48 protein-coding genes and 1 pseudogene (1 of these 49 cut by a window edge) are annotated in these 57,671 nt (G+C 46.8%); 31 read left to right on the top strand and 18 right to left on the bottom strand.

From position 1 onward, the window contains the following. The 3 genes in view from HMPREF9469_RS06125 to HMPREF9469_RS06115 are tightly spaced (each overlapping or abutting the next) and all read left to right on the top strand, a layout consistent with a single transcriptional unit that may run on beyond the window. On the top strand, nt 1-511 hold the end of the coding sequence (locus HMPREF9469_RS06125; RefSeq protein WP_007860174.1) for a recombinase family protein. It extends 1,154 nt beyond the left edge of the window; 511 of the gene's 1,665 nt are visible here — the last part of the coding sequence; its start codon lies off the left edge, out of view; the stop codon is at nt 509-511. Further along, nucleotides 495-2,195: a recombinase family protein gene (locus HMPREF9469_RS06120; RefSeq protein ID WP_007860172.1), complete on the top strand. Its 1,701-nt coding sequence runs from the start codon at nt 495-497 to the stop codon at nt 2,193-2,195. Before HMPREF9469_RS06125 ends, HMPREF9469_RS06120 begins: the two co-directional genes overlap by 17 nt. After that, nucleotides 2,188-3,120, top strand: coding sequence for a recombinase family protein (locus HMPREF9469_RS06115; protein WP_007860170.1), 933 nt, complete (start codon nt 2,188-2,190; stop codon nt 3,118-3,120). Before HMPREF9469_RS06120 ends, HMPREF9469_RS06115 begins: the two co-directional genes overlap by 8 nt. Here HMPREF9469_RS06115 and HMPREF9469_RS06110 read toward each other — a convergent pair. The 3 genes from HMPREF9469_RS06110 to HMPREF9469_RS06095 form a co-directional block, all read right to left on the bottom strand. Continuing rightward, nucleotides 3,078-3,884, bottom strand: a complete 807-nt coding sequence (locus HMPREF9469_RS06110; protein WP_007860169.1) for an ABC transporter permease — start codon at nt 3,882-3,884, stop codon at nt 3,078-3,080. The two genes, HMPREF9469_RS06115 and HMPREF9469_RS06110, sit on opposite strands and share 43 nt — an antisense overlap. Beyond that, complete coding sequence (locus tag HMPREF9469_RS06105; protein ID WP_007860168.1) at nt 3,874-4,644, bottom strand: ABC transporter ATP-binding protein; 771 nt, start codon at nt 4,642-4,644, stop codon at nt 3,874-3,876. Before HMPREF9469_RS06105 ends, HMPREF9469_RS06110 begins: the two co-directional genes overlap by 11 nt. 193 nt (nt 4,645-4,837) lie before the next feature. After that, nucleotides 4,838-6,328, bottom strand: coding sequence for a polysaccharide deacetylase family protein (locus tag HMPREF9469_RS06095; RefSeq protein ID WP_007860166.1), 1,491 nt, complete (start codon nt 6,326-6,328; stop codon nt 4,838-4,840). 153 nt (nt 6,329-6,481) lie between these two features. Here HMPREF9469_RS06095 and HMPREF9469_RS06090 point away from each other — a divergent pair, with 153 nt between their 5' ends. Further along, entirely contained in the window at nt 6,482-6,922 is a 441-nt protein-coding gene (locus HMPREF9469_RS06090; protein WP_007860165.1) for an HIT family protein, read from the top strand. 151 nt (nt 6,923-7,073) lie between these two features. Here the strand turns inward: HMPREF9469_RS06090 and HMPREF9469_RS06085 are convergent, their stop codons facing one another. Both HMPREF9469_RS06085 and HMPREF9469_RS06080 read right to left on the bottom strand, forming a co-directional pair. Further along, nucleotides 7,074-8,471: an alanine/glycine:cation symporter family protein gene (locus HMPREF9469_RS06085; RefSeq protein ID WP_007860164.1), complete on the bottom strand. Its 1,398-nt coding sequence runs from the start codon at nt 8,469-8,471 to the stop codon at nt 7,074-7,076. 56 nt (nt 8,472-8,527) lie between these two features. After that, nucleotides 8,528-9,703: a YgeY family selenium metabolism-linked hydrolase gene (locus HMPREF9469_RS06080; protein WP_007860163.1), complete on the bottom strand. Its 1,176-nt coding sequence runs from the start codon at nt 9,701-9,703 to the stop codon at nt 8,528-8,530. 326 nt (nt 9,704-10,029) lie between these two features. On the opposite strand from HMPREF9469_RS06080, the gene HMPREF9469_RS06075 reads away from it, so the two are divergent. Next, entirely contained in the window at nt 10,030-10,710 is a 681-nt protein-coding gene (locus HMPREF9469_RS06075) for a GntR family transcriptional regulator (RefSeq protein WP_007860162.1), read from the top strand. Nucleotides 10,711-10,956: 246 nt separating this feature from the next. After that, nucleotides 10,957-12,297, top strand: coding sequence for a D-alanyl-D-alanine carboxypeptidase family protein (locus HMPREF9469_RS06070; RefSeq protein WP_007860161.1), 1,341 nt, complete (start codon nt 10,957-10,959; stop codon nt 12,295-12,297). A 183-nt stretch (nt 12,298-12,480) separates the two neighbouring features. Here HMPREF9469_RS06070 and HMPREF9469_RS06065 read toward each other — a convergent pair whose 3' ends face one another. After that, nucleotides 12,481-13,518 (bottom strand): NADH:flavin oxidoreductase, encoded by a 1,038-nt coding sequence (locus tag HMPREF9469_RS06065; protein ID WP_330363645.1) that lies wholly within the window; start codon nt 13,516-13,518, stop codon nt 12,481-12,483. 163 nt (nt 13,519-13,681) lie between these two features. On the opposite strand from HMPREF9469_RS06065, the gene HMPREF9469_RS06060 reads away from it, so the two are divergent. Beyond that, on the top strand, nt 13,682-14,671 hold the full coding sequence (locus HMPREF9469_RS06060; protein ID WP_007860158.1) for a Gfo/Idh/MocA family protein: 990 nt from the start codon (nt 13,682-13,684) through the stop codon (nt 14,669-14,671). Between the two features lie 120 nt (nt 14,672-14,791). Next, the gene (locus HMPREF9469_RS06055; RefSeq protein ID WP_007860156.1) at nt 14,792-15,802 is read left to right on the top strand and encodes a DUF4349 domain-containing protein; all 1,011 of its coding nucleotides are present in this window, start codon (nt 14,792-14,794) and stop codon (nt 15,800-15,802) included. Between the two features lie 172 nt (nt 15,803-15,974). On the opposite strand, the gene HMPREF9469_RS06050 is transcribed toward HMPREF9469_RS06055, so the two are convergent. Together HMPREF9469_RS06050 and HMPREF9469_RS06045 are read right to left on the bottom strand one after the other, a co-directional pair. Next, nucleotides 15,975-17,324, bottom strand: a complete 1,350-nt coding sequence (locus HMPREF9469_RS06050) for a sodium-dependent transporter (RefSeq protein ID WP_007860154.1) — start codon at nt 17,322-17,324, stop codon at nt 15,975-15,977. A 151-nt stretch (nt 17,325-17,475) separates the two neighbouring features. Then, entirely contained in the window at nt 17,476-18,867 is a 1,392-nt protein-coding gene (locus tag HMPREF9469_RS06045) for a tryptophanase (protein WP_007860152.1), read from the bottom strand. Nucleotides 18,868-19,263: 396 nt separating this feature from the next. Between HMPREF9469_RS06045 and HMPREF9469_RS06040 the strand changes: the two genes are divergently transcribed. After that, nucleotides 19,264-20,010, top strand: coding sequence for a helix-turn-helix transcriptional regulator (locus HMPREF9469_RS06040; RefSeq protein ID WP_007860150.1), 747 nt, complete (start codon nt 19,264-19,266; stop codon nt 20,008-20,010). 74 nt (nt 20,011-20,084) lie between these two features. Here HMPREF9469_RS06040 and HMPREF9469_RS06035 read toward each other — a convergent pair whose 3' ends face one another. Next, the gene (locus HMPREF9469_RS06035) at nt 20,085-21,218 is read right to left on the bottom strand and encodes an immunoglobulin-like domain-containing protein (RefSeq protein WP_007860148.1); all 1,134 of its coding nucleotides are present in this window, start codon (nt 21,216-21,218) and stop codon (nt 20,085-20,087) included. Between the two features lie 13 nt (nt 21,219-21,231). Next, a complete protein-coding gene (locus tag HMPREF9469_RS06030) occupies nt 21,232-22,185 on the bottom strand; it encodes a LysR family transcriptional regulator (RefSeq protein WP_007860147.1) in 954 nt (317 codons plus the stop codon). A 106-nt stretch (nt 22,186-22,291) separates the two neighbouring features. Here HMPREF9469_RS06030 and HMPREF9469_RS06025 point away from each other — a divergent pair, with 106 nt between their 5' ends. Then, nucleotides 22,292-23,425 carry an alkaline phosphatase family protein gene (locus tag HMPREF9469_RS06025; protein WP_007860146.1) on the top strand — a complete coding sequence of 378 codons (1,134 nt, stop codon included), beginning with the start codon at nt 22,292-22,294 and terminating at the stop codon, nt 23,423-23,425. Further along, nucleotides 23,422-24,282, top strand: coding sequence for a phosphate ABC transporter substrate-binding protein (locus HMPREF9469_RS06020; RefSeq protein WP_007860144.1), 861 nt, complete (start codon nt 23,422-23,424; stop codon nt 24,280-24,282). The genes HMPREF9469_RS06025 and HMPREF9469_RS06020 overlap by 4 nt, the downstream gene beginning before the upstream one ends. 69 nt (nt 24,283-24,351) lie before the next feature. Here the strand turns inward: HMPREF9469_RS06020 and HMPREF9469_RS06015 are convergent, their stop codons facing one another. The 3 genes from HMPREF9469_RS06015 to HMPREF9469_RS06005 all read right to left on the bottom strand — a co-directional run bounded on the left by HMPREF9469_RS06015 (nt 24,352) and on the right by HMPREF9469_RS06005 (nt 28,339). Beyond that, nucleotides 24,352-25,356 (bottom strand): ABC transporter substrate-binding protein, encoded by a 1,005-nt coding sequence (locus tag HMPREF9469_RS06015; RefSeq protein WP_007860142.1) that lies wholly within the window; start codon nt 25,354-25,356, stop codon nt 24,352-24,354. A 167-nt stretch (nt 25,357-25,523) separates the two neighbouring features. Next, entirely contained in the window at nt 25,524-27,254 is a 1,731-nt protein-coding gene (locus tag HMPREF9469_RS06010) for a KAP family P-loop NTPase fold protein (RefSeq protein ID WP_007860140.1), read from the bottom strand. Next, the gene (locus tag HMPREF9469_RS06005) at nt 27,254-28,339 is read right to left on the bottom strand and encodes an N-6 DNA methylase (protein ID WP_166461753.1); all 1,086 of its coding nucleotides are present in this window, start codon (nt 28,337-28,339) and stop codon (nt 27,254-27,256) included. The genes HMPREF9469_RS06010 and HMPREF9469_RS06005 overlap by 1 nt, the downstream gene beginning before the upstream one ends. A gap of 331 nt (nt 28,340-28,670) precedes the next feature. On the opposite strand from HMPREF9469_RS06005, the gene HMPREF9469_RS06000 reads away from it, so the two are divergent. The 3 genes from HMPREF9469_RS06000 to HMPREF9469_RS05990 all read left to right on the top strand — a co-directional run bounded on the left by HMPREF9469_RS06000 (nt 28,671) and on the right by HMPREF9469_RS05990 (nt 30,962). Next, nucleotides 28,671-29,258 carry a class I SAM-dependent methyltransferase gene (locus tag HMPREF9469_RS06000; RefSeq protein WP_007860136.1) on the top strand — a complete coding sequence of 196 codons (588 nt, stop codon included), beginning with the start codon at nt 28,671-28,673 and terminating at the stop codon, nt 29,256-29,258. 120 nt (nt 29,259-29,378) lie between these two features. Then, nucleotides 29,379-30,089, top strand: coding sequence for a hypothetical protein (locus HMPREF9469_RS05995; protein WP_007860134.1), 711 nt, complete (start codon nt 29,379-29,381; stop codon nt 30,087-30,089). 57 nt (nt 30,090-30,146) lie between these two features. Further along, nucleotides 30,147-30,962: a Cof-type HAD-IIB family hydrolase gene (locus HMPREF9469_RS05990; protein WP_007860132.1), complete on the top strand. Its 816-nt coding sequence runs from the start codon at nt 30,147-30,149 to the stop codon at nt 30,960-30,962. A gap of 80 nt (nt 30,963-31,042) precedes the next feature. On the opposite strand, the gene HMPREF9469_RS05985 is transcribed toward HMPREF9469_RS05990, so the two are convergent. Then, nucleotides 31,043-31,471, bottom strand: coding sequence for a hypothetical protein (locus HMPREF9469_RS05985; RefSeq protein ID WP_007860130.1), 429 nt, complete (start codon nt 31,469-31,471; stop codon nt 31,043-31,045). A 74-nt stretch (nt 31,472-31,545) separates the two neighbouring features. Next, nucleotides 31,546-33,477, bottom strand: a complete 1,932-nt coding sequence (locus HMPREF9469_RS05980) for an NAD(P)/FAD-dependent oxidoreductase (protein WP_007860129.1) — start codon at nt 33,475-33,477, stop codon at nt 31,546-31,548. 302 nt (nt 33,478-33,779) lie between these two features. Here HMPREF9469_RS05980 and HMPREF9469_RS05975 point away from each other — a divergent pair, with 302 nt between their 5' ends. The 3 genes from HMPREF9469_RS05975 (at nt 33,780) to HMPREF9469_RS05965 (ending at nt 35,315) form a co-directional block, all read left to right on the top strand. Beyond that, entirely contained in the window at nt 33,780-34,616 is an 837-nt protein-coding gene (locus HMPREF9469_RS05975) for a MerR family transcriptional regulator (RefSeq protein ID WP_007860128.1), read from the top strand. Between the two features lie 167 nt (nt 34,617-34,783). Continuing rightward, nucleotides 34,784-35,011, top strand: a complete 228-nt coding sequence (locus HMPREF9469_RS34040) for a DUF6783 domain-containing protein (RefSeq protein WP_040415059.1) — start codon at nt 34,784-34,786, stop codon at nt 35,009-35,011. Further along, the gene (locus HMPREF9469_RS05965) at nt 34,995-35,315 is read left to right on the top strand and encodes a YerC/YecD family TrpR-related protein (protein ID WP_007860127.1); all 321 of its coding nucleotides are present in this window, start codon (nt 34,995-34,997) and stop codon (nt 35,313-35,315) included. The genes HMPREF9469_RS34040 and HMPREF9469_RS05965 overlap by 17 nt, the downstream gene beginning before the upstream one ends. Before the next feature lie 134 nt (nt 35,316-35,449). On the opposite strand, the gene HMPREF9469_RS05960 is transcribed toward HMPREF9469_RS05965, so the two are convergent. After that, entirely contained in the window at nt 35,450-36,067 is a 618-nt protein-coding gene (locus HMPREF9469_RS05960) for a DUF1836 domain-containing protein (protein ID WP_007860124.1), read from the bottom strand. A gap of 337 nt (nt 36,068-36,404) precedes the next feature. Here HMPREF9469_RS05960 and HMPREF9469_RS05955 point away from each other — a divergent pair, with 337 nt between their 5' ends. The 14 genes from HMPREF9469_RS05955 to HMPREF9469_RS05890 all read left to right on the top strand — a co-directional run bounded on the left by HMPREF9469_RS05955 (nt 36,405) and on the right by HMPREF9469_RS05890 (nt 56,271). Further along, on the top strand, nt 36,405-37,271 hold the full coding sequence (locus HMPREF9469_RS05955; protein ID WP_007860122.1) for a ketose-bisphosphate aldolase: 867 nt from the start codon (nt 36,405-36,407) through the stop codon (nt 37,269-37,271). 14 nt (nt 37,272-37,285) lie between these two features. Further along, the gene (locus HMPREF9469_RS05950) at nt 37,286-38,527 is read left to right on the top strand and encodes an ADP-dependent glucokinase/phosphofructokinase (RefSeq protein WP_040415614.1); all 1,242 of its coding nucleotides are present in this window, start codon (nt 37,286-37,288) and stop codon (nt 38,525-38,527) included. A gap of 62 nt (nt 38,528-38,589) precedes the next feature. Continuing rightward, entirely contained in the window at nt 38,590-39,444 is an 855-nt protein-coding gene (locus tag HMPREF9469_RS05945; RefSeq protein WP_007860119.1) for a class II fructose-bisphosphate aldolase, read from the top strand. Nucleotides 39,445-39,703: 259 nt separating this feature from the next. Further along, nucleotides 39,704-40,540 (top strand): MurR/RpiR family transcriptional regulator, encoded by an 837-nt coding sequence (locus HMPREF9469_RS05940; protein WP_007860117.1) that lies wholly within the window; start codon nt 39,704-39,706, stop codon nt 40,538-40,540. Nucleotides 40,541-40,629: 89 nt separating this feature from the next. Next, entirely contained in the window at nt 40,630-41,865 is a 1,236-nt protein-coding gene (locus tag HMPREF9469_RS05935; RefSeq protein ID WP_007860115.1) for an ABC transporter substrate-binding protein, read from the top strand. Nucleotides 41,866-41,965: 100 nt separating this feature from the next. Beyond that, complete coding sequence (locus HMPREF9469_RS05930) at nt 41,966-43,747, top strand: ABC transporter permease (RefSeq protein ID WP_007860113.1); 1,782 nt, start codon at nt 41,966-41,968, stop codon at nt 43,745-43,747. Nucleotides 43,748-43,751: 4 nt separating this feature from the next. Beyond that, nucleotides 43,752-44,873 (top strand): ABC transporter ATP-binding protein, encoded by a 1,122-nt coding sequence (locus HMPREF9469_RS05925; RefSeq protein WP_007860112.1) that lies wholly within the window; start codon nt 43,752-43,754, stop codon nt 44,871-44,873. 255 nt (nt 44,874-45,128) lie between these two features. Beyond that, entirely contained in the window at nt 45,129-46,124 is a 996-nt protein-coding gene (locus HMPREF9469_RS05920) for a diguanylate cyclase domain-containing protein (RefSeq protein WP_007860111.1), read from the top strand. A 124-nt stretch (nt 46,125-46,248) separates the two neighbouring features. Beyond that, nucleotides 46,249-48,642: a DNA helicase PcrA gene (gene pcrA, locus HMPREF9469_RS05915; protein WP_007860110.1), complete on the top strand. Its 2,394-nt coding sequence runs from the start codon at nt 46,249-46,251 to the stop codon at nt 48,640-48,642. A 143-nt stretch (nt 48,643-48,785) separates the two neighbouring features. Then, nucleotides 48,786-49,094 (top strand): hypothetical protein, encoded by a 309-nt coding sequence (locus tag HMPREF9469_RS05910; RefSeq protein WP_007860109.1) that lies wholly within the window; start codon nt 48,786-48,788, stop codon nt 49,092-49,094. 92 nt (nt 49,095-49,186) lie between these two features. Further along, nucleotides 49,187-50,122, top strand: a complete 936-nt coding sequence (locus HMPREF9469_RS05905) for a prenyltransferase/squalene oxidase repeat-containing protein (RefSeq protein ID WP_007860108.1) — start codon at nt 49,187-49,189, stop codon at nt 50,120-50,122. Between the two features lie 110 nt (nt 50,123-50,232). Then, the gene (rlmD, locus tag HMPREF9469_RS05900; protein WP_007860107.1) at nt 50,233-51,633 is read left to right on the top strand and encodes a 23S rRNA (uracil(1939)-C(5))-methyltransferase RlmD; all 1,401 of its coding nucleotides are present in this window, start codon (nt 50,233-50,235) and stop codon (nt 51,631-51,633) included. 516 nt (nt 51,634-52,149) lie between these two features. Continuing rightward, the gene (locus HMPREF9469_RS05895) at nt 52,150-55,074 is read left to right on the top strand and encodes a hypothetical protein (RefSeq protein WP_007860106.1); all 2,925 of its coding nucleotides are present in this window, start codon (nt 52,150-52,152) and stop codon (nt 55,072-55,074) included. 174 nt (nt 55,075-55,248) lie between these two features. Further along, complete coding sequence (locus tag HMPREF9469_RS05890) at nt 55,249-56,271, top strand: virulence RhuM family protein (protein ID WP_007860105.1); 1,023 nt, start codon at nt 55,249-55,251, stop codon at nt 56,269-56,271. Between the two features lie 590 nt (nt 56,272-56,861). Here HMPREF9469_RS05890 and HMPREF9469_RS30570 read toward each other — a convergent pair. Further along, nucleotides 56,862-57,434: a transposase gene (locus tag HMPREF9469_RS30570; protein ID WP_082197719.1), complete on the bottom strand. Its 573-nt coding sequence runs from the start codon at nt 57,432-57,434 to the stop codon at nt 56,862-56,864. Beyond that, a pseudogene (locus HMPREF9469_RS30565) lies at nt 57,391-57,671 on the bottom strand (hypothetical protein); the annotation flags it as partial. The gene HMPREF9469_RS30570 and the pseudogene HMPREF9469_RS30565, both read right to left, overlap by 44 nt.

Here is a 57,671-nt window from a genome sequence, read left to right as displayed (position 1 = left end):
GGTTTTAGCCACATTGCAGATGTATATGAACGTGATCCTGGATTTGGAACAGGCTTTATCAAAATTAAATTGCGATCAAATCAGCAAATATAAAATGGAACAAATACAGCAGGAATCAGAACTTGTACATGAGTCGGAAAAGAGGGTAAAACAATCCGCACGCGGTCTCTATGAAGACTTTAAAGGCGGAATTTTAAATGAGGAAGAATACAGGGAATTTCAAACGCTATATCGCACGGAAGAGAGGAATTTAAAAACAAAAGCCAAGAGCCTGCAAAAAAAGCTGGACAGTTTTGCTATAAACGCAAAAACGCAGATCAGCCGGATCAACTGGTTTAAACAGCATGGAGGAATAGCAGAATTGGACCGTGCGATCCTTGCACTGCTGATCCGAGATATAAAAATATCGGATGGCCATTCTCTTACAATAACATTCAACTGCCGGGATGAGTTTGAGGATTCAATAAAGCGGATAAAAGGGGAGGTGGGAGAGCATGGCAAGAAAGAGTAAAAAAAATAAAATGCCCCAAGATGAGGAAATGCCGAAGCGATGGCGAACAGGCTCCTACTGCCGGCTGTCAGATGATGACCGGTCAGGCAACATAAGTAACTCCATTGAAAACCAAAGCATTCTTAACCGGGAGTATATCAGCAAGTGTCCGGATATGATATATGTTGCGGAGTTTATTGATGACGGCAAAAGCGGAACGGATTTTTCACGGGAAGGTTTTGAAAACATGATGAAAGAGATCATGGAAGGCCATATAGACTGCATTGTTGTGAAAGACCTTTCCCGCCTGGGCAGAAACTATATTGACACAGAAGATTACATTACCAAGATATTCCCGTTTCTGAATACCCGGTTGATCGCCATCAATGATGATATAGATACCGCTGCACCTGAATTTGAGGAGAAAATGCTTCAGATGCGTCTTAAAAACCTGATAAATGACTTGTATGCGAAACAGGTTTCTCAAAATGTAGGTCAGGCATTTGACAAGTTGGGTGAAAAAGGGATGTTTCACGGGCCTGTGCCTCCCTATGGTTATCTGATCAACAATGACGATCCAAAGAAGCGCTTCCTGGTTATTGATAAGGCGGCAGCAGATGTGGTAAGAGAAATATTCACACGTTACTTAAAAGGTGACAGTCTTTACGCTATTACGAAATACTTAAATGAAGATCATATCCTGCCTCCCATGCGGCATTTCAGTGATTTGGGGTTATTCAGGTCAAACCGGCATGTAAAAGAGTCTAAATGGTATAAATCCACTGTAAGGTTGATTTTGGAGAATCCGGCATATTGCGGATGTTTGGTCAAACGAAAACATAATGGTTCACTGTACAAAGGAATTCCCCATCATAAAATTCCAAAGGAGGAATGGGGCTTAATTTATGACAGGCATGAGGCAGTCATTTCCGTGGCCGAATATAATGCGGCCCGGAAATTGTTAGAAACCAGGAAAATAGAAAGTGAAAAAAGGGAAGCAGCATCGGCATCTGCTAGAAAAAAAAATATATATGCGGGGAAGATGAGGTGCGGCTGCTGTGGAAAGCCCCTGATGAGAAGTTATTATTTAAACCGAAAGGGGGAAAGGAATTATTACCAGTGCTGTGAAGGGTACAAGTATAAGAGTACTGCTGGAATATGCAAACAGTGTTATATGAATGAAGATCCATTGGGGAAGATGATATCACGATTATTAACTGATTATACGGAGCTTTTTACGGAAAAGGCACGTATAAAAAATGCCTTGGCCCTGGACATAGGGCTGAAGAAAGATACAGACAGGATCGGCCAAAGGATTTTAAACTTAGAAAACATCAAAAGTCAGATGATGGAAAAGCGAAGGAAACTATATTCTGATTTAAAACAAGGTGTTATTGATAAAGAGGAGTATCTTTATGCAAAGAAGGAGTATGAAAATGAGGAAAGGCGGGCAGATGAACAGATAGACAGCATGAGGCAAGAAATGAAAAACATAGAAAAAAAGAAGACGTTGATCAACCGGTGGCAGACATATTTTGAAAAAGCTGTTTGTGAAAATGTGTTATCAAAAGAGCTTATAGATGGTTTTATATCAAACATAACTGTTATTAACTCCTCGCACATAGAAATCAGATTTGCATTCCAGGACATTTTTTGCAGGTCGTTTTCCCAGTCTGAGCGGGGCAGGGAGGCGGTCCATGGATAAACGGTATCTGATCAATTATCTGCGCTTGTCAAAAGGAGATGTGGAAAGGCGGGATGAGAGCAATAGCATAACCAATCAAAGAAGGATTCAGGATGAGTACATAAAGAACCATATACAGCTTCAGACATATGCCAGACTGGAATTTGTTGACGATGGATACAGCGGAACCAACTTTGAACGGCCTGGAATCTGCAAGGTCCTGGAGTTAGTGAGAGGCGGTAAAGCGGCCTGTATCATAGTGAAGGACCTTTCCAGATTTGGAAGGGAATATATTGAGGTCGGGTATTACTTGGAACATATTTTTCCCGCCCTGGGGGTACGGTTTATTGCCATCAATGATCAGTTTGACTCTGATGATTTCCAAAATGAGGTTCCGGGAATTGAAATTGCGGTTAAAAACATCATGAATAGCTATATGAGCCAGGAGCAGTCTTATAAGATAAAAAAATCCATCTATCAGCAGAGAAAAACAGGTGAACATGTCGGAGCGGGCACCCCATATGGATATAAAAAAATCCGCGGATGTGGAAATCAATTATTGGTCGACCACGAAGCTGCGTTTATTGTTCAAAGGATATTCCGTATGGCGCTGGAGGGGGATGGAAGGTCTGAGATTGCCAGAATCTTGAACGCAGAGGGTGTTCCCACACCGGGAGACTACAAACAATGTAAAAAATATCATAGGGATCCCCCTGTAAAGGAAAGGGACTGGAGCAATGCCGCAGTTTCCCATATCCTAAAAAACGAAGCTTATATTGGGACGGCGGTTTCCGGGCAGCATTACAGGCCGGAGATGGGAAAAAGATATGTAAAGGCAGCGCCGAGACAGCAATGGGAAATCATAGAAAACGCGCATCCGGCGATCATTGGCAGGGGTGATTTTCAAAAGGTACAGGAGGGGTTTAAAAAAACAGACCATACTTGATGCAGCTTATTGATATTGAGGCCAGGATCCGTTTGGTGGGCCAAAAGGATTTTCGCACCTATCCTGACACCATCACCAATGATCACCCCCACCAGACACAGGCCGATATTTACCTTCATATTGCTGATAACAAGGGGCAGGGAACCGGGCAGCAGCACTTTTAAAAGCACATCCTTGCGTTTGCCGCCCAGGGAATAGATCAGTGTGATCTTTTCCGTATCCATCTGGGAGAATCCCGTATAAAGTGTGAGGATCGAACCGAACACAGCCACGGAAACCGCTGCCACCACAATGGTCCTCATATTATTTCCCAGCCACACAATGAGAAGGGGGGCCAGGGCGGATTTCGGAAGGCTGTTTAGCAGTACCAGGAACGGTTCCAGAATCTGGGCCACGCTTTTGCTGGACCACAGAAGCAGGGCGCAGGCCAGGCCAAAAAAAGTGCAGACCGCAAAACTGATCAGTGTCTCAAGCAAAGTCACCCCTGTGTGAAGAAAAAGGCTTCCGTCCTTTGTCATGTTGAACAGGCATTTGGCGATCATGGTGGGGGAACTGAAGATAAAACTATCGATCCAGTGCATGTCAGCTGCCAGCTCCCAAAGCGCCAGAAGCAGGACTAAAAGCATGAGCCGGCAGATGGTGACCTGGCGGTGGCGGCGTATTTCACGGTCCACAAAAGCCTGCTGGGCCACGGACATTTCACAGGCTCCGCAGTCGCGGCAGCCGTGTTCCTGGATGGTGTAAGAGGGGCTATTATGATTCATATGTTTTCAGCTCCTTCCATACGGTATTAAAATAATTGGAAAACTCAGGGCAGTTGCGCCTGTCAAGGGAACGGATGCATCCATCGGGAAATTCAATGGACAATACGATCTTGACCCGGCCCGGCCGGGGGGATAATACAATAATACGGTCGGCCACGCTGATGGCCTCAGACAGATCGTGGGTCACCAGAATGGCCGTTTTATGAGTCTTACGTATGATTGAACTGATATCGTCACACACAGACAGCCTGGTCTGATAGTCCAGTGCTGAAAACGGTTCATCCAGCAGCAGGATATCAGGCTTCAGTGCCAGGGTCCGGATTAATGCAGCCCGCTGGCGCATTCCTCCGGACAATTCCGAGGGCTTTGCATATTCAAAACCCGCCAGCCCGTAGGCAGCCATCATTTCCAGCAGTTCAAGCCTGGCAGGTTCGTCCAACCGTTTTTGTATTTCAAGGCCCAGGGAAATGTTGGAGAAAATGTTGCGCCATTCAAACAAATGATCTTTCTGCAGCATATAGCCAATGGCAGAATGGGATTCGGACAGGGGGACGCCGTCCATTTTGATGGTTCCTTTTTCAGGCTGGGTCAGGCCGCTTAACATGGACAAAAGCGTGGATTTGCCACAGCCGGAGGGACCTACAATCGCAATAAATTCCCCGACAGATACGTCAAATGATATATTGGAAAGGGCCAGCGTCTCACCATCTAATGAGTGGTAGGAGTAGCTGACCCCGCTTACTTCCAGTTTGGGAATCATGAAGAAGCTCCTTTCAAATAGAAATCAATTCCTTGATTTATTATATGTAGACAAAGGGAAACCGTTCATGGGGGGAGGGGATATTGGGCATCTAAAAATAGAAGATGAGGCGTCCTGGACAATTACAATAGAAGAAAGAAAAAGCCCTTATTTCCAATCACCTGGGAATAAAGGCAAAAACACACTTCTATGATCATTGATAACTCCAGCTCACAGGAGTGGGTCTGGCGGGGTCGAATATCTCTGCAGCGTCAAACAGGTCCGTAAGCCGCTTTTTAGCCGGGTCGGTCTGTACCAGATCCTCGTAGAGACGGTAACCGTCCAGGTTTCTTCTGGCCATACGGAAATAACTGGTGCCCATCTGCATCCAGTAAGGGGTGCTGGCATCCACATTGCAGAAATAGCGGAAGCCCTTGGACTCCAGGTATTTAAAACGTGGATTGTCATCCTTGTAGGGACGCCAGTCCGCAATATCATTTCCATAAGGATAAAGAAGGATATCGGTGGGACCGATCAGGGATTCCACTTCTGCTTCCCACTTGTCCGTGTCTGTTTTAAACCTCTCTTCTGAAATGGCAAATCCATCTTCCGGATTCTTAGCAACACCCAGCTGCAGATGCCCCCAGCTGTGGGATGCCAGCTCCCAGCCATTGTCCCTCAGGCACTGGGCGACCTTGGCAGCCTGTTCCCTGTCCGCCTCATAGGTGGGACTGTCCGCGTAGGAGGAAGCAGTCCTGTAACCAAGTATCCCTTCATAGCCGGTAAATGCAATAATGGCCCGTGCGCCTTTGTAGGAGAAGTCAGGATGTTCCTGAACAAAATCCTCCAAAAGCGGCACCAGATCAAAGGAACCTGTCTGTACCGTGCCGTCATCCATGGTCATCTGGCAGGTTGGCTTGCCATCCTCTCCAATGACGATCTTGTTTGCAAAGCCATCCCCATCCATATATGGATAATAACACACGTCATCCTGGGACATGACAAATGGCTTTTTGCCCTCGGGAAGCATGATGTTTCCCTTTACAAAACGCATGTTGCCGTTCTCGTCCGCTTCCTGGTATGCGATGTCGTGGATCCGCACCAGCACATAGCCGCGGGCGTACATGGACTCCAGGATCTTTATAAATTCGTCCTTGGTGGTCATGACAGAGTTATAGCCGGCACTGTCCTTGTCCCCGTCAAATGCCTTAGCAGTATCCATGATCAGGGTATGGAAAAATACATGTGTGATGCTGTTCATATCAGCCGGCACAAGAGCTGCCTTATCCTGTTCATACCGTGCAAGAGCCTCCTGGATCCTGACCTCATTCAGATCCAGGCCGCTGTCATTGATCAGCTGAATGGCTTTGTCATAATCATATCCCATGGCGATCCTGTCAGCCTGGGCGATCATTCTGGAAATATCATCCTGGATCACTTCAGTGGGCTCTTCGGCGGAGGATGGAGGGGTGTCCTGGTTGTCCTGGGAGGAGCCGGTGTGGCCGGCAGATGCCGCTGCCTGGACAGAACTGTCCGGGCCCGAGGGCTGCTTACCTATAACAAACCGATAGAGGGCGAAAACCCCGCCCCCTACCAGCAGTGTAATTGCTAATAATACGATCAATGTGGGAAAATGCCGTGACACTCTGACCATCTGGTGCCTGCGTCTTCGTGCCTGACGGCGTCTGAAATCTGCTTTACTCATAAAACATCTCCTATAAAAAATACTTGTCTATCATTATAGCATATAAATCACAAAGTTGGTACATAGAAAGAAAAAACAAATATTGGAATTGAAATTATGGGACATAAGTGGTATGTTAAAAACAGCAAGATCAAAGGAAAAGGAGAGATGAATATGGAAGAAATGGTAAAGGATCCCAATTGCGCATATTGTATGCAGGGAGAACTGGTTGCTAAATTTGGTTATCCCGTATGTGAGATGAACACAGGAATTTTGTATGTCTTTAAGGAGCAGAGCAAGAAAGGGAGGGTGATACTGGCTCACAAGAAGCATGTAAGCGAGTTCATTGACCTGACTGACCAGGAGCGGAATGACTACTTTGCGGAGATTGCCCAGGTGTCAAGGGCTGTCCATAAGGTGTTTAACCCGGACAAGGTGAATTACGGCGCTTACGGCGATACGGGCCATCACCTGCATTTCCACATCGTGCCCAAATACCAGGGCGGAGAAGAGTGGGGCGGCACCTTTGAGATGAACAGCCAAAGGACCATGCTTTCGGACGGGGAGTATGAGGAGATGGCAGAGGCTTTAAGAAAGGCACTGAAGGAAGTTTAAAACGCCCTGCAAAAAGTACCTTTATGACACATGGTATAACATGGTTTTATGAAAATGCGGCAGCACCGGCTGATACACCATATCTCCGGAAGCTGCCGCATTTTATATGAAAAGAATATATTAACTGAGGGTCCCCTTCCCACTGGGGATATCAATCCAATTTGTCTGTCAAGGGCCTTGTTTTTAAAATATATTTTTCATTGTAGTCATTGTATATCTTCATAAAGGTTCCGGACAGGAATAAGAGCGCGATGGCATTGGGGATACACCAGAAGCCGGACACGATATCCACCACGGTCCACACCAGTTCCGGTGTCTTGCCAAGGGAGATGAACCCGGGAACCAGCCATATCAGACGGATCAGCAGTTTGGCGGCATTGGAACCGGATGCCTTTGGGAAAATGTAGAAAAAGGCGGATTCATAGTTGATCTCCCACCCGACCATGGTGGAAAATGCGAACAGGCAAAGGCACACGGACACAATGACCGGTCCGATGGATCCGTAGGTGGTGGAGAATGCGGACTGGGTCAGGGCCACGTCCTTTAAACCGCTTTGCCAGATCTCGGGACCGCTGCATATGATGGCCAGGGCTGTCATGGTACAGACCACCAGGGTGTCAATGAAAACTTCAAAGGAGCCGTACATGCCTTCCTTAAACGGATGGGGTGAGATGGCGGTCGCATGGGTGATGGGGGAGGTACCGCAGCCGGCTTCATTGGAAAAGGTGCCCCGCGCAGCCCCCTGCTTGATGGTCATGGCAACCGTGCTGCCTGCAAGTCCTCCGGTGGCGGAGAGAGGGGTGAAGGCATGGGTGAAAATGGTGGCAAGGGCCTGGGGGATCTGGGGAAGATGGGTGAGGATAATGCCCACAACCGAAATAATATAGATCAGGCACATAACAGGTGTTATCTTCTCGCAAAATTTCCCGATTCCGGAAACACCGCCTATGAGTACCATGCCGCAGATCAAAGCCGCTGCCACAATAACGACCCAGGTAGGTATCCGGAAGGCGTTATTCATTGCATTGGACATTGCAAAAGGCTGTACAAATGCAGCGGTTCCCAGGCCGCCCACGATAATGGTGATGGCAAAAAAGACAGCAAGAGGTTTCCATTTGCGTCCCATTCCGCGTTCAATGTAATACATGGGGCCTCCATAGTATACACCGTCCTCCCCTTTGATACGGTAATACTGCGCCAGAGTAACTTCCACGCATTTTGTCAGCATACCGAACAGGGAAATGATCCACATCCAGAATACGGCGCCCGGCCCGCCCACAAAGATGGCGGTGGCAACGCCTGAGATATTGCCGGTTCCCACACAGCCTGCAAGGGCAGATGAGACAGCTTGAAGGGGAGTGAGGGTTCCATCCCCCTTGACAGTGCTCTTTTTGAACATTTCCCCTGCCGTACTCTTCATAATATGTTTAAAATGACGAAATTGGAAAAAACGTGTCTTAACTGCGTATAAAAGTCCAACAGCAAAGAGCAGGATCAATACAGGCGCTCCCCAAAGAAAGGCATCAAGCTTCATTAAAAAGTTTTCCATACCTATACCTCTTTTCTTAGTAAGAATACAATTGTTCTATGATGAATGGCAACACGTTATTTTGTCAGCTGTGAAAGAATGCCGTAAAATCCCCTGCAGGCCTTTTTCAGCTGTTCTACCTCTATGTACTCATCCCTGACATGGGCCAGGCTTTCCAGTGACGGCCCAAATCCGATACAGGGGATGCCGGCTTCGCCGCAGAAATGGCTGCCGTTGGTACAGAATGAAAAGTGTGAAATGGGAGCATCGATCCCTGCTTCTTTAAGCCCTGCCAGGGCTTTTTGTACCAGCTCGTCTTTTTCATCGATCAGCCATGCAGGAAAATACCTCTTTGCCTCAATGGTTTCCCCGGTCCAGCATTGTTCCTTTCCTTCAGCCAGGAATACCCTTGCCTTTAAATCAGGAACCTTTTTCCTGGCTTTTTCAATGGCCTCCTCTACCTGGCCAAGAATGAGTGCCTCATCTTCGCCCACCAGGGTGCGCCGGTCAAATGTGGCCCGGCAGATGGAGGGAACCACGGATGCGCCTGGATAAGGGGAGGAGATGATATCGGTCAGCTCCAGAATACCTTTGCCGAGGATCGGGTGTTCATTCACCTGGATATCCCGGATGGCTTCAATGACAGCCATCATATGATACACTGCGTTTACGCCCTTTTCCGGATTGGAGGAGTGGCAGCTTTTTCCCTTTGTTTCAACCACCACCTCGGCACGTCCTCTCTGTCCGATCTTGACCGTGGTAGTGGTGGCTTCGCCGATAATGACAAAATCCGGCTTTGCATTTCGGCTGATCTCACGGGAGGATACCCCTTCAAAACATTCCTCGTGTACGGTGCAGGACACGCAGATGGTTCCTGCAAAATCCTTTCCCGTATCCTCCGCGTACTGTGCGGCTGCCGTGATCATGGCACAGACGCTTCCTTTCATATCAGAAGTACCGCGTCCATAAATCTTTCCATCCTCAATCTCAGCGGCAAAGGGATCATGGGTCCATTGGTCACGGTCAATCACATCCACCGTATCAATATGACCGTCCATCAGAATAGTCCTGCCGGGACGGCTGCCGTGGATCATGCCCAGGACGCTTCCATACTTATCAATGTTCACTTCATCAAAACCATAACTAGTCATGGTGTGTTTCATGAGTTCAGCCACCTGTTTTTCCTGGCCGGACATACTGGGGATACGGACTGCCTCCTGGCACAGGGATATTAACCGTTCTTCTTTGTTCATAGCGCATAGCCCTCACTTTCAGTGATTGTTTTTATGAAAATGCAATATTTTGTGTGCGATATATTGCATATCGAATATAGCATAGATGGGAACAAAAAGTAAAGATAAAATCATGGTAATATGTAAAAACCGTCATAACTCATAGAAGTATAGCTGAAAATATAGTCATAATACACAATAAATTACAGCTGTTTATAGGAGAAAAATAATACATAGAAATGATCGATATTTTCTTGACAGTCTTGAAAGGGAATAGTGTATGTGATATATTATATATAACGTACACATCTATGAAAAACAAAAGGAACCGATAAGGAGGAACTACCTTGCCCATACCTAAAAAAGACAGCGCCCTTCAGCGCAAATCTGCAAAGGATCTGGTATACGAAACCTTGTGTGACTGGATCATCCGCGGCGAGATGATGCCCGGTGAGAAGCTGCTGGACACGGAGCTGGCAGCCTATTTTAACGTGAGCCGGACTCCGGTGCGCGAAGCGCTTCAGATGCTGGAGACCCAAAAGCTGATCAAGGTGACTCCGGGCCGCGCCACTACGGTGGCCGGCGTGGATAAGAATGATATTGAAAAATGCTACCGCCCCCTGGCGGAAATACAGGGCCTGGCCGCACGACTGGCTGCTCCCAGACTGACAGAGGCACAGCTGGCGCGCATGGAGGAAGTACAGATGGGTTTTGAGGAGGCGTGCAGGGCGGATCAGGCGGAAAAGGCCATTCACTGTGACAACAAATTCCACGAAGTGATCCTGCGGGCAGTGGATAACGAATACATCATGGAATTTTCCCACATGCTCCTCCTCCATGTACAGCGGATCAAGTACCACTATTTTCACAGGGATATGCTGAGAAAAACCTCGGTGGAGCACCACAGGGACATCCTGAAAGCCCTGTATGACCGGGATGCGGATCTGGCAGCGGAGCTGATGCGCAGCCATTGGCTGTATGTTATGGAGCGGTGCCTGAGGGAGGTGGAAGTGGAAGGGGTGCAGTAGAACCGGAACGGAGAAAAGGATAGGGTAAAACAGATAGGGTAAAAACAGATGCGGTAAAACAATGAGAGGAACCTTTACATGCCATAGGGGATGGAGGGGTTCTTTTTTTGGAAAAATCCAATAGAGTAAGAAAATGCCGGATAAATGTAAAAATGCAGAAAGAGTAAGAAAATGCCCAAAGAAGGGGAATATGCTGTTTGTCCGCCCCCATACAATTAGTAGCAGATGAGTTTATCGGAGGAAGATATGAAACGGATTGCAGCCATATTGTTATCAATTACAGTCCTGCTGGTCCATCCTGCGGCCACAGCACTGGGGCAGGAGCCCAATATCGCCATACCGGCAGGAGCAGTCGTTGCTGGCAGTGGATTGGATACAGGTCAGAGCGAAGGAAAGGCAGAGGGGCAGGAGACAGGACTGCAGATTGGGGATACCATGGCTGTGGAAGCTCCTGCCGGGGATTCACAGCAGACTTCCCCGGACACCCAGGCGGCGGTCCAGATCGCGGCGCCCTCGGCCGTGCTGATGGAGGCATCCACAGGACAGGTGATCTATGAAAAGGGGGCTGATGAAAAGCGGAGCCCGGCCAGTGTGACCAAGGTCATGACCCTGATTCTTATTTTTGACGCGCTCCAGTCGGGAAAGATCCAGCTGACGGACGAGGTGGTCACCAGCGCTCATGCCAAATCCATGGGCGGCTCCCAGGTCTTTCTGGAGGAGGGAGAGGTGCAGACCGTAGAGACACTGATAAAATGTATTGTGATTGCCTCGGGAAATGACGCCTCCGTGGCCATGGCGGAATACATAGCAGGCACAGAGGAGGAATTTGTCCGGATGATGAATGAGAGGGCGGCCGGCCTGGGAATGACCAATACCCACTTTGTGGACTGCTGCGGCCTTACGGAGTCCCCGGAACATCTGACAACAGCCAGGGACATTGCCATTATGAGCCGGGAATTAATTAACAAATATCCCCAGATACATAACTACTCCACCATCTGGATGGAGAACATAACCCATGTGACAAAGCAGGGGACCAAGGAATTTGGTCTTTCCAACACCAATAAACTGCTAAAGATGGCCACCAATTTCAAGGTGACCGGATTGAAAACCGGCTCCACCTCCATTGCAAAATACTGTCTGTCGGCAACGGCTGAAAAGGACGGAGTCCGGCTGATCGCCGCCATTATGGCAGCTCCTGACTTTAAGGCCAGGTTTGGCGATGCGCAGACACTGCTAAACTACGGCTATGCCAACTGTAAGCTGTACGAAGATAAGGAACACCTTCCCCTTCCGCAGATGCCTGTTACAGGAGGTGTGGAGGATGAGGTTGCCCTTACCTATGAAGGGACATTTTCCTATCTCAGCCTGAAGGGCGAGGACCTGGGAGCGATTGAGAAAAACCTGGTACTGGAGGAATCCATCCCCGCGCCCGTGGAGCCGGGGCAGAAGGCCGGTGTGCTGGAATACACCCTGGGCGGCAAAAAGCTGGGCGAGGTCAATGTACTTACCAACGGAAGTATCAGGGAAGCCGGATATATGGATTACCTGAAACGGCTTGTGGGGGCGTGGAAACTGAACCGGTAGGGAACTGAAATCTGAACCGGCAGGGGACTGAAATTTAAACCGGCAGAGACTGAAACCTGAACCGGCAGGGCGTGGGGACCTGCGTCCCCTGCCCTTGCAAATAGGATCCCTCCGCTTTGATCCGTAGGGATATGCGGAGGGATAAATTGCATGATCAGTATGTTGGCGGCGGTGCAGAGCGGTTTACGGCTTCATAGCTCTCTTAGCCCATTCGCTGTCTTTTAAGATTGCTCTCCCCACGCCTATAAGGTCTGCCTTTTTCTGCTCTAAAAGCATTTCGGCCGTTTCTGCGTCAGTAATACCGCCCGTTAGAATGACCGGAATGGAAACAGTATCTTTGATTGCCTTTGACAGTTCATCAAAATATCCTTGCTTATGAGATGTTGGGTTAATGTAGCCACATAAACCGCCGGATATATCTATAAGATCAATTCCTGCTTTGACAAATTCTTGTACCGCGAGTACGCTGTCCTCTATTGTGCTTCCACCTGTCATGTAGTCGCAAGCCCCTAATCGCAGTGCAACCGGGTAATCTTTTCCAACTGCTTCGCGAATGGCTTGTATGATTTCTAAATGTAGTCTTATCCGTCCGCGGATTGTATCCCCAGTGTATTCGTCTATTCGTTTGTTCGTCAATGGAGAATAAAATTGGTTAAGCAAATAGCCATGAGCAGAATGTATTTCTACTCCGTCAAAACCAGCTGCCTTTGTCCTTAATGCTGCTTTTGTAAAATCATTTACCACTTTTTTAATATCCGTTGGATTCATTTCTTTTGGCAAGGGTGTGGTCAGGTTTCCTTCCGGGACCGTTAAGCTGCCTTTGGATATTCTGACAGCACTGGCACTAAGTTGCCCTAATCCTGTTATATCAGGTGTTGCTGCTCCGCCTGCATGGTTAATTTGTGCCATGATTTTCGTATCATTCTTATGCACCAATGATACAAGCTTCTTTAATCCACCAATATCATTATCCTCTGAAATAGATAACTGTCCTTTGCTGGCTTTCCCCTCCGGACTGACATAGGTGTGTTCCGCAATAATTAGACCGATATATCCGCCGGCAGATTTTTCAGTATAATAATCAAACGTCTTTGACGTGGCTTTGCCATTTTCATCAGCTTTGGAGATCGCCATAGGCGGCATAACAAGACGGTTTTTCAATTCCATAGTTTGAATTTTTATACTTGTATTCAGGAAACGCATATTTGTCACCTCATTCATTGATCTGGACTTCCAATAGTATAACATGATATACTCAATAAAGAAAGAACGCACATTTAAGATAGATACTATCAAAAAGGAAAGTATTGAATTGGAGATCCCCAATGACTGGACGTTATAAATTAAACACCGCTGTATGCAGTACGGGAAGGAGAGAACATCCATGGTTCGTTTTGGTATAATCGGAACAGGAAAAATCAGCCACACATTCATGAGAGCGGCCCTGAAGGCGCCCGGCTTCCGGCTGGAGGCAGTCTATTCAAGGTCCGTGGAAAAAGGCAGGGAGTTTGCACGGCCTTACGGAGCGGACAAGATCTATACATCCCTGGAGGAACTGGGCAATGACAGCAATGTGGACGCGGTCTACATAGCAAGCCCCAACAGTTTCCACTGCAGCCAGTCCATATGTATGCTGAATCACGGTAAGCATGTGCTGTGTGAAAAGCCCATAGCCTCCACTGCCGGGGAGTTGGAATCCATGACAGAAGCGGCCGGAGTAAATGGTAAGATCCTTTTGGAAGCCATGCGCCCGGTTTTTGACCCCGGCTTTGCAAAGATAAAAGAACTGCTGCCAAAGGTGGGACGGATACGGAGGGCTATTTTCCAGTATTGCCAGTATTCATCCAGGTATGATGCCTTCAAAAAGGGGATCATTGAAAATGCCTTTAACCCTGCATTATCTAACGCAGCCCTCATGGATATCGGCGTATACTGTATCCATCCCATGGTATTGCTGTTTGGAAAACCGGACCGCGTCACTGCCTCCAGCATTTTCCTGCACAATCATATGGAAGGAACAGGAACCGTGCTAATGGATTACGGCGCCATGGTGGGCGAGGCCAGGTATTCCAAGATAACCTATTCCTCACAGCCCAGCGAGATCCAGGGCGAGGATGGGACCATGCTCATATGGCAGATCCAGGATACAAGGAAAATCCGGATCGTATACAGGGACGGCAGTCAGGAGACATATGAAATTGCCAAAGAGGATAATAACATGTATTATGAGATCCTGCGGTTCATGGACCTGATTGAAACGGGAAGAGAGGGACATCCGGTGGATGATTTGGTCCGCGGCCATCTAAAGGGCTCTCTTCTGGAAATGGAAGTGATGGACCAGGTCAGAAGCATGACAGGGATCCGCTTTATGTAACGAAAACAGTAGATTTTCTTAATCCTTTTTTACTTCTATTGAAAAGTCGGCATCCTCATGATATCGTATAATTATCAGACGGGAACGTGAAAATTCTGATTTTTCTGGGAGGAGAGTATTATGAAAAGAAAGAGGATGTACGGCGCAGGAGCTGTTCTTCTGGCAGTTCTGCTGGGACTGGCTGCCTGCGGAGGCAGTGCAAAAAGCAGTTCCGCCACCATGGCGGCGGCCACCTATGATGCGGCGGCTGAAACAGCGGTGTATGAGGAAGGGATGGAGAGGATAAACCTGTCTGCGGATAAGGGAAGCGGGATGGACCCGGCATCAGCAAGTCTGACGGACCAGACGCCTGTTTCCCAGGCGCTTCCCTCCGGCCGTAAACTGATCCGCAATGTTACCATGACGGTGGAGACAGACGAGTTCGACCAGCTTTTGGGCATACTGACGGCCCAGGTAGGAGACCTGGGCGGGTATGTGGAGCAGTCGGATATATCGGGGAACAGTCTGAACGATCAGAATGTACCCATTCCCCGCTATGCGTCACTCACCGTCCGCCTTCCTATAGGCAAGCTGGATGGTTTTGTTTCAGCGGTGGAGCAGAACGGCAATGTGACCAACAGATCCGAGTCCGCACAGGACGTCACCCTGCAGTATAGCGACCTGGAGAGCAGGAAGAAGTCGCTGACCGTGGAGCAGGACCGCATCTGGGCCCTTCTTGAAAAGGCAGATACTCTGGAATCGGTCATTGCCCTGGAGGAACGTTTGTCCGAGATCCGTTATCAGCTGGAATCCATGGAATCACAGCTCAGGCTGTATGACAATCAGGTGGATTACAGCACGGTCCGCCTTTCCATCAATGAGATCAAAGGAGCGGCTTCCTTTACCCCCACTGAACCGGAGGGGCTGGGACAGAGGATTCAAAAAGGTTTTTCAAAGAATCTGAATTCCGTATCCCAGGGGCTGACTAATTTCCTGATCTGGCTGATCGCATCCAGCCCCTTCTGGATCCCACTGGCAGTGATCGCGGTGATCGTACTGCTGGTTGTCCGGAGAAATAAAAAAAGGACAATAAGGCAGCATCTGCCCCACTCTGTGAACGGAGCGGAGAAGACCGGTAAACCGGAAGAGTAAATACAAATGATGGGGAGGCCGGATTCTCCCCCTAAGCGCAAAAGGCCATTGTATTTCCACATACGCCAGGTGGAAAACAATGGCCTTTTGTCATGCCGTTATATATTCCGGCATACTCCGTCATTTAAGACTTCTCTGCGCGGCAGGGGATCAGGCCCCGGCTCAGGCTGTGTCAGCCAATGCCGCCGTTGACGATTCCCAGAATAAACACTGCCATGGTCAGGATACAGAATCCATATTTATAAAGGGGATAGTACCAGCCGCCGATCCGCTGTTTTCTTCCAAGGGATACCGCGTCCTCCACGGCCTGCTTTCCCCAGATCCAGGCAAACATGATCCCGGCCAGACCGGCGCCCAGAGGGCAGATATAGATGGATACGAAGTCCATCCAGCCGGAAACAATTCCCTGGATGCACAGCGCCACCACAACCCCAATAATACCGATGACGGTAACTGCTTTGGCACGGCTGAAGTGCAGGTTATCCTGAAGGGTGGCGATGGGAGCCTCAAACAGGTTCACCAGGGAGGTAAGGCCTGCAAACAGCACGGCCACAAAGAATACCACCATTACAATGTGTCCGCTTGGCATGGCTGCGAACAGGTTGGGCAAATAGATGAACATCAGGCCGGGGCCCCCGCCAAAGGCAGTGGAGCCGGCTGCTGCCATGGCAGGCACAATGACCAGTGCGGCCAGGAATGCGGCCAGAGTATCAAACAGGGCCACTTTCCATGCGGAGCTGACAATATCCTCATCATCGGACAGGTATGAGCCGTAAATAACCGTTCCGTTGCCGGCCAGGGACAGGGAGAAAAATGACTGGCCCAGGGCGTAGACCCACATCATGGGATCCTTCAGCTTTTCAGGATTAATGGAGAACATGTATTTGTAACCATCAGAAGCTCCGGGCTGGAAATAAACATAGACGGCCAGGCCTATAAACAGCAGGAAAAACAAAGGGATCATGATCTTATTGGCTTTTTCAATGCCGCTGGCAACACCCAGTACCATGATGGCAAAGGTGACTGCCAGTGCAATGATCAGCCAGAAGTTATTGCCAAAGGGAGAGGCAGTGGCGCCGAATGCCTGTTCATAACCTGAGATATCAGACACATCCGCACCATAGGAAAGGGCTTTACCGGTAAATGCATTGAACACATATTTAAAAATCCAGCCCACCACTACGGAGTAGCCGATAGCCAGCATCAGCGCCCCCGCCATGGGAATACCTCCTATCAGGGCGCCTGTATTCCCTTTTCCCCGTGATGCGCAGGCCTGTCTGAAGGCGCCCACAGGGCCTTCCTTTGCCTTGCGTCCAAAGCTCATTTCACCGATCACGCCGGAAAACCCGATGAGAATGTCAAAGATAAGATATGCTGCCAGAAACGCGCCGCCGTAATTTGCAACCCGGCTGGGAAACAGCCAGATATTTCCCATCCCCACTGCCGAACCAATACACGCAAGAATAAAACCCCATTTCGACCCCCATGATTCCCTGTTACTGCCATTGGATGTTTTTCCCATATATTTCTTCTCCTTTTCGATACAAAATGAAGACAAAAAGGGCCCCCACAGTAATCTTTAAACTACTATAGGATGCCCTATCTTATTGCTGCCAAGCACATCACATGATTTCAAATTACATTTGAAACGTCATGCGGTCCGCCCCTTACCTTCAATCCTCAATGGGTTCCAGGGAAGCCTGGAAATGACGAAGGATCGGTGGCTCCCATGTAATCCTGTAACCGTGTTTGATCTCATGGGCCCGCTCTTTAATTGCAATCAATGCATCTGCCATTATATCAATATGAGCCTGGGTGTAGACCCGGCGCGGAATGGCCAGACGTGTGAATTCAAAGTCGGCATGAAGCTGTTCATTTGTATCCGGGTCATTGCCCAGCATGTAAGATCCAATATCGCAGGTGCGTATGCCTGCCTCCTTATAAAGCTCAATGGCCAATACCTGGCCGGGGAATTCATAATAAGGAATCTGGGGGAACATGGCTGCTGCGTCCACAAACACGCCATGGCCTCCAACCGGAGCCTGATAAGCGATACCGGCATCATCCAGCCTGGATGCAAGATATTCCATCTGTCCGATCCTGTAACGGAGATAATTTTCATCAATGCCCTCGTATAACCCGATCGCCAGGGCTTCCAGGTCGCGTCCGTTGAGTCCTCCGTATGTATAGAATCCTTCAAAGGAAATACAGTTTGCTTTTATTTTCAGGATTAAGGGTGACTCTCCATCCTTGACTCCGATCATACCGCCCATGTTGACAATGGTATCCTTTTTTGCGGACATGGTGAACATGTCGGCCAGGGAGAACATTTCCTTAATGATCTTTTTGATCGGCCAGTCCTTGCATTCCTCCTCATCACGTTTAACAAAGTATGCGTTTTCAGCGTAGCGCGCCGCGTCAATGTCCAGGGGAATGTTGTATTTCTTACAGATTGCGGAAACGTCCCTCATGTTCTGCAGGGAAACAGGCTGCCCGCCGGCGGAATTGTTGGTAATTGTCATGACCACCAGGCCTACGTTCTCAGCTCCCTTTTCAAGGATGATCTGTTCCAGCTTTTCCACATCCATGTTGCCCTTAAACTTGCAGCGGTGGGACGGGTCCTTTGCTTCCGGGATCACGCAGTCAATGGGACGCGCGCCGGCCAGGATCACATGAGCACGGGTGGTGTCGAAAAACATGTTGGAAATCGCAATTTTACCTTCGGAGAGGAAGGTGGGGAACAGAACCTTTTCAGCAGCGCGTCCCTGATGTACGGGCTGGACATATCCATATCCGAAAATGTCCTTGGCGGCGTCAACCAGTTTGTAGTAGGAGGAAGCGCCGGCATAGGCCTCATCGCCCTTCATGATTCCCGCCCATTGGTCCTCGCTCATGGCATTGGTGCCGGAGTCAGTGAGAAGATCAATGTAGCAGTCCTCTCCTCTTAAGCCAAACATGTTGTATTTGGCCTGGGCGATCGCCTGCTCGCGCTCCTGGCGTGTGAGCATTTTCAGTGGTTCAACCACCTTGATACGGAATGGTTCTGGAACATACTTGATAGCCATAATAATACCTCCATAAAATGATTTTGGTTTGGATGCGGGCCTTTGCCGCTTCCAAATACCCCGGTCATCGTTGCCGACTGGCGGACAGTATTATGTAATAGGTTCAAGCTGAGAAGAAAGGATACTAGATGTGATAATGTTTTCTCAACTTACGAGAATATATTATTATATTTTTAGAATAATGTCAAGCTGATTTGTTGTAAATGATAAAAAAATAATTTTTAGGGAATAAAAATATACATAGTGCATAAAATGGAGAAAATACTAATAAAAAATTATCATAAATAAGATGAAAATGATAAAATATTATTGCGACATATACTCAAACACCCTCTAGCTATTAAAAGTGTATTTTGATACAATAGCACTATATGAGTATAAAGAAAGAAGCAGGTCATGAATACAGAAAATCATTCAATTCTTCAGCATTATATAAAGTTAACGGAATTTCTTGGCCGTACCCTTGGTCCGGATTATGAGATTGTGCTCCACAGTCTGGAGGACAAGGAACGGTCCATTATTGCAATCTCCAACAACCATGTCAGCGGACAGGAGCTGGGGGCTCCGCTGTCCGGTGAGATCCTGCAGATCATTGCGGATAAGAGCTATCACAATTATTCCTATCGTACCCATTATATGGGGGTATCCGCCCTTGGAAAGAAGCTGCGTTCCTCCACGCTTTTTATTGAGAATACGTCAGACGAGTTGATCGGGCTGCTGACCATTAATTTTGACGACAGCAAATATACGGACCTGGCAAAGCAGCTTTTGGGGCTGTGTCACCCGGATACATTTGTGGAAACCAATTTCCGCTATGACGAGACTTACAAGGAGATACCGCCCGGTCAGGAAAAGTCTCAGTCCGGAGAACCGGGAACCGGGAATCCATCAGTCCAGCCGCTGTCTGGAGAGACAGTGCCTGTTTCCGGCGGAGAAACAGTGAACGAGGCCTTGTCACGTATTTTCAGGGAAATGGACCTGAATGGCAAGAGCCTGTCCCAGTCCCAGCGTCTGGCAGTGATGGAACGGCTGGAAAGGGACGGCGTATTCCTTCTAAAGGGAGCGGTAAAGGATGCAGCTCTGGCCCTGGGAATTTCCCAGGCCAGCGTATACCGATATCTTTCTAAAATCCGCCGGGAATGATTTGTTTTACTATAGTATAATTATAGTACAGGCAGGGATCAAACATTCCAAAAAGTATGGTCAGATGGTTGATGTCACTGGATTTTATGATCCACGGACAGTTCATTGAGTACAAGACGGTAGTTTCCCGGAGGCAGCTGCCCGTACATGGCAACATGATTGACCATGCCCAGGGATTCCCCGTCCGGTACATAAAAACCCATGCAGTTGAATCCCCAGTTACCTGGTATGGCGGGAACTTCATACCAGGTGCCATCCACTGATACCTGAAGTTCATAAAACTCCCCGCAGCCCCATTCCTGGCCGCTTTTGTTGGAGATAGTAACCTCCGCCACATCCTGGTTCCAGGAATCCAGGGTCATGGTAACTCCCCCAGGCGGGTTTAAAGGCGCTGCCGGGACCAGGAAACGCGTGTTCCATCCGCCGTTTTCCTGGGTAAACAGGCGGGCGCAGGGAAAGGAGGTAAAAGAGGGCAGTTCTCCTGCATCCTCCCAGTTCCCATTTTCAGATAGCTGTTCAAAGTCAAAATCCAACTGGTAAACGCTTCCGTCTTGGGCGATCCACCTGCCGTTTGTCCAGGCGGCAAAGATACTGAACCCATCCTTTCGGCCGATTTCAATCCCGTAAACAGGCAGAGCGGCATTGTCTGCGGACCAGCTTTTTACCCTGGTGGCTTTTACTGAGTTCAGGGATTCCAGGATCTTTTGTTCCTCTGCGCTGTCAAACAGATAGGCGATGCGAACCTTTTTGCCGTCATAGGTGTACAGAGTCATTGCGCTGGTTTCCGGGGAGGCCTGTTCCATAAGATGATTGGATGAAGTGGAGGAATTGGGCGGGGCGGATGAATTGTATGGGGCGGATGAATCTGCAGTACTTGCACTGTTTGCGGCGTTATGGGTAGTGCTGTCCGGGGAGGGCTGGCCGTTGAGTATCGGGATGGCCGACAGGTCATGACGTGATTGGCCGGTCGGTGACTGGCTGGGCAGCGACTGATTGGTCAGTGTCTGGTCAATGTGGTTTTTTATTTGAAAGGATCCTGCTGCTGACTCTGCCCCGGATCCGGCGGTGTCGTCTTGGGTGGATTCTACCACCTTTTCAGCAGTTTTTCTGTCCGCTGCGGACATCTCTTCCCCCTGCGTGATCCCGCATCCGGATATCAGGATCGTGATCACCACGGCGGTTGCTGCCGATACTCTTTTTTTATTCATGATAGACTCCTTTTTATTCGTATTTTTTCTGATGATCAGGTGTTTCAGGCAAAGAAGCCTGCAGCGCGTTCAGAATCAGGTTGTCCATTCCTTTCATTCCCAGACCGGTACAGGTGTCCACAAACTGTTGAAAGCAGGTGTCGCGGATCTTGTCTTTATGGAATACCAGGTCAAACTGGCGGTTCAGCCGGAGATTTCTGACCTGTATCATACCCATCTGATGACTGCTGATATCCGGTTGTACCAGGTAGGAGGAAATGGCTGCAATTCCGGCATTGTGCAGGACAGCCTGTTTCACTGTTTCAATGCTGTTGCAGACCCATCCAATGTTCAGGGACAGGCTGCTGCTGGAAAATGCATGCTCCAGCAGCATTTCAGTTCCGCTTCCCTTTTCACGTCCAATAAATACTTCCTGTTCCAATTCTCTTAACTCCACTGTCTTACCCGCCAGGGGATGATTTTTCGGACAGATAATAGCCAGCTGATCCTCCAGGATCGGTATATGCTCCAGATACGGGGAACGCTTTGTTCTCTGGACAATAGCCAGATCCAGCTTGGCGGACAATAACTTTTTTTCCAGGGCCTTGCTGTTGGTGATCTCCACCAGGATCCTGGTATCCGGATAGAGGGATCGGCAGTGCTCTAAAAGGGGATGGATCAGGCAATTGCCTATGGTGGTGCATACTCCTATGCTTAAGGTGTTGCAAAAGGAGGCATCCTTCATGCGGGTGTCCAGCTGTTCGATGTTCTTAAGGATCTGGGCAGACAGATAGAGCATCTGCTTTCCCGCATTGGTGAGAAAAAGGGAATGGTTCAGGCGCTCAAAGAGACGGATGCCGTATTCATTTTCCAGGGAGTGGATTGCCTGGCTGACGGATGACTGTGAGATCATCATGTTCTGCGCTGTCTTGCTCATATTCATATGTTTACAGACTTCCACAAATATTTCCAGATTCCGTATGGTCATGTTCAACTCCTGATATTAGTATTTACTTATAATATTATCATTATATTCATATTTTTCAATAGTAAAAATGCGTGATAGAATGAGGGCATACGAAAGGAGAATGGAAATGGATCGATGTTTAATCGTAGTAATTGACGGATGCGCACCGGATTATCTGACACCGGAGACAGCGCCTAATATTTACAGACTGGCCAGGGCTCATGGATTTGTAAAAGAGGTCCAAAGTGCGGTACCCACGGTAACCAATGTAAACCACGCCTGTATTTTATCAGGAAAATTCCCGGAGGACACAAAAATAGTAGGGAATTATTATTACGACCCGGATACCGGGGAAGAAGGATTTATAGAAGAAAGAGGGTTCATGAAAGCGCCCACCATTTTGAACGCTTATGGGAAAATGGGAAAAAAGACCGCATTCCTCACTGTTAAGGGTAAGGTTCTGGGCGTATACGGTGAGGGTGCTGACATCGGAATCAGTGTCCAGGCACCGGATAAATTGCTCCTTAGTCGTCTGGGGCTGGACATGCCGCCTGAGGTAAGCGACCTGTCCAGCACACGGTGGATCATGGAAGCAGCCCTGGCCTGTATTGAGAAGGAACATCCCGATTTCGTCTACTGCACCACCAATGACTATGGATTCCATCATTACGGACCGGAGACATTGGAGGCAAGGCTGCAGATGCGGTGGATTGACGAGTATATTGGCAGGATCCATGAAGCGGACCCTGGAAGGCGGATCTACATAACCGCGGACCATGGGATGAATCAGAAGAAAAGGCTTTTGAATGTTAAGCACATTGCGGACAACAAGGGGATCCCTCTGTATTGCCTGGCGCCCTTAAAGGACCGGTATGTGGAAAACCATATTTATCAGGAAGGCGGTATTCTCTATCTGTTTTTGGAAAACGAAAAGGATGGAGAGAGGCTGTGTGCACTGGCAGAGGAGATTCCGGAGATTGAGAAGATCCTTGGCAGGGAGGAAGCGGCGGCTCTTTATCATCTGCCTGAAGACAGGATTGGGGATTATGTGATATTTGCTTCTGAAGGATGCGCCTTTGGGGAAGTGGAGGGGGAATATCTGGTTACAGATCAGGTGAGGACCCATGGTTCACTGTATGAGCGGCAGATCCCCCTGGCAGCGATCCATCCTCTGAAAGGGGAAGGGGATTATCAGTACAGTAAGGATATTGTTGCACATATGATGAGGGATTTTGAAAACGCAGGATGGAGACTGGGATGAGAGGAATGATGAGAAAAGGCGGAGTTGTAAACAGAACTGCATTGGGGGCAGCAGCTCTTTTGGCCGGTGTGGTGATAATGATCGCAGGATGCAATAAGAAAACGGAAGAGCTGACCGGAAATATCCAGCTGGCGGGAAGTACTTCCATGGAGGAAATGTGTGTTGCCATTGGGGAAACATTCATGGAGGAGGAGCCGGGAATCGCGGTATCCGCTGAGTACATTGGCTCGACAGCAGGTATGGAAGCATTGTTGGAGGGGACTGTGGACATTGGTACATCTTCCAGGAACCTGACCCAGGAGGAGCTGGAAAAGGGAGCGGTGGAAAACATTGTGGCCAGAGATGGAATAGCGGTTATCCTGAACAAGGAGGTGACCGGGATCGAGAATCTCACATCAGATGAACTAAGGGATATTTTCTGTGGAAGAACAGCTAATTGGAATGAACTGGGAGGTCCGAACATGCCTGTAGTGGTAACCGGACATGAGGCAGGTTCCGGTACAAGGGATCCTTTTGAGGAAATACTGGGAATTGTGGATCAGTGCCGGTACGCCAATGAACTGAGCGGATCCGGAGCTGTTCTGATCAAGACTGCCGCTACCCAGGGAGCGGTGGGATATATTTCCATGGCACTGCTGGACGATACGGTACAGGCAGTGTCGGTGGAGGGGGTCCAGCCAACCAGGGAGAACGTGCAGAATGGAAGCTATTCCCTGAACAAGACAATGGTAATGGCGACCATGGGAGCCATAGAGAAACAGAATCCCCTGGTCCAAAGGTATTTTGAGTTCGTGTATTCGGATCAGGGGCAATCGTTGATCGATGGGGCGAATTTGACGCCGGTTCCGGGGGAATAGAGAGAAGCAGGAAAGCCTGCCGCATGCTGAAAGATCCAGATGCGACAGGCTTTTTGAACGCTGTAACCATTATTTTGCAGCAGCCTCAGAGAACTGCGTGGTCACAAGTTTCTCATAAGGAACCCGCTCTGACAGCTCGCCGGCTTCCTCCAGTATATTTTCCAGAAGTTCAAAGCTTTCCTTTTCAAATATGGTGTCGTCCTTCCAAGTGTCCTGGTCCTTGTAGCGTCCTACGATGGTAGCGATTTTGTCCACCGGAGTTTCCTTGAACTGAGGGGCAATGGTCTTTGCAATCTCCTCGGCAGAGTGGGAGTTTACATAGTCCATGCCTTTTTGGATGGCGTTTGTAAATTTCTGGATCAGCTCAGGATTTTTTTCCATATAGCTTTTCTTTGTACAGTAGGCAGTATAGGGAACATAACCTGATTCTGTTCCCAGGGATGCTACAACGGTTCCGCTTCCCTCGCTCTCCAGTGTGGTGGCGAATGGCTCAAACTCCACCGTGTAATCAGCGTCATTGGATGTAAATGCAGCTGCCGTCAGACCAAAGTTAATGCTCTGGTCAATCTCCAGGTCTGTCTTGGGGTCCAGTCCGTGTTTTTTCAGGATGTACTCAAATACCATCTGCGGCATGCCGCCGGCACGTCCTCCCAGGACCTTTTTGCCCTTCAGGTTCTCCCATTTAAAATTATCCTCAGGCTGGCGGCCCACCAGGAAGTTGCCTGCCCGCTGGGTCAGCTGTGCGAAGTTTACAGCGTAGTCCTGGGAACCTTCCTGATATACATAGATGCTGGCCTCTGAGCCCATGAACCCGATCTGCGCATCCCCGGAGATGAGTGCGGTCATTACCTTGTCGGCGCCCGCGCCGTTGACCAGGGTCAGGTCAATGCCCTCGTCCTCAAAGTAACCCAGCTCGATGGCTGCGTACTGGGGGGCATAGAAGATGGAGTGGGCTACCTCGTTGAGTACCAGCGGCGTATTGCCGGAGGAAGCCGTGCCCGGGGCCTTTGCACAGCCGGTAAGGGCAGCGGCTGCCATGGCTCCTGCCAGTAATGTGCATAATATTTTTTTCATAACAGACTCCTTGTGTATTCACTTATAATATAGTTTATTAGAGGGGACATGGACCGGTGAATAAAAATGGAAGGCTGCAGAGGGAAAATACCAAAAAAAGAGGCATCCAAACCCGCTGCTCTCTGGTTGGTGCCTCGCTTTTTAGAATAGATCAGAGCACATATCCGTTAAATTGGCTCATTTGTATTTGATTTGACATACAGATAGATCCTGTTATCTACATGAAATGCCCTCAGGAATTTCAGCAGATAGTTTTTTAAATCTTCACGCCCGTAATGCAGGATGATATCCTGACCATGGATGCGCTTAATGGTAGATTTTTTATATCCCAAATCAGAATAGTCATCGTTATCTTTATCCCTGTCCAATCGATAAAATATCCGGTCCGGCAAACCATACTGGGCGGTTTTTGACCGGTCATTTACCAGCTTTATAAAATCGGAAGGATTTACAGTCGTTTCCAGAATTTTGCAAAAAGCTTCTGTAAAACTGGCTGCAGGAATTATCCCGCCATCACCAATGGAAAATCCCTCAATAACAAGCTTTTTAAGGTCCAGATTATCCGTGAGCAGTTCTTTGTCATGCTGTGTGCTGTTTACCGCATTGGAAGCAGTCATTTGCGACTGGTCTAATAAGTTTATAAATATTTCAAAATCATCTGAGTCATCATCCAGACCCATATCCCTTGTATCCGAGTGAATATACTCATTTAACAGAGACAGCAGGTTATGGGTCTGCTTATAATTATAAGAACCCGCCTTCTCGTTCCACAGCGACAGCTTATCAGCAAGAAAATCTGAGTAATTCGGAAATAAGGGATCGGAATCCTTTTTAAAAGAAAATACCGTGTTACTGTCAACATCCGTCCATTCCCTTGTGCTGGTCAAATATTGATACAGCCTGTCATCACAGAGCTGAATACACAAAATTGCCAAAAGCAATACATTTGTTTTGTGATCATCCTGGCTTACCTTTAAAATGTCCCTGATCAGTTCAAAGGTATTTAACAGCCGTTTGACTGTTCGTGGGTTGGCGCCCACACTATTTTTAATAATATCACTGATGATCTGTGAATCCTCATTCAAATCGATTTCCATGCGCTCAAATGAAGTCATCAGAAGTTTGTCCATTTTATAAAATGCAACCGGGATACGGAAGGGAACCTGGATCATTTTATCAAAAAAGCTTTTACCCTTTTGATACATCAGGCCCTCGCCGTACTTCTTGGAAACGCCCAGGGTAACCACCTCGTAATCAATGGCCAAAACAAAGATACATCCCGGCACATCCAGAAATATCTTGATTATTTCCAGCAATTCCACTGCACGCTCCGGATTCAGCCTGTCCAGATCATCGATAAAAATAACGATTCGGCGAGGAGCCTTTTTCACAAAGGAATGGATCGCTATCTCAAATTCCTTTGTGAACTTTTTGATATCCTGATAAAAACTGCTGTTCAGATTAAATAACTCCTCAAAATCAGTTTCCATCTGAACAGAACAATTCAGGAGGGAATAGCTGGCGTTGATCTTTGTCTTTTTAAATATATTTTTCATCATGGATGAAAAAGTGTTTACTATTTTTTCCGGGGCAGAAACCGACTTCAGCACTTCGGTGGTAAGTTCACTGAGAAATGCAATGGACAGATCGTCCTCGGAAGAAAACTGGGCGTAATGCCAGGTATTAAAATACAGGCACTTTAAATTGGGCTCGGTTAATTTCCCCATGATCATGTTCATCATTGAGGTTTTGCCGGATCCCCAGTCTCCCTGCAATGCAATGGTCAACGGGGTCTCGCACTTTTTGATAAAATCAGCCAACCCGGTGTAATAGCGGTCCAGGTCGAATAGATCAGATTCCATGGTATCAATTGGTAGATCACGGTTGCCTTTTGCCATTAGTAAGCTCCTCCTGTATTGAGAGAGATCAGATTCCTGATTTTGTTGGAAAATTCTTTTTGCAGATCCAGAGGAGGAAACAGATATCCCTTCTCATAAATGTCGCGCTGTGTAATATATGGTTTGCCGGAACCTGTCTTGTATTGATTCAAGTTCATAAAGTTCAGAAGATAACAAAGGTATTGCAGGTCGGTTTCCTTAAAAAATAAGGATATGTAAATTGCGTTGCCCGTTATAAAGCCGGGCTTATCAAGGATGGATGCCTGTCCGCAGTGTTCGCCCACCCGATTGATAATAATGGTGGGAATGGGTCCATGGACATTACATTGATCGGTGGATGAATAGCTTCCATTGGCACCTATGACCGGATACAGTCCCCCATGATCTGATGAAACAATCTTTGTTCCGGAGCGCAATTTAAACAGCTCCTCCCCTCTGATGGAGGGAAAACCTTTATCCACAAACATTTGCCGGAACAGATCAGAGGCAATGATGCTGTTTTCCAGATCTTTATCCGGAAACAGGGATAATTGTTCGTAACCGCTTTCCTGGTCATGAGTATGGTCTTTATTTGATGAAAGTCCATATTTTTCCGGTGCAAAAAAGTAATCAGGTTCTGTAATCTGCTCCCTGGACAAGTGGACGGACACGGCATCCGGGTGATGGAAGAGGCGGGAAAAATGACCGTGGTACAGGTTGATATCCCGGCAGTTCCTGAAATCGTTTATTTCAATGTATTGATTGACAGGATCACTTTTTTTAAAGGTAAGGATACATGTGTTGACCCTTGCCTTAAACAGACCTAACGGAAGCAAAACCATAGACAGTATCTCAAAATTTTTATATAAACGTTCTCTGATAAGATGATCCGTTTGTCTGCTTAAAAAACCGTAGGGCATAATGACGCTGGCACGGCCGTTATCCGCCAGGGTATCCATGGCGCGGATCAGCATCTTTGACTCCAGCCTTCCAATTCCTCCTTCATAGGCAAAAGGCGGGTTTGCCAGAATGAGATCAAACTGGTTTGGATCATGGTCATCTGAAACAGAGCAGCAAATATCAGGACCGGCGTGAAACCCCATCATTTTTATGTTAGCTTTCTGTTCCTCTCTTAAAAGGCTGGAAAGGGTGAATAGAAGACAGCCAGCCCCCCAGGCCGGATCTGGAACCGTGTAATCCCGGAGCTCAAGCGCATGCTCCATTAACGAAATAATAGATAGAACTGTTTTTTCTTTTTCGGACATAGTTGTATGCGATTATCCTCCTGCGATCAATACGGCATGATTAATTTTATTATAAGTCATCCATTGCCCAAAATCAACGAGGGATTAATCTACATGACCTCTACATTATAATTGCAGGCCCAATTAAAAAATGATAAAATGATCCATATATCATAAGAAAGGTGCGGTCAACATGGGAGATTCATTACAGTACTACAACCAGCATGCCAGGGAGTTCTTTGACAGTACAAGGGATGTTGAATTTACGCAGATACAGGACCGGTTTCTCGGTTATCTGAAACCGGGGGACAGAATCCTGGATTTCGGATGCGGATCAGGAAGGGACACAAAGTATTTTATCAGCAGAGGATATATGGCGGATGCTGTGGACGGCTCTGTGGAGCTGGTAAAGATCGCATCTGAATATACCGGCACAAACGTCAGACAGATGTTTTTTCAGGATCTGGATGAAAGGGAGGCATATGAGGGGATCTGGGCCTGTTCCTCTATTCTGCACCTGACCTTTGATGAACTGGCGGACGTGTTCGGGAAAATGCACCGTGCGCTGGTGCCCTGCGGAGTCCTCTATACCTCCTTTAAATATGGGACAGGGGAAGGGGAACGGAACGGTAGGTATTTTACGGACATGACAGAGGAGAAAATGGAAGGGCTGCTAAAGGCCGTCCATGGATTTGCTACTTTGGAAATGTGGGTGACGTCTGACGTGCGTCCTGGGAGAGATGAGGAACAATGGCTGAACATGATTTTGAGGAAAAGATAGAAAGGGCAGATGGGGGATGTGATCGAATACAGAACAATGGACTACTACCGGAAAAGGTATGAAAGAAAGAATTCTTAAACTTATGTGGGTCATGAAACGTGATGCGAAGGAGGGAGTTGCATGGATATAAAAAATGAATCTGGTTTTCCTACGGGGAGCTTGTTATATATTTTACGCAGTATAAAAAAGGGGACATGCAAAGAAATATTTAAACTTGAAAAAGATGAGGATTATATTGCTTTTCTAATTGATTTTTTGAAACTATGTGACTTGAGTATAAAGCAGATACAAACCGTAAATAGGAATACTAGGCAGAAAAAGTTGGATTCAGTTAATGATCTAAAAGAAGCAATGATCCATTCTTATATGAAAAAAGGTTCATTTAATATTGATCTTGAGAGTATTATCAAAGACGACATGACGGGCAGGATTGAGGCCTGCGATGATTTCCTCATAGACAACTGTTCTGTACCAAAGGTGGAACAGGAAGCGTTGGATAATTTTATTGAAGAGATTAATTCCCTGAGAAATGATATAAAAGAAGCAGAAATCAATGAAGAATTAAAAGATATCATACTGGTGCATTTAAACAGTGTATATGAATCTATCCTAAAGTATAATTTGTTTGGCATGGAGGAAGTGAAGGATAGTGTAACCAGAACAATAGGTACCTTATGCCTGATGACCAATGAGTGTAAGACAGAAACTGATAAAACGGTCATGAAGAATGTACTTGCCCTAATGTCAAAGTTCAATACTGTATTCGGCTTTTTTAAAAATGCAGGAGGCGCTGTGAGAATTGCGGATACCATCATTAAACTGATTCAATGATCACTGCCAATGTTTTAATCAACCACGATAAACACACAAACGAGGAGAAAAAATAGAATGAACTACAAAATCATCGTACTGGACCTGGACGGCACCTTGACCAACCGGGATAAGATCATCACCCCGAGAACAAAAAAAGCCCTGATGGAAGCCCAGGAAGCCGGAAACATCGTGGTTCTGGCTTCGGGCCGTCCCACGCCCGGAGTGGAGCCTTTGGCTAAAGAACTTGAGATGGACCGCTTTGGAAGCTATATCCTGTCCTATAACGGAGGAATGATCACCAACTGCAAAACAGGGGAGGCGGTATTCACATCCCTCCTTCCCCTTGAGTCCAACCAAAAGATCATTGGCCTGGCGGAGGAGTACCGGGTGGATATCCTGACCTATCAAGGCGGGGATATCATTACCAATAACAAGGAATGCCCTTACGCTGTGGTGGAATCCAACATCAACCACCTTCCCCTGCGTCAGGTAGAGGACATGAAATCCTATGTGGATTTCCAGGTTCCCAAGTTCCTGATGCTGGATGACGGGGATTACCTGGTGACCGTGGAACCCCGGGTAAAAGCAGCCATGGGGCGTGACTTCAGCGTGTACCGTTCCGAGGAGTATTTTCTGGAGGTAATGCCAAAGGGAATTGACAAGGCCCAGTCCCTGGAGCGCCTGTTACACATCCTTGGACTGGAGCGTGAGCAGATGATTGCCTGCGGTGACGGTTATAATGACCTGACCATGATAAAGTACGCGGGCTTGGGGGTGGCCATGGAAAATGCTGTTCTGCCTGTGCGCAACGCTGCAGATTACATCACTGCCTCCAACAACCAGGACGGGGTGGGCCTGGTTGTGGAGAAGTTTATGCTGGGACGTGCATGAGAATGATATATAATGCAATGCCATGCAATGCGATCTAATGCCATGCAGCCATGCAGCAGTGATGCAAATCTAAATAAGGATCAATGAGTCAGGATACCGGCAATCCGTTCGCATACCGGCATGAAAATAATGAGCACCATATAACCGGACATCAGAAGACACGGCAGGGCATGGGGCCATACCGCCAGTATGGCGCCGCCAACTGCCACAAACTGGCAGAAAAAACTAATACAGGTGATCAGTACAAGACCTCCGATGGCTGTGGATACCAGATGGCATCCCAGCCTGTTTTTAATTCCGATCCGCTCTGTAAACATCTGCCCCCATGCAGGAGCCGGGATCAGATCACAGATTGTATACCCCACGGCCATACTGACCACAAAACTCTGTATAAATGCCAGGGAGGTTATGGCGCCGGCTATGGATAAGCCCACATAGGTCAAAACCAGTCCCAGGGCTATGTTGATTAAAAAATTGATGATCCGGCCAAAATGTTGTTTTCCTATCATATGTATTTTCCTCATTTTTTGTTTTATATATGGACTGTAAACGCCTGTATGGATTTGAATCTATTGACCAGGCATTACCCATGATATCCGGCATAAAAACCTTCACTGGAAGCCTGGATCGCCTGCCGGGCTTTTACGGCATCGCCCACCGTCACTGTTTCACAGATACCCTCCAGTTCATCTTTAAGCGGACAGAATGCCCGGGTTCCGATGGCCAGCACAATGGTATCGCAGGGCAACAGCGTGACGGTATGGCCCTGTTTGACCAGCGCGCCTTCTTCTGTGACGCCTGCCAGGCTGGTCCCGGTCAGGATATCAACGTAACAGCGTCTCAGACAGTCCTTCAGGTCATCGCGGATGCCTGCCTCCATGTCAAGGGCAATCTCATCCCTCATCTCAATAACGGTAACCTTTGATTTGCACTGCATTCCCAGATAAGCAGCTGTCTCAGAGCCCACCATTCCTCCTCCTGCCACCAGGACATTCATGCCGGTGTCGGATTTTCCCAAAAGGACGTCCTCTGCCAGGACCACATTTTTATTGTGGATTCCAGGAACCTGGGGGATAATTGGCTTTGCGCCTGTTGCCAGGATGACCTTATCCGGCTTTGCGGACCTTACCATGCGGGCGGTCAGCTCTGTGTTAAGGTGCAGGTGGATATTGTCATGCTTTTTGATTTCCCGGTACAGCCATGCCGTATAGGTGGCAAATTCTCCTTTGTAGGGGGGATAGGCGGCGGAAATAAACTGTCCTCCCACGGTGCTGTTCTTTTCAAACAGCTCAACCTGGTGCCCTTTGAGTGCGGCTCCCCTGGCTGCTTCCATTCCCGCGATTCCCGCGCCTACAATGAATATTTTTTTGGCAGAGGGCGTTTGGGAGTAATCCAGTTCAAACTCATGGCCCAATTCCGGGTTGACCATACAGTAGATCGGCACGCCCTGGTAGGTGGAAGCCGTGCACCCCTGGAGGCATCCGATACATTGACGGATCTCATTATTGCATCCACTCCTGGCCTTTTTTGGCCAATGGGGGTCTGCCAGGGAAGCGCGTCCCATGGCAACAAAATCCGCCTTGCCTGAGACAATGATATCCTCCGCCATACATGGATCTGAAATGCGCCCTACGGTGATGACAGGAATATGGAGAAAGCTCTTTGCCTCAGCGGCAAAATCAGCGTTCCAGCCGTGATGCTGGAAAAAGGAGGCCACTATTCCAAGAGAGGAGCGGACGCCGTACATGCCATTGGACAGGTGGATGGCATCAGCCCCCATTTCCTCCATATCCCGCAGCATTTGGCGGCTTTCGCTCATGCCCCGCCCGCCTTCGGAATTTTCCTGGGCGGAGAATCGGATGATCACCGGATAATCAGGACCTGCCTGTGTTCTGATTTCGCTGAAAACTTCGCGGAGGAAACGCATCCGGTTGTCATAGGTCCCGCCGTATTCATCAATCCTGTGGTTGCAGTTAGGAGACAGGAATTCATGGATCAGATACCCGTGGGCTGCGTGGATCTCCACTCCGTCAAAACCGGCCTTCCTGGCATTTAGGGCGGTTGTTCCAAAGTCCTTCACCAGCTGCCGGATATCCTCCGTTGTCAGTTCACGGGGGATCTCTTTGTTCCAGGGACAGGGAACAGGAGAACATGACACGGGCTGTATCCCGCCGTTGACATGGCGGTTTGCCTGGCGTCCGGCATGATATATCTGACAGAAGATCTTTGAACCATGACGATGGATGGCATCGGTCAGCTTTTGGTGGCTTGATATCTGCTCCTCCTTCCACAGACCGGCCACAGCCGGATAGCCGGCTGCATGTTCATTGATCCTGTAATCCTCAGTGATGATCAATCCCCAGCCGCCCTTTGCTTTTTCTTCATGATAGCGAATATACTGTTCGGTGGCATTTCCGTCAGGGCACATGTTGGCGACCATGGCCGGGACTACGAGACGGTTAGGAATTTCACAGTTTCCTATGTGATAGGGTGTAAAAATACGTTCTGCTTTCATATGGAATCCTCCTGGTTTAATTGGTGTACTCCCGGAGTCTCCCGGCACTCAGATTTGCGGGGGCGCCGGGGAGACTCCGAGCCTGCACATTGGTTGAAAGGAGTATAAACCTTATGGTTTCTGTTAAGTCAATCCCAATCTTATGGGGAAAATCCAACAAAAAACAATGTGATTTTCTTAACAAAATATGAGTTCTATTGTATACTAAGTCTAACTTATAAAGATCCATGACTGAAAACCCTATGGTGGGTATCAGGTTTTATTATGCCGCCGGGATTTTGTTTTGGGGAAAGAGGAAGACAATGGAAGAAAAGTACAAGATCGGCACGATCTCTAAATTATTGGGGATACCTATACAGACTCTGCATTATTTTGAGGAGTGTGGGTTTGTAACTCCCAGCAAGGACAGTAAAAGCAATTACAGATATTATGATGCATGGGATGTGAATTTTCTGTTGGACAGCCGTTATCTGCGCTCCTTTGAGTTCTCAAATGCAGAAATAGAGGAGATGATCAACCGGGATGATTTCCAGAAAATGAATGCCAGATTTGCAGACCAGGAGAGAAAACTTTTGAACCTGATCCAGCATTATCAGGATATCTTGGATGAACTGCACAGTGAGAAGGACCGGATCAACAGGCATAAGGACCATTTGGGCAAATTTAAGGCGGACAAAAGCCCCAGGATCTTTTTTGATCCATACCGCCGGAACAATGACTTCACATCCATGGCCAAAGGCGAAGGCGGGCTGCCGGATATTACACAGTGGCTGGACAGTATGCCCATTGCAAGGGCTACCTTTCAAATCCCAGGATATGGACTTGATCCTGGAAAAAAGGAAGGGATCGAGTATATCTGGGGGTTTTCCGTACCCACGGACAGAGTGAGGGACCTTGCCTTGTCCATGGAGGAACATGTTGAATATTGTCCTTCCAGGCAGTGCCTGTATACGGTGTTTAAAGCTTATGGGAGGAATACATTTACCAAATGTCTTTATGAGCAGGTGCTGCTGCCAATATGGGATATGGGGTATGAGATCACGGAATCACTGATCGGGCGGCTGTTGATGCGTATACATGAGGATGGGGTGTTTACCAGGTATTTTGAGGTGTGGGTCCCGGCGGAAAAAATGGAATAGCGGCAGTGCCACGATCCTGCCCTAAGCACCCCTGAGCACACTCTAAAACTTCACATTGAAAAAGTGATGTCACATATGGACTTTCAAACTTTAATATGCTAAAATGAATAAGTATGAGGCTTATATGGCCTGTGCCTTTATATGAGGGGCAATTATTCTAAAAACACATGCGGCCCGGGGGAGCGGGAGTGTTTGAAATCCATTTCCGTCATCTGTATGTCCCGCTTCGCGGTATATTTGGCCCAAACTCATTTGACGCAGCTCCCTGCGCCGCGTTCATTTGGGCCAGATCTCCCATTAAGCGGGGCGCACAGATGACAAAAGTAATGTTCAAACATACCCCAGACCGTATGAAACATAAGGAGAGAGAACCAGGACATGAACAAAAAGATTAAAACGGATGCAGTGGACCATTTATTTGATGCCATACTTACGCTTAAAAGTCCGGAGGAGTGTTATAAATTCTTCGAGGACGTATGTACGATCAATGAGCTGCTGTCACTGTCACAGCGCTATGAGGTTGCCAAGATGCTGAGAGAGGGCAAAACGTACTTGGAGATTGCGGACAAGACAGGAGCATCCACAGCAACCATCAGCAGGGTGAACCGGTCCCTGAATTATGGAAGCGATGGATATGACATGGTATTTTCCAGGCTCCAGGTGGACTGTGGAACAGGGGAGCCGGAGAATAAAGAATAGGCAGATGTATTAAAACACGAAACCTTTAGAGCATGAAAAGAACGGATAATCCGCCGGATGAGAGGCTGGAATATCCGTTCTTCTTTTATTGATCTGAATCTATCGTTAAATTGATTCTATCGTTAATTTGCGTCTTATTTCTTACGCTGCGGCGGGTTTTCCTCCCGCAGCTGGTCTGCGATCATCTCGATCATCTGCGTCTTCAGATAGACATCAAAGGACAACTCACATATGAATGAAAAAAGCTGCAGATAATTCTTATCCTCCTCATCCACCGGCACGTCCTGGAAGGTCTTGCGGGAACGGGCGAACTTGGCGGTGACATCCTTCATCAGGTTGCCCATCTCACCCTTTTCCAGGGTAAATACCTCGGTATAAATATCCTCCAGGGACAGGGGCGAATCCTTGCCTGAAAAGTGTCTGGATGTGATGGGGCGGAACAGTTCCTCAATATCATGAAAGGATAGCAGGCTCTTGAAATAATAGATAAATATCAGCATGAGCATGTGGTCCTTGGAATACTTCTTCTTAACGGGCGGAGGGAGCAGGTTGTTCTTGGCATAGTTGTTGATCATGGTCTTGGTCAGGACCTTGTCCTCAGGGTGCCGCCGCATGTCTTTTAAATGGCTTTCCATAAAGGTAGTAACCTGGTCCATATATAAATCAATGTCAGGTATATCTTCCGGCTTAACATGGGACAGGCCTCCCAGATAGGCCAGCAGATCCCGAACGCGTTCTTCATTTGTCTTCATCTGTCAGTCACCTCTGTCTTTAAAATCACATTGCTATATCTATTATATAGTATTCAATACTAGATGACAAGGGGCAAATGTCCTTTATTTTACCAACCGTTATTTTAACGGAGTTTAACCGAGGCCTGGTTTGCTGCGGGCTGTTTCATTGGTCATAATTGACGGAGGGGGCTTGTGCTTCGTAGTTGTGCACAAATTTGAATGAAAAATTTCAATATATTGACTGAAAAGAAATTTCATTACAAAAAAATATTGACATTTTATTTCATAGCAATATAATATAGCTAAGAAAACAATTTATGGCTTAGGGTCAGAGACAATCAGGAGGATAGAAGAGATGCTTGTAAACATGAAAGACATTTTGGCAGTCGCGAAAGAGAACAATTTTGCAGTACCGGCCTTTAACACATCCAGCAACATGATTCTTACCGGGGTGATCCAGGAATCCGTTGCCCAGGATTCACCGGTCATTGTGGCCATTCATCCGGATGAATTATCATTTGTACAGAATTCTTTTATCAAAGCAGTGATCGATGAAGCGAATCATGCCCCGGTTCCTGTGTGCATTCATCTGGATCACGGCGGCTCCTACGAGGACTGCGTAAAGGCTATTAGTTTGGGCTTTACCTCTGTTATGATCGATGCATCGCTGCTGCCCTTTGAGGAAAATATCGCACTTTGCAAAAAGGTATGCGAGACAGCCCATGCATCAGCGGATTACGTATCGGTTGAGGGGGAACTGGGAACCATCGGCAATACGGATTCCATTGAGACAGGAACCAACGAGATCCGCTACACGGATCCGGAGGACGCGGAGCGGTTTATAAAGGAAACAGGAATTGACGCATTGGCGATTGCCATCGGAACCAGCCATGGGCTGTATCCAAAGGGATTTGAACCCAAACTCAGAATCGATATACTGGATGAGATCAAGAAAGTGGCCGATGTGCCGCTGGTGCTTCACGGAGGTTCATCCAACCCGGACAGCGAGATCGAGGCAGCCGTGTGCCATGGAATCAATAAGGTCAATATTTCAAGTGATATCAAAGCTCCCTTCTACGAGAAGTGCAGGGAAGTCCTGGCTGACCGGTCATTAAGGGAACCAAATGCCATATATCCTCCCTGTATTGAGGCTTTGAGGAAGGTGGCGGGTCAGAAGATCGAACTGTTCCACTCCGCAGGGAAGGCCTCCTTATATCGATGACCTGCAGCAGACATATGGATGGAAATAAAAAGCAAAAAATAGCATTGGGGTTTCACGCGTGTGTGGATTATGAACTGGAATGGAATCTTTCCTCCATGGAGCATCTGATGGAAGAATGTGAGATCCATGCCGGGGAACTGGATAGCGTGGGGCTGAATGGCGTGGGACAGGCAGGGGACACAGAACGGATAGAGTCCATGAAGGGTCTAATGATTGAGATCCTTTCCTGCATGAGGCAGGGCACAGGATGTGAGATCATTCCCGAAGACTGCGGGCTGTGCAGGGAGTTTGCAAAAAACTTCTCTTATAAGATCACCATTGGAGGGACCGCTGCCAGGGCGGCGATCGCCATAGGGAAGATAGGATATGAGAGCACTTTGGGAATGTGCTGTTTTAATCAATATATGGAAGATCTCCTTCCGGCCGGCATTACATGTTATTCAGGAACGGGGCCGGACCATGATGAGGTTTATCCGCACATTATCCTTCAGTATCCTTCCGGCGTACATATCCAGGTCAATGACATTGATTTTACTACCTCATGCCACAACAGGATCCTGATCTCACGGGATCCGGACAGCATGAACATGGTGATAGCTGAGGACTTTGGGAATCAGGCAGGAGATGCGGATGTGTTTCTCCTCTCATGCTTCAGCGAAGTGCTGGATGCATCCATACTGACAAAGAGGCTGGACACGGTATTTAATCTTCTGGCCGGTATCAGGGACAGGACGTTTGTGATCCTGGAGGACGGATGCTATGTCAATGGGGAGTTTCGGCGGATGGTGCATAGAAAACTGGCGCCGGTGCTGGATGTGATCAGCATGAATGAGGACGAGCTGCAGGACTTTGTGGGCAAAAGGATACAGATCCTTGACCCGGACCAGGTTTTGGATGGGGTCAGCTGTGTTTACCGGTCCCTGAAGGTTCCCCTTCTTATTATACACACCCATGCATGGGCCCTTGCATACGGAACAGGGTCCCATGACCTTAAGGAGGCCCTGGAAGGCGGGATCATGCTTGCATCTGCAAGATATGTGTACGGAGATGAGTTTGGAATCGATGAGTACAGGAATATCCGCACCTGGAATGTGAATGAAAGAGGAAGGGAATTCAGCAAACAGGTAATGGAGGAGGATCCCATGGTTTGCTGCATCCCCTGCAGGGATCTGGAGTTTGCAAAAAGGCCCACCACGGTTGGCCTGGGAGATTTTTTTGCAGGGGGTCTCTTGCCGGCGCTGGCCAACAGGAAATAAGATTGGGCCAACAGGAAATAGGATCTGGTCCGCAGCAAATAAGGTTAAGAAAGGAAGCAGAGATGTATGAGAAGGTAACCAATATTTTACAGACAGCCAGGGAATGCAACACGGCGGTGATCGCATTTATCTGTCAGGACTATAACATGGCGAGAGCGGTTGTATACGCGGCCCAGGCAGCTAATACCCCGGCCATTGTCATGCTGTATCCGGAGCATGTGTCAATACAAAAAACAACGGGTATGAAAAGCTTTGCTGAGATGGTAAAGGAGCTGGCCGGAGAGGTTTCCGTGCCTATTGGTCTTCATTTGGATCATGATTACACGAAGGAAGCGATTCTGAACGCGGTCCGCTGCGGATTTGGATCCGTAATGATGGACGGGTCGGTGAATCCACTTAAGAGGAATATTGAGATAACCGGGGATGTGGTGAGGGCGGCCCATGAGCTGGGGGCGGCTGTGGAAGGAGAGATCGGACATGTGGGCGCGGCCTCTGATGCGGATAACTCAAAGGAAGATCTGTACACAAAGCCGGATGCGGCGGAGTTGTTTTGCAAAGAGACAGGGGTTGACTCCCTGGCAATTTCCATTGGAAATGCCCATGGCGAATATATAGATACACCTCATCTTGATATAAAAAGACTGGAGGAAATACGGTCGGTCACAAAGGTTCCCCTGGTGCTCCATGGAGGGAGCGGGATACCGGATGACCAGCTGCTGGCGGCATTTTCAAAGGGGATCAGCAAGTTTAATCTGGGAACAGAGTTTTTAGGAAAATATTATCAGGCCATGGAACAGTACGTTTCTGAAAATGGAGGAAATATGGATCCTGTGAAGATCATCCATATGCCGGAGTATATCCATGCCAGGCTTTTGCCTTATGTCGAAAACAGAATGAGAACCTTGTGCAGATTCTAACGCATGTCTTAAATACACTCTTATATGTCCCAAAGCAGGGTGTACGTATGATGGGAATGATTTTTAGGACATGCTCTGGTATAATGGCAGGAGCAGGATATAGCATTGTGTGTACTCCCGGAGTCTCCTTGGCACCCATCTTTGCGGCCGGTTTCCCGCCAGCCGCACACAAATTTATTCACAACTGACAAAAAATCATCCCGCAAATCTGAGTACCAGGAGACTCCGAGAGTACACCTGTAAGAAAAGGAGGCTGTTTATGACAGAACTATCTGCAATTGAAAACATGCAGGCGCAGTATGAAAGTCTTTCCCCCACAGAGAGGAAACTGGCGGATTATATACTGAAGAACACTGCAAAGGTAGTTGATTTTACGGTAAAAGACCTGGCCCTGGCAAGTGATGTAAGTGAAGCAACCGTGGTGAGGATGTGTCAGCATGTGGGATTTAAGGGATATTGGCCCTTCCGCATGTCCCTTTCCAAGGAGCTGGTAAGGTATCAGAATCATGAAACAGACAATACGGTGAACAGTGTGGGGGATGTGTTCCGGGAATATTCCAAGATCATGCTGAATATCGCGGATAATATTAACCCGGATATCATCTATGGGTGCGTGGACCTGCTGAGAAGCTGCGACCAGATCCATCTGATCGCCTCCGGCAATACCACGCCGATCATTGAACATATGGGATTCAGGCTTGGGCGTCTGGGAATCAAATGCACCTTCAGCGGTGTGGCCGACTATTACATGAACCAGATCAATCTGGCCGGCAGCAGTGACCTGGTGCTTGCAGTCTCACAGTCCGGTTCGACCAAAAGCGTGATAGACGGCGTGGCCCTGGCAAAACAGAGGAATCTTAAGGTAATAGCCATTACCGCATATAAGAATTCGTCCCTGGCCGAGCTGGCAGACTATGTGATTGAATCCAAGGGGGATTTTTCACGGTTTGATTTTTACAGGAACTACAGTCATCTGTGCGAGATGGCCGTGGCGGAAGCTTTGATGGATATATTAGCAAAGGATGAGAAAATCCAGGCAGTCGTACAGGAGAAGAATACGGATATGCTGGAATTTCTGTCTGATATGAAACTATAGTACACCATTGCCGGAATACCTGTGCAACAGTGTGCTGGTAATGTTAGTTTCCGAATAAAGATCGGAACCATAAGGAGGAGGAATACACAATGAGAAGAAACAAACTGATGGCAGTGGCGCTGGCGGGAATCATGGCAGCCGGTGCATTAAGCGGATGCACAGGTTCTGGAAGCACCACGCCAACCACAGCGGCTGAAAGCAAGAAGGAGACAGAGGCGGCAAAGACAGAGGCAGCGGGCAGTGAGGCGGCGGATCAGAAAACCGGGGAGTCTTCCGGACAGGCATCCGCCTCGGGAGATGAGATGAGTTATGATGACCTGGTTGCAGCGGCCAAGGACGAGGGGACCCTGGTATTTTACGGAGCCAATTCATACCTGCAGGATGCAGCTGATCGGTTTGCAAAAGAGTTTGGGATCAAAGTGGAGTTTACACAGCTGGGGGAGACGGAGATGATCGAGAAGATCACCTCAGAATGCCAGTCCGGTGCGGTCAGCGCAGATCTTGTATGCGCCCAGGATACCTACCGGGTCATGGCAGAACTGGTAGACACCGGATACGCCATGAACTGGTCCAATTCCCGGGTTGGAGAGCTGGTGGGCAATGATGACTGTACTGCCTTGATCTGGTACTATGACACCAAGAGCTTTATGTATAATGATGAGCTGGTTGGAGAAGGATGGCTTACCAATCTGTGGCGTATCGCTGATCCGGAATACAAGGGACTGTTTACAATGAAGGATCCTTCCAGTGAGGGCGTAAACTTCGATATGCTGACAATGCTTACATCAGACGAGTATGCGGCAAGGCTGGCAGATGCATACAAGGAATATTTTGGAAAAGACATCACGTTAACAACGGACAACGCAGGATGGGAGTTTATTAAGATGATGTTCCAGAACGGCGTCCTTCTGACTACCTCGGATACCACCTCGGCCACCACCGTGGGAGCCCTGGGCCAGACCGACACATGGGTGGGATATTTCAGCACCCAGAGATTCAGTACCCAGGAAGATAAGGGCATCAAGCTGAGTTATGATCTTTCCGCATGCAACCCTGTGGGAGGTTATGCATACCCGGTTTACTCCATAATTCTTAATAACTGCCAGCATCCCAACACAGCCAAGCTTTTCTCTGAGTGGCTGCTGAGTGAAAACGGATGGGCTGCATTCAATGACTATTACGGAGGCTTCTCCGCTAATCCGGCCAATGTCCATGCCACGGATTACAGTTTTGACGAAGTAAAGAAGAATATTGTACTGGATGATCCGGATTACCTGGTAAATCACCGTGCAGATGTGGAAGATTTTATTGAGACATTACGTTAACCGGATGCAGCCTGCGGTGCTGCGTTGTTCTCAAAAGCTGTCGCATCTATGATTTCCTAATCATTGATGCGGCAGCTCTTTTAAAATAGAGGTGAATTGATTGAAAGTAAAAGCTAGAAAAGTTGGAAATTTCCTGCGCAGACCCCATAACATCATTCTTTTGGTTTTGCTTATCTGTCTGGTATATCTGGTGATCGTTCCGCTGATCTACATATTCAAGGATACGCTGGTTGTCCATACCTCAGAAGTTAACAGGGTTCATGAAGCAGCAGGCTCATATACATTATATCACTGGAACAAAACATTCGCGTCAGGGGAAGTATATTCGACCTTTGTCATTCCCCTTGTAAATTCCCTTATGTGCGCTGTGTTTTCCTGCTTGATCGCCATTGCGGTGGGCGGAATGTTTGCATGGCTGGTCATAAGGACCGATATGTATTGTAAAAAACTCTGCTCCACACTGTTTATGTTCCTGTATATCATGCCGGGATGGACACTGGCAATTGCATGGACAAACTTTTTTAAGAACAGCCTTATTGGAGGCACCACTGGAATCTTTGAAGCTGTCACCGGGCTGGCCACACCCAACTGGTTCGCCTACGGATTCTTTCCCATTGTTCTGGTGACCGGCCTTCACTACGCTCCCTATGCATATATTCTGATCGGCGGGATCCTCAAGAACATGGATTCCAATCTGGAGGAAGCGGCACAGATCCTAAAGACCTCCCGTTTCCGCATATTTGCCATGGTGACCCTGCCCCTTGTAAAGCCGGCCGTGCTGTCCACCATACTTTTGGTATTTGCATCAGGCCTCAGTGTATTTTCCACAGCCCAGTTTTTAGGACTGCCGGTCAACTTTTATACCCTGGCCACAAAGATGTACAGTTACCTCAACGGCACCAATCCCGGGCGCGGCTATGTGTACGCGGTTGTGATGCTGGTGTTGAGTTTTTCCATATTGTACCTGAACCAGAGAATGCTGGGGACCAGGAAATCCTACACAACGGTCTCCGGGAAGAGCTCCAATGTTTCACTGACCAGACTGCGGAAAGGACGCAGAGTGGTAAGCACCGTGGTGGTGGTTTTTGTTGTAGCGGTAACCCTGCTGCCCTTTGTGAGTTTTGCAACCGAATCCCTTACGCAGGTAAAGGGGGATTATTCCCTTTCTAATTTTACGCTGCGCTATTGGATCGCGGAGGATGCGGGGATCGGATTTTCCGGCATATTCAGAAACCCTACCTTCTGGAAAGCTTTAAAGAACACGCTTTTGCTGGCCCTGTGCTGCTCCCTTGGAGCCGGTACCGTGGGATGTCTGGCCGGATACGGGATTGCCAGAAAATGGGGAACCAAGCTGTCCGCCACTGTCAATAGCCTGACATTCCTGCCCTATCTGATCCCCAGCATTGCCCTTTCAGCCATTTACCTGTCCATGTTCTCCACCAGGAGAGGATTTATACCTGCATTGTACGGCACCTATGCCATGCTGGTTCTGATCGGTGTAGTGAAATACCTGCCCATGGCTTCCAGGTCAGGCCTTAATTCCATGTTCCAGATCAGCGCCACCCTTGAAGAATCCGCAATGATCATGGGAATTCCCTGGTATAAGAGAATGTGCCGTATCCTCATTCCCATCCAGAAGACCAGCATTATGTCAGGATATCTCCTGCCATTTATCAGCTGTACAAGGGAAATGGAGCTGTTTGTGCTTTTATACACTCCAGGCTCTGTTCTGCTCACAACGCTGTTGTTCATGTACAATCAAAAGGGGTATGAGCAGTTTGCAAATGCGATCACGCTTTTGATCGTCATCATAGTCATATCACTAAATGCAATTATTAATAAACTGACCGGAGCATCCATTGATTCTGGTATAGGGGGTTGATGAAATGGCAGATAACAGTATAAAACTTAAAAATATAACTAAACGGTACGGAAAATCAGTGGCGGTGGATCACCTGGACCTGGAAATACCGGCCAACAGTTTCATTTCCCTGCTGGGACCATCCGGCTGCGGAAAAACCACCACTCTGCGTATGATCGCGGGCCTGGAGACGCCTACGGAAGGTGAGATCTGGATCGGGGACCAGTTGGTATTTTCAGCTGAAAAGGGGATCGATGTGCCGCCGAATGAACGAAGCGTGGGCTTCCTGTTCCAGAACTATGCGTTGTGGCCCCATATGACCGTGTATAAAAACATAGCCTTCGGCCTGGAAAATATGAAATGGAGCAAAAAGGACATAAAGGACAAGGTGGAGGAGCTGTGTGTGCTTTTACAGCTGACTCCTTACCTGGAAAGGTACCCATCCGAGTTGTCAGGCGGGCAGCAGCAGAGGGTGGCTATTGCAAGAACGCTGGCCACCAGCCCGCAGATCCTTTTAATGGATGAGCCTCTGTCTAATCTGGATGCCAAATTAAGGCTGGAGATGCGTACAGAACTGAAACGCCTCCACAGCACATCCAATGCCACCTTTGTGTATGTGACCCATGACCAGTTGGAGGCAATGGCCTTATCCACCTCCATCTGCCTGATGAACACAGCTGTGCTTCAGCAGTATGCGCCTCCTTTAAAGCTGTACGCGGAGCCGGTCAATATGTTTGTGGCTGACTTTGTGGGAAACCCGGCCATGAACTTCGTGGACTTCCAACTGGACGCGTCCTCCCAGGATCTGGAACTGCAAAGAGATGGCAGCCGGTTCCTGGTGGAAGCAGAGAATGAAGCAGGACTCAGGGCGTATGGAGGGGATGTGACCGTGGGCATACGGCCGGAAGACGTGGCCATTGGCCAGGAGGGAAACATACCGGCCAGGGTAATATCCTCCTTTCCCTACGGGATGGAGACCACGGTGATCGTTGAGTGTTTGGGAACCAGCCTGCGTTCCGTGGTGTTTGGAAGCATTAATTTTTCTGAGGGGGAAATGATCAAGGTGAGTATTTCAGGCACCCGGGTATGTATTTTCCATAAGGATACCAGGGCGCTGATATCACTGGGAAAGATTGCGCGCAGATAGATGTGTAAAGACGCCTGTACATTCTGGAGCTGCTATTAAAAAAAATCCAGGGGGATGCCCTCTTGGGCTTGGCAGTATGAAAGTTTTTCTGATTCTCTCAGAAACCGGGAGAATCGGGAAAACTTTTTTGCATTGGGACTGATCCGCTGAAACCATTGTAACAGTGGCAGAAATTTCACGATTATGTTATATTGATAGTCAAGAGCAAGTATGTAAATATGGACGAGTAAGTGTGTAAATGTGAAAGGAACAAATATGCGGGATGATATATGCAGGGAAGCAAGCAGACTGATTCAGCGTGTGATGGAGGGATACATTTCCGGGGACCCAAAGACCATAGGGGCGCTGCTGGCATATTTTTCGCCGGATGTGCTTGTGATTGGAACAGGAAGGCATGAGTTTTACACCAGTCTGGAAGCACTGGCCAGGGGACTGGAAAAGGATCAGGAGGAGGCCAGGGGTATCCGGTTTGTGGTGCAGGAAGCCTGGTATGAGGCCAAGATGATCACGGAGGATACCTGCGTGGTGTACGGGGAGTTTAAGGCCCGGGAGGCGGGGGCAGGTGACAAAGGGGTCACCATTGACATGGACACCAGGATAACGGCCGGCGTGCACAGGGAAAAGGGCGGAGGCCTGGTCATTGACAGTCTTCACCAGTCCGTGCCTTATATTTATCAGCAGGAGGGAGAATACTACCCCAAGACATTTGCCAATTTGGCCGAGGAGGCATTAAAGCGGAGCGCCATATTGGAAAAGCATATCCAGCTGGAGCCTATGACCGGTTTATACAACAGAAAATATACGGAGATCCACATCACACGTATGCTGTCCCAGGACCGGGAGACAGGTCTTTTGTTTGTGATCGACATGGATGATTTTAAAAAAGTAAATGATACCTACGGACACCTGAAAGGGGACGAGCTTTTGAAAAAAACGGCATCAGTCATGGCGGAACATGTGCCTCCTTCCGCCATTGTGGGAAGGGTAGGCGGCGATGAGTTCATGATATTCCTGCCCGGGCCTTATGACAGGGAATTGGGAGAAAAGGCTGCCCGGGAACTGATCCGGGAAATCAGCCGTATCCTCAGTCAAATGAAGTTGGAGCAGAGCTGTTCCGTTGGCATTGCCGCCATATGTCAGAAGGGAGAGACCTTTGAGCGCGCTTACAAAAGAGCGGACCAGGCACTATACTGCGCAAAGAGTCTTGGAAAGAATACCTTTTGCTGGGCAGAGGATTTATCACCTGATTAAAGTTGCACAATGGGGACAGGAATGCTATACTAAAAACCTGACATTAAAATGCGGAAATCAATGTAGAGATCAATGTAGAAATCCATGAACAAATAAATGAAGGAATAAAGGCGGTACATAGAATATGAGTATTTACGATACATTAAATCCAATGCAAAAGGAGGCTGTGTTTCACACCGAAGGGCCGCTGCTGATCCTGGCCGGAGCGGGTTCCGGCAAGACCAGGGTGCTGACCCACAGGGTGGCCTATCTGATCGATGAAAAGCAGGTGAATCCATGGAATATCCTGGCCATCACATTTACCAATAAGGCGGCAGGGGAGATGCGGGAGCGTGTGGACCAGCTGGTAGGATTTGGCTCGGAGAGCATCTGGGTCAGCACCTTTCACTCTACCTGTGTGAGGATCCTGCGCAGGCATATTGAATATCTGGGATACACAACCAATTTTTCCATCTATGACAGCGATGACCAGAAGACACTGATGAAACAGGTGTTTAAGAGCCTGGACGTGGATACAAAGCAGTTTAAGGAGCGGGCCGTGCTGGGAGTCATCTCATCTGCCAAGGACAAGCTGATCATGCCGGAGGAATTTCTTCTGAACGCGGGTCAGGATTTCCGCCAGAAGAAGATCGGGGAGATTTATAAGGAATATCAGAAACAGCTGAAGAAGAACAATGCCCTGGACTTTGACGACCTGATCGTAAAGACAGTGGAGCTGTTCCAGAACAGCAGCGAGGTGCTGGATTATTACCAGGAACGCTTTAAATACATCATGGTGGACGAATACCAGGATACCAATATGGCGCAGTTTAAGCTGGTCAGTCTTCTGGCTGCCAAATATAAGAATCTCTGCGTGGTGGGTGATGACGACCAGTCCATCTACCGGTTCAGGGGAGCGGATATTGAGAATATATTGAGTTTTGAGTCAGCATTTCCAGGCGCCAAGGTCATTAAGCTGGAGGAGAATTACCGCTCCACCCAGAATATCCTGAATGCGGCCAATGGTGTCATCCGCCATAACAGGGGCAGGAAAGATAAAACTCTGTGGACAGCCAATGATGAAGGCAGCCTGATCCGGTTTAAGCAGTTCGACATGGCCAGGGATGAGGCGGATTATGTGGCAAGGCAGATCCGGGACAGTGAATATTCTTATCAGGACCAGGCTGTGCTCTATCGGACCAATGCCCAGTCCCGTCTTCTGGAGGAGCGGTGCATTTTCTACAATGTTCCTTATCGTTTGGTGGGAGGCGTGAACTTCTACCAGCGAAGGGAGATCAAGGATATCCTGGCTTATCTTAAGACCATTGCCAATGGTGTGGATGACCTGTCAGTTCTGAGGATCATCAATGTCCCAAAAAGGGGGATCGGGGCAACCACCATGGGAAAGGTGACTGCATTTGCATCAGAGCATGGGATGAGTCTGTACGATGCCCTTAAGGAGGCGCGTCAGATACCAGGTTTGGGAAAGGCCGCGGAGAAGATCGGAAAATTTATGGGACAGATGGAGAGCTTTCGCGTACGGGCGCTGTCAGACGATTTTACCATCCAGGATCTGATTGAGGGTATCATGGATGAGACCGGATATCAGCAGGAACTGGAGACAGAGGGAGAGATCGAGGCACAGACGCGTCTTGAGAACATTGAAGAACTGGTAAATAAGGCAGTGAGTTATGAGGAGGACAGCGAACACCCCACCCTGGATGAGTTCCTGGAGCAGGTGGCGCTGGTGGCTGATATTGACAGCATGGACGAGTCCGAGAACCGGGTGACCCTGATGACACTGCACAGCGCCAAGGGACTGGAGTTTCCCAAGGTGTACCTGGTGGGGCTGGAGGACGGGCTGTTCCCCAGTATGATGTCCATCAACTCAGATGACCGTACTGACATTGAGGAAGAACGGCGCCTGTGTTATGTGGGTATTACCAGGGCCAAACAGGAGCTGGTGCTGACCTCAGCCAGACAGCGCATGGTCAACGGTGAAACCAGATACTGCAAGCCAAGCCGGTTCCTGGAGGAAGTTCCGGCAGACCTTCTGGACGAGGAACGCCTGGAACCGGTACTGGGTAGCTACAGCGGCCGCGCCTCCGGCAGTATGCCCGAGGAGGCAGGACTGCCCTGGAACCAATCCGCGGCTTCGGGACGCACCAGCACCTTTGGCAAGGGTTATAATGCGTATGCATCCAAGACAGAGAACCTGTTTGAGGGCAGGGGCAGTGCAAGGAGTCAAAGCGGCCAGGGCGCCTCTGGCGGCACAGGAAGTGGTTTTGGAAGCCTGGGGAGCAGCGCAGGCAGCGGAATGGGCGGTCAGAGACAGCCATCGTTTGGAAAAGCATTTACCGTGCAAAAGCCATCGTCCCTGGACTACAAAGAGGGGGACCGGGTCAAGCATGTCAAGTTTGGCACGGGAACGGTCAAAACCATTAAGGACGGCGGCAAGGATTTTGAGGTGACTGTGGAGTTTGATACCGCGGGACAGAAGAAAATGTTTGCATCCTTTGCAAAGCTTCAGAAGGTATAGTTGTTTTTTCATTTCATAAAATGAATGTAATTGGCTAAAAATTCAAGAAATTGGGATAGTAAAATAGGGACTTCCATGATATAATAATTAAAAAGTATGTATCTGAGCTTATTTGCTTGCATATAAGAAAGGACGTGAACCGGATGAACAGATTTGACAGAGACAGATTTGATGCAATGGGAAAAGAGGCTTTAAGCCGTGTAGAAGAACTTATGAATTCCAGCAGGATCAATGATCTGCTTCACAAAAGAGAGGAAGACGAGAAGAAAAAGAATTGTATCCTCTGGGTATTGGCGATCATTGGCGCAGTAGCTGCAGTTGCAGGTATTGCATATGCCGTATACCGTTTCTTTACACCAGATTACCTGGAAGATTTTGAAGACGACTTTGATGATGATTTTGACGATGACTTCTTTGAAGATGAGGAGCCTGAGGAGAAAAAAGCTGACTAAGTTAAGGCAGTCAGTATAGAGATAATGTGGAAGATTGAAGGGACCGTCACAGTGGTGGCGGTCTTTTTATATACGGGGAAGGGAGAACAGCCATGACGATCATAGAGTGGTTATTGGAAGGGGATATTGTGATTCAGTATCTGGCCAATAAATATCTGCTGGAACAGCCAACGGACCATAAAGACGGCGGATATATAGGACGGTATCTGGACTTGTACGATAGAGGAGAAGAAAAGTGGGGCGGCAGCATTTACACCCGCAAGTGGATATGCAGTACTTACACCCTTCTGGAGCTTAAATACATGGAAATACGCTATGATGATTCCTGCTATCAGGGGGCTGCAGGGATGGTGATGGATGACCTTTGGAAATGCCATGGCAGGATTTCCAAAACCAGGTATCAGGATATGTGTATGTCTGCAATGGTGCTGAGTATTGTATGCTACGCAAGGATGGAGGATGAAAGGATCTATGAGATCATTGACTATATTCTGGGGCATCAGATGAAGGATGGAGGCTGGAACTGCGCCTGGGATTCCGTTCATAACCGTTCTCTTGCGGGGTCTGTACATACCACCCTTTCCGTGCTGGAAGCATTGGCGGATTATGAGAGATACGGGTATGGATACAGGCTGAAAGAAATAAAAGATCAGGCTGCGCTTGGGCAGGAATATCTGCTTAGGAGGGAATTGTTCAAGTCGCTAAGCACAGGTGAGCCCATCCACCAGGACATGGTTCATTTCCATTATCCCTGCCGCTGGAAATATGACTGTTTCCGGGCATTGGAATACTTTACGCGTATTGGCTATCCCTATGACGGCAGAATGAAGGATGCCCTGGACAAGGTGAAGGCAGAGCTTCAAAAGGGCTATATAAATAGAGGGAAAAGTTATGCGGGAAAGGTGCATTTCCCACTTGAAACCGGAACAAAAGGGAGATTCAATACATTCCGTGGGATGTTTATTTTAAAATGTTATGACAAAGACGCTTATGATAATATAGCGGGCTTAAAATTTTCATATGGGTGAGAGGAACAGGGAAAAGAGGCGGATGGAATGTGAAAACTTGATGTGACTGCCGCACCATGGTATAATGAAACGATGAAAAAATGGAATTGCAGGAAACGGAGACAGATGAAATGAAAAAAGGCGACATTTACGAAGGAATCATAGAAAAGGTAGAATTTCCCAATAAGGGGATCATGGTGATAGATGGTGAGCGTGTGGTTATAAGGAACACAGTGCCGGGTCAGAAAATCCAATGTGTGGTCACAAAAAGAAGAAAGGGAAAGTCCGAGGCCAGAACACTGGAAATCCTGGAGCGTTCCCCTCTGGAACTGCCGGATAATGAGTGCCCTCACTTTGGCCTGTGCGGCGGGTGCATTTACCAAAGCCTGCCCTATGAGGAGCAGCTGAAGATCAAGGAGGGCCAGGTAAGATCCCTTCTGGACAGTGTGGTGGAACCGGAAACTTATGAGTTCCAGGGAATCAAAGCCAGCCCCGCGGTGAAGGGATACCGAAACAAGATGGAGTTTTCCTTTGGGGATGAGGTAAAGGACGGCCCGCTGGCGCTGGGAATGCATAAACGGGGCAGCTTTTATGATATTGTGACAACGCCGGAATGTCAGATCGTGCACCCGGACTTCTGCCGGATCCTGGTGGCTACAAAAGAGTATTTTGAGGAGCTTGGGACTGCGTTTTACAGAAAGCTGCAGCACCGTGGCTATCTGCGCCATTTACTGGTGCGCAGGGCTGTGAAAACAGGGGAGATACTGGTGGATCTGGTGACCAGCACCCAACGGGAATATCTGGGTGGAAGAGATGAGGAGACGGTGCTTTCAGAGTGGAAGGAGCGTCTGCTTTCACTGCCTGTTGACGGAAGGTTTGCAGGAATCCTTCACACGGAAAATGATTCCCTGGCCGATGTGGTACAGAGCGATGCGACCCATATCCTGTATGGACAGGATTATTTCTACGAGGAACTTTTGGGACTGCGTTTCAGAATTTCTCCATTTTCATTTTTCCAGACCAATTCCCTTGGGGCAGAGGTCCTGTATGATACGGCCCGTAGTTTTGTGGGTGAGACAAGGGATAAGGTTGTATTTGACCTTTACAGCGGAACCGGCACCATTGCCCAGATCCTGGCGCCTGTGGCCAAAAAGGTAGTGGGAGTGGAGATCGTGGAGGAGGCAGTGGAAGCAGCCGGGCTGAATGCCGGACTGAACGGGCTAGATAACTGTGAATTCATTGCCGGGGATGTGCTGAAGGTGATCGATGGCCTAAAGGATAAGCCGGACCTGATCGTGGTGGACCCGCCCAGGGATGGGATCCATCCAAAAGCGCTGGGAAAGATCATTGATTTTGGAGTGGAACGGATGGTGTATATATCCTGTAAGCCCACCAGCCTGGTGAGGGATCTGGTGGTGCTGCAGGAGAGAGGGTATCGGGTGGAGAAGGTGTGCGGGGTGGATATGTTTCCGGGGACGGGGAATGTCGAAGTGGTTATAATGATGCGGAATTGTGGTTTGGAAGGAAAGTAGAGAAGATGAACCACAAGATGTAGCGGATTTTGGCGAAAAATGGCCTTGAAACACCGAGAAAATGGCTGTACTTTGACCTTCGGAAATAATTGTTTTATTGATATCATCTGGATGATAGTTATGTTAAATGAGAATCCTAATCCCCCAGCTATGCTGAGGAGAATCGTTTAAGTGGAAACGAGGAGGATATCAATAGAGATCCTCCTATGCTAAAATGAGAATAGTGTTGTAAGCCAAACTTAAGCATAGGAGGAGGTCCAAATGGACAATAAAAGTTTATCACATAGTCGCTGGAAATGCCAATAAGACAGGGCTTAAAGTATCTTAATTAGATATAGCACAAGTTAAAATAGAATATAGGCTGATAGAAAGAATCAATTTGAGCGTGTCTGAAAAATATTTAAGATAATTTTGAGTAACAAGATGATTTCAAAGAGTAGAGGTGTTGATTATGGCTAATATCGAAAGCATTAAACAGAGAATTCTCCAATTGGATGCAGGGTCATTTCAAAATCTTTGCAGCATATTATTCGTTATGTAACTATGAAATCAGAGGGATATAACGTAAAAATACTTATTACAGTGCGGGATTATGCACTTCAAAAAGTGATAAATGATGTTCGAGAAATTGCTTCATATGAAACCATAAATATAAATGTATTTAAGGATGATGAGATTAAAACATTGCTTGAAACTTCATTGGGTATTTTAAATCAAGATTATCATGAAAGAATTGTAAGAATTGCAGAGGGAAATGCTCGTATTGCTATACTTGCAGGGAAAGTAGCGTTTAATTCAAATCGTTTAGATTCTATTAATGATGTGTCACAATTATATGAAGATTATTATGGATCATCTTTAGAGGATAATCAAATGCTTGCCAACAATAACGTGTGCATAACAGCTGGTATAGTAGCTTTTTTAGAAGCAATCCATTTAGACCATATTGATCCATTTTTGCCGATTTTACAGGAAAAAGGGTTAAATCGAGATGAGTTTATTGAAAATATCTACATGCTTCACGAGCGGGAAATTGTCGATATTTGCAATGATAAAGCCGTTCGCTTTTCGGAGCAATGCTTATCTAATTATTTGCTTAAATATGTTTTCTTTGATAAGAAACTACTCAGTCTGTCGGAAATGATTAAAGCTTGTTTTCAAAGTTATAGAGAGCGAACAATCTCTTCTGTTAATACATTACTTAATATCTTTAGAAATATAACTCTTTACAATTTTGTTGAGAAAGAAATAAAAATATTATGGGATGAATTATCAACAGAACAATCCCCGATTTTCTTTGAATTTATCAAAGTGTTTTTTCGTATAAATCCTACTGAAACACTTCTGATTTTGCAAAATGAAATTGAATTAGAAGAAGGTGTGATTAGTGAAAGGCGTGACATTGATACTGAGAAAGGGAAAAACTATCAGAATGTAACAAACGATATAATCAAAATTCTTGGTGGTTTTGCAGATATGACGGATTTGCCAACAGCCTGTGATTTGTTTTTTCAGTACTATTTAAAGCGACCAGATTTATATATGGAATTTTATCATGCAATTAATATATATTTCGGCATTAATAAAGATTCTGAGCGCTATGATTTTTACACACAAATAATTTTTTTAGAGAAGATAAAGGAATATTCGGATGACTGGAAACAAGAATCAGTCGTTATTCTTTTTTTAGAAATAGCAAAAGAGTTTTTAAAATTGCATTTTACTCCGGCAGAGGAAGGCCGAAAGAACACATTTACTATTTATCAAATTTCATTAGCTAAATCTGAAGGTGTTGAAAAATACCGAAAGCTAATTTGGGAATCCTTATACGATTTATGTGAAATTGAAACGTACAGAGCAAAAATTAGAGAAATTCTTAGTTCATATGGTGGTACTATCGAGGATATAAGCATTCCCGTTTTACAATTTGATTTAAAATACATCAATTCCATTTTAAGGTCAAATTATCCTCCAGGTGAGTTAGAAAACTGCCTTTTAGCGAATAAAATAGTTTGCGTTTTCAATGGGATGAACCTCTCTTGTGAAGCGTTATTTGATGAATATTTTGAGGGAGAATACTTTCAACTATTTTCTTTTCTTAAAGAACCAGATTATAAAAAAGAAGTTAATTATAGAGAACGTAAGGAACTAAAACGGAAAATAATTGATCAATATGTCTCTAATTGTGATTATAAAATGTTCAAGAAATTAATTGACGTTTGTTATGAAATCCCAGAATTGGATGGACATACATCTTGGGAGGTTGGAGAAGGATTAGAAATTGCCTTCGATGCTATTGCTCTTAGAAAAGATTGCTTCGTTAATGCAATTAAGTATTACATAGAGAAAGATACGCCAAACAATTTACACCCATCGCACTTTCTGAGCACTCTCTTTTCTCTATTGTCCGATTCAGAAGTGAATCAAATTATTATTGGTAGAGATTATAGTCAGAAAAATGCTTGGCTGTATGCCTATTATCATGAATTACCGCAAGAGTTAATTACTGAAAATCATTTATATGGGCTTTATGACTTTTTGAAAGATACTTCTGACAGAGATATTACTTCATCATCAATGCGTGATGTAGACTTTCTGGAGAAGTATAATATAATAGATGAGCAGGCATTGATAAAGGGCTGTAAAATTCTTTTAGCCAAGATGGGGTATTCACCTTTTATAGTGCATATTTATTTTGGTTTGTTGTTTAATGACTATCATAATACGCCGCAGGAAGTAATCCGAAAATTTAATGGTAATATGGAATTGCTTGAAGAAATTTATTATGCCATGCTATCGTATGATAAAGACCACGATTATAACGGACAGTTCTTGAAAGAAATATATTTGGTTAAGCCTTCTATATTGGATAAGTATATAGGTCATTTAATAAATAATGACTCTTTTAGTGACCATAAAGAAAGGCCTCGTTGTTTTTTTGATTTAGATAATTTCATAGAAATATATAATAAAATTTTTGAGCAGCTAATAAGGAATTGTCAGTTTGCCAAGATATCAGTGGCATATTTTTTAGAGTCTTTATTATTACCAATTCAAAATGAGCAAAATCTGTGGAAAAAACAAGACGAGTGGATTCGGCAATGCATTACACTGTTTTCCAATGATCAAACGAAAATGTATTGCCTATTTTCAGTTATATCAAAATTAGAAATCGAAAGAAAAAAGGAATATATTTTGCTGTTCCTTAAGAATAATCCATTGTTTGAAGATTTTGATAGGATACCATTAACACCTACTTCTTGGAGTTGGTCAGGTAGTGCAGTACCTATGTATTCAGCTTGGATTGAATATCTTGAATTATTGCTTCCAAACTTTATAGGTTTAAAATGGATAAAGCATAAAAAATATATCGAAACACAAATTAGTTATTTGAAAAGGCAAATTGAATCGGAACAAATTGATGAAATCTTAAGAGGGTGATTTACAAACACAAGAAATGATAGAGAATAGAAGGTGGGCTTGTCGGGAAATAGCCATTTTTCGGCACCTTAATCTCAAAAAAGACATCTATAAGGCTTTAAGTTTTTTTGGTAAATTTGTTGAAGTTGCTTATACTGTGAATGATATTAAATGATGATAAAGGCAGGTGAATGAATGGAGAATCAAGGTGAAATTATTATTTATCAAACAGAAGATGGCCTAACGCGCATAGAGGTGAAAATTGAGGATGAAACCGTCTGGTTGAGTCAACAGCAAATGGCAGACTTGTTCCAAACCTCCAGAACTAATGTGGTTGAGCATATAAAACATATTTACGAAGAGGGTGAACTGGACGAGCAGTCAACCTGTCGGAATTTCCGACAGGTTCGTCAAGAGGGGAGTAGAGAGGTTGCTAGGAATATACCATTTTATAATCTTGACATGATTATATCGTTGGGATATAGAGTAAAATCATCAGTTGCCACGAGATTTCGGCGTTGGGCGACAGAACGTTTAAAGGAATACATGATTAAAGGTTTTACTATGGATGATGAAAGGTTGAAAGGCAATGGCGGTGGTAATTATTGGCGCGAATTGCTTGAACGCATTAGAGATATCCGCTCATCCGAAAAGGTATTGTATCGACAAGTGCTCGATTTATATGCCACAAGTGTAGACTATGATCCTCGTAGTGAAGATTCAATAGAGTTCTTTAAGATAGTGCAGAACAAGCTGCATTTCGCGGCTCATGGCCATACAGCGGCAGAAGTGATATACGAACGTGCAGATTCAGAAAAACCGTTTATGGGGCTTACTACATTTTCGGGAGAACTTCCGGCATTAAAGGATATTAGTATTGCAAAAAATTATCTGAATGAGGAAGAATTAAAAATTTTAAATAATCTTGTTTCTGGTTATTTTGATTTGGCTGAAATTAATGCAATAGAGCATAAGCCAATGTACATGAAAGATTATGTTGACCAGTTGGATGCTATTTTATTATCAGGTAATAGAAAGCTGCTTGCGGGATATGGAAAAGTGAGTCATCATCAGGCAGTGAAAAAGGCAGAGGCAGAGTATAGAAAATACCAAAAAAATATACTTTCACCGGTGGAGCAAGCATATATGGAAACTATTAAGGACGTTGGTGAGAATGCGAAAAAGAGAGTAAGAAAAGAAAGAGGAAACAGAAGGTAAATATTGAGCCGCTTATGCAATGGCTTGCGGTGTATTTGAGCGGGTAGTTACTATTGGAAATCCGCCAAGGGACGATTCTACCCTTTCGACATCATTATTGTACACTCAACAAATGTCGAAGTGGTTATAATGATGTCACTTGTGGAATAATATAAAAAACAGGAGAAAAGCCACAAAATGTTGTGGCCTTGAGACGAAAAATGGCATGATGGATTGATGAGTGGTATGATAGATCATTTCACGGCCGGAAAAGCGATGACAATGAATTGATTTTAGACTATAAATTTGAGGGCAAAAGACGCAAAAGTGTAGATGGCATCCTCTGGTTTGGGATATTGAACCAGGGGATTTTCCGTTTATTGAAGTAGTTTTATAAACCTAAATTGAAGAATAGTATGAACAGGACGTGGATGATATGAAATGTAAAATGTTTTATTTTGTTGGTTATCACCCTGATAACTATAAAATTGAGTTTTTATTTCCAGTTTTTAAGGTATGCCATCTGGTAGGGATACAACATTATGGGTTATAAAAATTAAATTTCTGGGTATCAGATTGATGTTATTAAAAATATTTAATTCAGCGACAACCTATAAACAAGCATTCTTAATAAGCTCGCCTTTTGGCGGGCTTTTCACTTGCCTATGATAATAGCAGGGAGAAGTTATTTTGGCTGAATCATTACATCTACCCCTAACTTTTCTAACGAACGAAGATTTCTCTTGATTCTTTACACTATAATAATCTGCACCTAATTCGTAATAAGGAACTTTTTCTTTTAGCATATGATAGATGGCTATTAGTATGGTGTGCGCTATGGCTATCAGCGCCCGTTTCCCCCCTCTGCGTGCAGCAATTCGTTGGTATCGTGAATAGAAATAGCTTTGTTTTTTTCTTATTGCAGCACGGGCACATTCTACCAAACATGCTTTTAAATATTTATTTCCTTTTCGTATTCGACTACTCATCTTTTTACCAGCGCTTTCTTTACATTCCGGTACCAGACCCGCCCACGAACTAAACCGCGATTCATTTTGAAAATGTTCCATTTCCACCCCTGCTTCTGCAAGAATGCGTTCTGCACTTTGTCTACCGATTCCTGGTATCCCATCCAAAGCCTCAACAGCCCAACTTATAGTGTCTGTTTTTTTTAATATCTTCATCTAAATCTGAGATTAAAGAAGTAAGACTTTCCATATGCACAAGCTGATGTTCTAACATTTTTTGTTGATGTTCTAAAACTCGTCCCTGCAGAGCTCTTCGCATTTCCTGAAGTTTATTTCTGGCACGCCCTTCTGCTAATTCACTTAAAACAATCGGATCTGTTTCTCCGGATATGATCGCTTTTAAAATAGCCATTCCGCTTTTTCCACTGATATCGGTAATCACACTGCCTAATT

Origin of the sequence: [Clostridium] citroniae WAL-17108 (genome assembly GCF_000233455.1) — a bacterium.
Lineage (GTDB): Bacteria > Bacillota > Clostridia > Lachnospirales > Lachnospiraceae > Enterocloster > Enterocloster citroniae.
The sequence above is the reverse complement of the archived record's forward strand: the minus strand, read 5'-3'. Positions and strand labels throughout refer to the sequence as shown.

Excerpts from the sequence above, each read along its gene's own strand:
- HMPREF9469_RS06120 (WP_007860172.1), top strand. The coding sequence starts at position 495 with ATGGCAAGAAAGAGTAAAAAAAATAAAATGCCCCAAGATGAGGAAATG.
- HMPREF9469_RS06115 (WP_007860170.1), top strand. The coding sequence starts at position 2,188 with ATGGATAAACGGTATCTGATCAATTATCTGCGCTTGTCAAAAGGAGAT.
- HMPREF9469_RS06110 (WP_007860169.1), bottom strand. The coding sequence starts at position 3,884 with ATGAATCATAATAGCCCCTCTTACACCATCCAGGAACACGGCTGCCGC.
- HMPREF9469_RS06105 (WP_007860168.1), bottom strand. The coding sequence starts at position 4,644 with ATGATTCCCAAACTGGAAGTAAGCGGGGTCAGCTACTCCTACCACTCA.
- HMPREF9469_RS06095 (WP_007860166.1), bottom strand. The coding sequence starts at position 6,328 with ATGAGTAAAGCAGATTTCAGACGCCGTCAGGCACGAAGACGCAGGCAC.
- HMPREF9469_RS06090 (WP_007860165.1), top strand. The coding sequence starts at position 6,482 with ATGGAAGAAATGGTAAAGGATCCCAATTGCGCATATTGTATGCAGGGA.
- HMPREF9469_RS06085 (WP_007860164.1), bottom strand. The coding sequence starts at position 8,471 with ATGGAAAACTTTTTAATGAAGCTTGATGCCTTTCTTTGGGGAGCGCCT.
- HMPREF9469_RS06080 (WP_007860163.1), bottom strand. The coding sequence starts at position 9,703 with ATGAACAAAGAAGAACGGTTAATATCCCTGTGCCAGGAGGCAGTCCGT.
- HMPREF9469_RS06070 (WP_007860161.1), top strand. The coding sequence starts at position 10,957 with ATGAAACGGATTGCAGCCATATTGTTATCAATTACAGTCCTGCTGGTC.
- HMPREF9469_RS06065 (WP_330363645.1), bottom strand. The coding sequence starts at position 13,518 with ATGAATGAGGTGACAAATATGCGTTTCCTGAATACAAGTATAAAAATT.
- HMPREF9469_RS06060 (WP_007860158.1), top strand. The coding sequence starts at position 13,682 with ATGGTTCGTTTTGGTATAATCGGAACAGGAAAAATCAGCCACACATTC.
- HMPREF9469_RS06055 (WP_007860156.1), top strand. The coding sequence starts at position 14,792 with ATGAAAAGAAAGAGGATGTACGGCGCAGGAGCTGTTCTTCTGGCAGTT.
- HMPREF9469_RS06050 (WP_007860154.1), bottom strand. The coding sequence starts at position 17,324 with ATGGGAAAAACATCCAATGGCAGTAACAGGGAATCATGGGGGTCGAAA.
- HMPREF9469_RS06045 (WP_007860152.1), bottom strand. The coding sequence starts at position 18,867 with ATGGCTATCAAGTATGTTCCAGAACCATTCCGTATCAAGGTGGTTGAA.
- HMPREF9469_RS06040 (WP_007860150.1), top strand. The coding sequence starts at position 19,264 with ATGAATACAGAAAATCATTCAATTCTTCAGCATTATATAAAGTTAACG.
- HMPREF9469_RS06035 (WP_007860148.1), bottom strand. The coding sequence starts at position 21,218 with ATGAATAAAAAAAGAGTATCGGCAGCAACCGCCGTGGTGATCACGATC.
- HMPREF9469_RS06030 (WP_007860147.1), bottom strand. The coding sequence starts at position 22,185 with ATGACCATACGGAATCTGGAAATATTTGTGGAAGTCTGTAAACATATG.
- HMPREF9469_RS06025 (WP_007860146.1), top strand. The coding sequence starts at position 22,292 with ATGGATCGATGTTTAATCGTAGTAATTGACGGATGCGCACCGGATTAT.
- HMPREF9469_RS06020 (WP_007860144.1), top strand. The coding sequence starts at position 23,422 with ATGAGAGGAATGATGAGAAAAGGCGGAGTTGTAAACAGAACTGCATTG.
- HMPREF9469_RS06015 (WP_007860142.1), bottom strand. The coding sequence starts at position 25,356 with ATGAAAAAAATATTATGCACATTACTGGCAGGAGCCATGGCAGCCGCT.
- HMPREF9469_RS06010 (WP_007860140.1), bottom strand. The coding sequence starts at position 27,254 with ATGGCAAAAGGCAACCGTGATCTACCAATTGATACCATGGAATCTGAT.
- HMPREF9469_RS06005 (WP_166461753.1), bottom strand. The coding sequence starts at position 28,339 with ATGATGGGGTTTCACGCCGGTCCTGATATTTGCTGCTCTGTTTCAGAT.
- HMPREF9469_RS06000 (WP_007860136.1), top strand. The coding sequence starts at position 28,671 with ATGGGAGATTCATTACAGTACTACAACCAGCATGCCAGGGAGTTCTTT.
- HMPREF9469_RS05995 (WP_007860134.1), top strand. The coding sequence starts at position 29,379 with ATGGATATAAAAAATGAATCTGGTTTTCCTACGGGGAGCTTGTTATAT.
- HMPREF9469_RS05990 (WP_007860132.1), top strand. The coding sequence starts at position 30,147 with ATGAACTACAAAATCATCGTACTGGACCTGGACGGCACCTTGACCAAC.
- HMPREF9469_RS05985 (WP_007860130.1), bottom strand. The coding sequence starts at position 31,471 with ATGATAGGAAAACAACATTTTGGCCGGATCATCAATTTTTTAATCAAC.
- HMPREF9469_RS05980 (WP_007860129.1), bottom strand. The coding sequence starts at position 33,477 with ATGAAAGCAGAACGTATTTTTACACCCTATCACATAGGAAACTGTGAA.
- HMPREF9469_RS05975 (WP_007860128.1), top strand. The coding sequence starts at position 33,780 with ATGGAAGAAAAGTACAAGATCGGCACGATCTCTAAATTATTGGGGATA.
- HMPREF9469_RS34040 (WP_040415059.1), top strand. The coding sequence starts at position 34,784 with ATGCGGCCCGGGGGAGCGGGAGTGTTTGAAATCCATTTCCGTCATCTG.
- HMPREF9469_RS05965 (WP_007860127.1), top strand. The coding sequence starts at position 34,995 with ATGAACAAAAAGATTAAAACGGATGCAGTGGACCATTTATTTGATGCC.
- HMPREF9469_RS05960 (WP_007860124.1), bottom strand. The coding sequence starts at position 36,067 with ATGAAGACAAATGAAGAACGCGTTCGGGATCTGCTGGCCTATCTGGGA.
- HMPREF9469_RS05955 (WP_007860122.1), top strand. The coding sequence starts at position 36,405 with ATGCTTGTAAACATGAAAGACATTTTGGCAGTCGCGAAAGAGAACAAT.
- HMPREF9469_RS05950 (WP_040415614.1), top strand. The coding sequence starts at position 37,286 with ATGGATGGAAATAAAAAGCAAAAAATAGCATTGGGGTTTCACGCGTGT.
- HMPREF9469_RS05945 (WP_007860119.1), top strand. The coding sequence starts at position 38,590 with ATGTATGAGAAGGTAACCAATATTTTACAGACAGCCAGGGAATGCAAC.
- HMPREF9469_RS05940 (WP_007860117.1), top strand. The coding sequence starts at position 39,704 with ATGACAGAACTATCTGCAATTGAAAACATGCAGGCGCAGTATGAAAGT.
- HMPREF9469_RS05935 (WP_007860115.1), top strand. The coding sequence starts at position 40,630 with ATGAGAAGAAACAAACTGATGGCAGTGGCGCTGGCGGGAATCATGGCA.
- HMPREF9469_RS05925 (WP_007860112.1), top strand. The coding sequence starts at position 43,752 with ATGGCAGATAACAGTATAAAACTTAAAAATATAACTAAACGGTACGGA.
- HMPREF9469_RS05920 (WP_007860111.1), top strand. The coding sequence starts at position 45,129 with ATGCGGGATGATATATGCAGGGAAGCAAGCAGACTGATTCAGCGTGTG.
- pcrA (WP_007860110.1), top strand. The coding sequence starts at position 46,249 with ATGAGTATTTACGATACATTAAATCCAATGCAAAAGGAGGCTGTGTTT.
- HMPREF9469_RS05910 (WP_007860109.1), top strand. The coding sequence starts at position 48,786 with ATGAACAGATTTGACAGAGACAGATTTGATGCAATGGGAAAAGAGGCT.
- HMPREF9469_RS05905 (WP_007860108.1), top strand. The coding sequence starts at position 49,187 with ATGACGATCATAGAGTGGTTATTGGAAGGGGATATTGTGATTCAGTAT.
- rlmD (WP_007860107.1), top strand. The coding sequence starts at position 50,233 with ATGAAAAAAGGCGACATTTACGAAGGAATCATAGAAAAGGTAGAATTT.
- HMPREF9469_RS05890 (WP_007860105.1), top strand. The coding sequence starts at position 55,249 with ATGGAGAATCAAGGTGAAATTATTATTTATCAAACAGAAGATGGCCTA.
- HMPREF9469_RS30570 (WP_082197719.1), bottom strand. The coding sequence starts at position 57,434 with ATGAAGATATTAAAAAAAACAGACACTATAAGTTGGGCTGTTGAGGCT.